This window comes from Pseudomonas sp. FW507-12TSA (assembly GCF_058781435.1).
On record NZ_JBYSWT010000034.1, the window covers coordinates 1 to 56,371 of the forward strand.

Annotated in this window: 49 protein-coding genes, 1 pseudogene and 1 riboswitch (1 of these 51 cut by a window edge); of the genes and pseudogenes, 25 read left to right on the forward strand and 25 right to left on the reverse strand. The window is 63.6% G+C overall.

Annotated elements, in window-relative coordinates:
- Window positions 1–6: 6 nt before the first annotated feature.
- Both AC3WK8_RS26250 and exaA read right to left on the reverse strand, forming a co-directional pair.
- Complete coding sequence (locus AC3WK8_RS26250; protein ID WP_103326258.1) at window positions 7–666, reverse strand: pentapeptide repeat-containing protein; 660 nt, start codon at window positions 664–666, stop codon at window positions 7–9.
- A gap of 78 nt (window positions 667–744) precedes the next feature.
- Complete coding sequence (gene exaA, locus AC3WK8_RS26255; protein WP_103326259.1) at window positions 745–2,640, reverse strand: quinoprotein ethanol dehydrogenase; 1,896 nt, start codon at window positions 2,638–2,640, stop codon at window positions 745–747.
- A gap of 253 nt (window positions 2,641–2,893) precedes the next feature.
- Here exaA and pedF point away from each other — a divergent pair, with 253 nt between their 5' ends.
- The 14 genes from pedF to AC3WK8_RS26325 all read left to right on the forward strand — a co-directional run bounded on the left by pedF (window position 2,894) and on the right by AC3WK8_RS26325 (window position 19,405).
- Window positions 2,894–3,355 carry a cytochrome c-550 PedF gene (gene pedF / locus AC3WK8_RS26260; protein ID WP_016967318.1) on the forward strand — a complete coding sequence of 154 codons (462 nt, stop codon included), beginning with the start codon at window positions 2,894–2,896 and terminating at the stop codon, window positions 3,353–3,355.
- Between the two features lie 5 nt (window positions 3,356–3,360).
- Entirely contained in the window at window positions 3,361–4,236 is an 876-nt protein-coding gene (locus AC3WK8_RS26265; RefSeq protein ID WP_103326260.1) for a substrate-binding periplasmic protein, read from the forward strand.
- Window positions 4,237–4,244: 8 nt separating this feature from the next.
- On the forward strand, window positions 4,245–5,009 hold the full coding sequence (locus tag AC3WK8_RS26270; protein ID WP_015635018.1) for a quinoprotein dehydrogenase-associated SoxYZ-like carrier: 765 nt from the start codon (window positions 4,245–4,247) through the stop codon (window positions 5,007–5,009).
- 35 nt (window positions 5,010–5,044) lie between these two features.
- Complete coding sequence (locus AC3WK8_RS26275; protein WP_103326261.1) at window positions 5,045–5,974, forward strand: quinoprotein relay system zinc metallohydrolase 1; 930 nt, start codon at window positions 5,045–5,047, stop codon at window positions 5,972–5,974.
- 310 nt (window positions 5,975–6,284) lie between these two features.
- Window positions 6,285–8,045: a PQQ-dependent alcohol dehydrogenase PedH gene (gene pedH / locus AC3WK8_RS26280; RefSeq protein WP_103326262.1), complete on the forward strand. Its 1,761-nt coding sequence runs from the start codon at window positions 6,285–6,287 to the stop codon at window positions 8,043–8,045.
- Window positions 8,046–8,180: 135 nt separating this feature from the next.
- The gene (gene exaC, locus AC3WK8_RS26285) at window positions 8,181–9,701 is read left to right on the forward strand and encodes an acetaldehyde dehydrogenase ExaC (RefSeq protein ID WP_103326263.1); all 1,521 of its coding nucleotides are present in this window, start codon (window positions 8,181–8,183) and stop codon (window positions 9,699–9,701) included.
- Between the two features lie 201 nt (window positions 9,702–9,902).
- Window positions 9,903–9,974, forward strand: coding sequence for a pyrroloquinoline quinone precursor peptide PqqA (gene pqqA / locus AC3WK8_RS26290; RefSeq protein ID WP_011060521.1), 72 nt, complete (start codon window positions 9,903–9,905; stop codon window positions 9,972–9,974).
- A gap of 59 nt (window positions 9,975–10,033) precedes the next feature.
- Window positions 10,034–10,948 (forward strand): pyrroloquinoline quinone biosynthesis protein PqqB, encoded by a 915-nt coding sequence (gene pqqB / locus AC3WK8_RS26295; RefSeq protein WP_022643639.1) that lies wholly within the window; start codon window positions 10,034–10,036, stop codon window positions 10,946–10,948.
- Between the two features lie 229 nt (window positions 10,949–11,177).
- Entirely contained in the window at window positions 11,178–12,341 is a 1,164-nt protein-coding gene (gene ercA, locus AC3WK8_RS26300; RefSeq protein ID WP_085596434.1) for an alcohol dehydrogenase-like regulatory protein ErcA, read from the forward strand.
- A complete protein-coding gene (locus AC3WK8_RS26305) occupies window positions 12,325–14,064 on the forward strand; it encodes a PAS domain-containing hybrid sensor histidine kinase/response regulator (RefSeq protein WP_103326264.1) in 1,740 nt (579 codons plus the stop codon). Before ercA ends, AC3WK8_RS26305 begins: the two co-directional genes overlap by 17 nt.
- 98 nt (window positions 14,065–14,162) lie before the next feature.
- Window positions 14,163–14,981, forward strand: coding sequence for a VanW family protein (locus AC3WK8_RS26310; RefSeq protein ID WP_103326265.1), 819 nt, complete (start codon window positions 14,163–14,165; stop codon window positions 14,979–14,981).
- Between the two features lie 189 nt (window positions 14,982–15,170).
- Window positions 15,171–15,839 (forward strand): ABC transporter ATP-binding protein, encoded by a 669-nt coding sequence (locus AC3WK8_RS26315; protein ID WP_103326266.1) that lies wholly within the window; start codon window positions 15,171–15,173, stop codon window positions 15,837–15,839.
- A gap of 1 nt (window position 15,840) precedes the next feature.
- On the forward strand, window positions 15,841–18,318 hold the full coding sequence (locus AC3WK8_RS26320; RefSeq protein WP_103326267.1) for an ABC transporter permease: 2,478 nt from the start codon (window positions 15,841–15,843) through the stop codon (window positions 18,316–18,318).
- Window positions 18,308–19,405 carry a lipocalin-like domain-containing protein gene (locus AC3WK8_RS26325; RefSeq protein ID WP_103326268.1) on the forward strand — a complete coding sequence of 366 codons (1,098 nt, stop codon included), beginning with the start codon at window positions 18,308–18,310 and terminating at the stop codon, window positions 19,403–19,405. The genes AC3WK8_RS26320 and AC3WK8_RS26325 overlap by 11 nt, the downstream gene beginning before the upstream one ends.
- Before the next feature lie 282 nt (window positions 19,406–19,687).
- Here the strand turns inward: AC3WK8_RS26325 and AC3WK8_RS26330 are convergent, their stop codons facing one another.
- The gene (locus AC3WK8_RS26330; RefSeq protein ID WP_103326269.1) at window positions 19,688–20,074 is read right to left on the reverse strand and encodes a hypothetical protein; all 387 of its coding nucleotides are present in this window, start codon (window positions 20,072–20,074) and stop codon (window positions 19,688–19,690) included.
- Between the two features lie 140 nt (window positions 20,075–20,214).
- Here AC3WK8_RS26330 and AC3WK8_RS26335 point away from each other — a divergent pair, with 140 nt between their 5' ends.
- Complete coding sequence (locus tag AC3WK8_RS26335) at window positions 20,215–20,604, forward strand: hypothetical protein (RefSeq protein ID WP_256592386.1); 390 nt, start codon at window positions 20,215–20,217, stop codon at window positions 20,602–20,604.
- 11 nt (window positions 20,605–20,615) lie between these two features.
- Here AC3WK8_RS26335 and AC3WK8_RS26340 read toward each other — a convergent pair whose 3' ends face one another.
- Both AC3WK8_RS26340 and hglS read right to left on the reverse strand, forming a co-directional pair.
- Window positions 20,616–22,022 (reverse strand): FAD-binding oxidoreductase, encoded by a 1,407-nt coding sequence (locus AC3WK8_RS26340; RefSeq protein ID WP_103326271.1) that lies wholly within the window; start codon window positions 22,020–22,022, stop codon window positions 20,616–20,618.
- A gap of 89 nt (window positions 22,023–22,111) precedes the next feature.
- Window positions 22,112–23,506: a 2-oxoadipate dioxygenase/decarboxylase HglS gene (gene hglS, locus AC3WK8_RS26345; protein WP_103326272.1), complete on the reverse strand. Its 1,395-nt coding sequence runs from the start codon at window positions 23,504–23,506 to the stop codon at window positions 22,112–22,114.
- Between the two features lie 350 nt (window positions 23,507–23,856).
- Between hglS and AC3WK8_RS26350 the strand changes: the two genes are divergently transcribed.
- On the forward strand, window positions 23,857–24,930 hold the full coding sequence (locus AC3WK8_RS26350; protein ID WP_256592388.1) for a diguanylate cyclase: 1,074 nt from the start codon (window positions 23,857–23,859) through the stop codon (window positions 24,928–24,930).
- Between the two features lie 141 nt (window positions 24,931–25,071).
- Here the strand turns inward: AC3WK8_RS26350 and AC3WK8_RS26355 are convergent, their stop codons facing one another.
- From AC3WK8_RS26355 to AC3WK8_RS26400, 10 genes are all read right to left on the reverse strand, one after another.
- Entirely contained in the window at window positions 25,072–26,001 is a 930-nt protein-coding gene (locus AC3WK8_RS26355; protein WP_103326274.1) for an ABC transporter substrate-binding protein, read from the reverse strand.
- Complete coding sequence (locus AC3WK8_RS26360) at window positions 25,994–26,746, reverse strand: (2Fe-2S) ferredoxin domain-containing protein (protein ID WP_103326275.1); 753 nt, start codon at window positions 26,744–26,746, stop codon at window positions 25,994–25,996. The genes AC3WK8_RS26355 and AC3WK8_RS26360 overlap by 8 nt, the downstream gene beginning before the upstream one ends.
- An 11-nt stretch (window positions 26,747–26,757) precedes the next feature.
- Complete coding sequence (locus tag AC3WK8_RS26365) at window positions 26,758–28,674, reverse strand: TonB-dependent receptor plug domain-containing protein (protein ID WP_256592395.1); 1,917 nt, start codon at window positions 28,672–28,674, stop codon at window positions 26,758–26,760.
- 153 nt (window positions 28,675–28,827) lie between these two features.
- A riboswitch (cobalamin riboswitch) is annotated at window positions 28,828–29,029 on the reverse strand.
- A 221-nt stretch (window positions 29,030–29,250) separates the two neighbouring features.
- A complete protein-coding gene (locus AC3WK8_RS26370; RefSeq protein ID WP_085596420.1) occupies window positions 29,251–30,318 on the reverse strand; it encodes an arginine N-succinyltransferase in 1,068 nt (355 codons plus the stop codon).
- Between the two features lie 43 nt (window positions 30,319–30,361).
- A complete protein-coding gene (locus tag AC3WK8_RS26375) occupies window positions 30,362–31,384 on the reverse strand; it encodes an arginine N-succinyltransferase (RefSeq protein WP_103326277.1) in 1,023 nt (340 codons plus the stop codon).
- 169 nt (window positions 31,385–31,553) lie between these two features.
- Window positions 31,554–32,903 (reverse strand): APC family permease, encoded by a 1,350-nt coding sequence (locus AC3WK8_RS26380; RefSeq protein WP_085596418.1) that lies wholly within the window; start codon window positions 32,901–32,903, stop codon window positions 31,554–31,556.
- Between the two features lie 181 nt (window positions 32,904–33,084).
- Window positions 33,085–33,837: an N-formylglutamate amidohydrolase gene (locus tag AC3WK8_RS26385; RefSeq protein WP_085596417.1), complete on the reverse strand. Its 753-nt coding sequence runs from the start codon at window positions 33,835–33,837 to the stop codon at window positions 33,085–33,087.
- Entirely contained in the window at window positions 33,821–35,176 is a 1,356-nt protein-coding gene (locus tag AC3WK8_RS26390) for a glutamine synthetase family protein (protein WP_103326278.1), read from the reverse strand. The genes AC3WK8_RS26385 and AC3WK8_RS26390 overlap by 17 nt, the downstream gene beginning before the upstream one ends.
- The gene (locus AC3WK8_RS26395; protein ID WP_085596415.1) at window positions 35,173–35,817 is read right to left on the reverse strand and encodes a cysteine hydrolase family protein; all 645 of its coding nucleotides are present in this window, start codon (window positions 35,815–35,817) and stop codon (window positions 35,173–35,175) included. Before AC3WK8_RS26395 ends, AC3WK8_RS26390 begins: the two co-directional genes overlap by 4 nt.
- A gap of 2 nt (window positions 35,818–35,819) precedes the next feature.
- On the reverse strand, window positions 35,820–36,674 hold the full coding sequence (locus AC3WK8_RS26400; RefSeq protein WP_085596414.1) for a MurR/RpiR family transcriptional regulator: 855 nt from the start codon (window positions 36,672–36,674) through the stop codon (window positions 35,820–35,822).
- 308 nt (window positions 36,675–36,982) lie between these two features.
- Between AC3WK8_RS26400 and AC3WK8_RS26405 the strand changes: the two genes are divergently transcribed.
- Together AC3WK8_RS26405 and cobF are read left to right on the forward strand one after the other, a co-directional pair.
- Window positions 36,983–37,546 carry a histidine phosphatase family protein gene (locus AC3WK8_RS26405; protein WP_103326307.1) on the forward strand — a complete coding sequence of 188 codons (564 nt, stop codon included), beginning with the start codon at window positions 36,983–36,985 and terminating at the stop codon, window positions 37,544–37,546.
- 77 nt (window positions 37,547–37,623) lie between these two features.
- Window positions 37,624–38,385 (forward strand): precorrin-6A synthase (deacetylating), encoded by a 762-nt coding sequence (gene cobF / locus AC3WK8_RS26410; RefSeq protein WP_085596413.1) that lies wholly within the window; start codon window positions 37,624–37,626, stop codon window positions 38,383–38,385.
- Between the two features lie 44 nt (window positions 38,386–38,429).
- Here cobF and ftrA read toward each other — a convergent pair.
- A pseudogene (ftrA, locus tag AC3WK8_RS26415) lies at window positions 38,430–39,416 on the reverse strand (transcriptional regulator FtrA).
- A 101-nt stretch (window positions 39,417–39,517) separates the two neighbouring features.
- Here ftrA and AC3WK8_RS26420 point away from each other — a divergent pair.
- From AC3WK8_RS26420 to AC3WK8_RS26440, 5 genes are all read left to right on the forward strand, one after another.
- Window positions 39,518–39,952: a rhodanese-like domain-containing protein gene (locus tag AC3WK8_RS26420; protein WP_103326279.1), complete on the forward strand. Its 435-nt coding sequence runs from the start codon at window positions 39,518–39,520 to the stop codon at window positions 39,950–39,952.
- Between the two features lie 269 nt (window positions 39,953–40,221).
- On the forward strand, window positions 40,222–41,001 hold the full coding sequence (locus tag AC3WK8_RS26425) for an ABC transporter substrate-binding protein (protein ID WP_085596410.1): 780 nt from the start codon (window positions 40,222–40,224) through the stop codon (window positions 40,999–41,001).
- A 97-nt stretch (window positions 41,002–41,098) separates the two neighbouring features.
- Window positions 41,099–42,211 (forward strand): succinylglutamate desuccinylase/aspartoacylase family protein, encoded by a 1,113-nt coding sequence (locus AC3WK8_RS26430; protein WP_103326280.1) that lies wholly within the window; start codon window positions 41,099–41,101, stop codon window positions 42,209–42,211.
- 87 nt (window positions 42,212–42,298) lie between these two features.
- Window positions 42,299–42,706 (forward strand): hypothetical protein, encoded by a 408-nt coding sequence (locus AC3WK8_RS26435; RefSeq protein ID WP_103326281.1) that lies wholly within the window; start codon window positions 42,299–42,301, stop codon window positions 42,704–42,706.
- Between the two features lie 114 nt (window positions 42,707–42,820).
- Complete coding sequence (locus AC3WK8_RS26440) at window positions 42,821–43,537, forward strand: alpha/beta hydrolase (RefSeq protein WP_103326282.1); 717 nt, start codon at window positions 42,821–42,823, stop codon at window positions 43,535–43,537.
- A 7-nt stretch (window positions 43,538–43,544) separates the two neighbouring features.
- Here AC3WK8_RS26440 and AC3WK8_RS26445 read toward each other — a convergent pair whose 3' ends face one another.
- The 9 genes from AC3WK8_RS26445 to AC3WK8_RS26485 form a co-directional block, all read right to left on the reverse strand.
- Window positions 43,545–44,123, reverse strand: coding sequence for a DcrB/PsbP domain-containing protein (locus AC3WK8_RS26445; protein WP_085596407.1), 579 nt, complete (start codon window positions 44,121–44,123; stop codon window positions 43,545–43,547).
- Window positions 44,124–44,229: 106 nt separating this feature from the next.
- A complete protein-coding gene (locus AC3WK8_RS26450) occupies window positions 44,230–46,032 on the reverse strand; it encodes a B12-binding domain-containing radical SAM protein (protein ID WP_085596406.1) in 1,803 nt (600 codons plus the stop codon).
- Between the two features lie 28 nt (window positions 46,033–46,060).
- Complete coding sequence (gene yddG, locus AC3WK8_RS26455; RefSeq protein WP_085596405.1) at window positions 46,061–46,975, reverse strand: aromatic amino acid exporter YddG; 915 nt, start codon at window positions 46,973–46,975, stop codon at window positions 46,061–46,063.
- Window positions 46,976–47,076: 101 nt separating this feature from the next.
- Window positions 47,077–47,853: a helix-turn-helix domain-containing protein gene (locus tag AC3WK8_RS26460; RefSeq protein WP_085596404.1), complete on the reverse strand. Its 777-nt coding sequence runs from the start codon at window positions 47,851–47,853 to the stop codon at window positions 47,077–47,079.
- A gap of 268 nt (window positions 47,854–48,121) precedes the next feature.
- Entirely contained in the window at window positions 48,122–48,520 is a 399-nt protein-coding gene (locus AC3WK8_RS26465) for a thiol-disulfide oxidoreductase DCC family protein (protein WP_256592389.1), read from the reverse strand.
- A 102-nt stretch (window positions 48,521–48,622) separates the two neighbouring features.
- A complete protein-coding gene (locus AC3WK8_RS26470) occupies window positions 48,623–49,057 on the reverse strand; it encodes a hypothetical protein (protein WP_256592390.1) in 435 nt (144 codons plus the stop codon).
- The gene (locus tag AC3WK8_RS26475; protein WP_146043294.1) at window positions 49,038–51,065 is read right to left on the reverse strand and encodes a hypothetical protein; all 2,028 of its coding nucleotides are present in this window, start codon (window positions 51,063–51,065) and stop codon (window positions 49,038–49,040) included. Before AC3WK8_RS26475 ends, AC3WK8_RS26470 begins: the two co-directional genes overlap by 20 nt.
- Entirely contained in the window at window positions 51,062–52,795 is a 1,734-nt protein-coding gene (locus AC3WK8_RS26480) for a site-specific integrase (protein ID WP_146043295.1), read from the reverse strand. The genes AC3WK8_RS26475 and AC3WK8_RS26480 overlap by 4 nt, the downstream gene beginning before the upstream one ends.
- Window positions 52,788–54,053 carry a tyrosine-type recombinase/integrase gene (locus AC3WK8_RS26485; protein ID WP_103326286.1) on the reverse strand — a complete coding sequence of 422 codons (1,266 nt, stop codon included), beginning with the start codon at window positions 54,051–54,053 and terminating at the stop codon, window positions 52,788–52,790. The genes AC3WK8_RS26480 and AC3WK8_RS26485 overlap by 8 nt, the downstream gene beginning before the upstream one ends.
- A gap of 1,178 nt (window positions 54,054–55,231) precedes the next feature.
- On the opposite strand from AC3WK8_RS26485, the gene AC3WK8_RS26490 reads away from it, so the two are divergent.
- Together AC3WK8_RS26490 and AC3WK8_RS26495 are read left to right on the forward strand one after the other, a co-directional pair.
- Window positions 55,232–55,633, forward strand: a complete 402-nt coding sequence (locus AC3WK8_RS26490) for a hypothetical protein (RefSeq protein ID WP_178088060.1) — start codon at window positions 55,232–55,234, stop codon at window positions 55,631–55,633.
- Between the two features lie 502 nt (window positions 55,634–56,135).
- Window positions 56,136–56,371: the 5' portion of a transposase gene (locus tag AC3WK8_RS26495; RefSeq protein ID WP_158250064.1), read on the forward strand. It continues 58 nt past the right edge of the window; 236 of the gene's 294 nt are visible here — the first part of the coding sequence; its start codon is at window positions 56,136–56,138; its stop codon lies off the right edge, out of view.

A 56,371-nucleotide genomic window follows, 5' to 3' on the forward strand; every position in this document is an offset into this window, starting at 1 on the left:
GTCCCCTTACTTATCCCACGTCCCCGGACACCCCTGGCAGCCCTCCATATTGGCATCCTGGAAATTCCCATAATGCTGCCGCGCCCCGCGCAGGTCGGCGCGTTCCAGATTGCTCTCGCCAAACTTCGCCTCCTGCAGATTGGCATCACTCAGATCGGCCCCTTGCAGATCCGCCTTGCTCAACCAGGCCATCTCCAGGTCCGCCGCCCGCAGTTTGGCCTGGTGCAGCTTGGCCCCGGACAGGCGGGCAAATTGCAGGTAGGCCGCGCTGAGGTCGGCTTTTTCGAATTGCGCGCCCTGGGCAAACAGACCCCAGCCCTGGATCGCCATCAGCTTGGCGTCGGTAAAGTCCGCCAGCCGCAGGTTGCTCTGTTGCAGGCTGGCGCGGGTCAGGTTGGCGCCTTGCAGGCGGGCCTTTTCCAGGTTGGCCAGGTCCAGTTGGGCGTGGCGCAGGTCGGCGCCGGAGAGGTCGGCGCCGGCCAGGTTCATCTTGCGCAGGTCCTGGTTGGCCAGGTTGGCGCCACGCAGGTTGGCGCCGGGGCATTGGCTGGCTTCGGCGATCAGGCAGCCGTTGACGGTCAGCGGTACATCGTTGCCGTCGTCGTCGACATTCATTGCCAAGGCGGGGGAGAGGCCCAACAGCAGGGCCAGGGGCAGGTAGTTCATGGTGCGGTTCTCCAGGCTGGAGTGAAGGCGGGTGTGGCGAGGGAGCGGGCTCCCTCGCCACAGACAAGGCGGGGATGATCAGCGCTGGGCGGTCTTGTTATCCCAGCTCGGGATCTTGAACACCCAGAACGAGCCGCCTTGGGCCACCGGCTTGGTCAGTTCGGCCATGTCGCCGCCCCACAACGGCACCGCGCCGCCGTAGCCCACGGTCACGCCGATGTATTGCTCGCCATCCTGTTCCCAGGTGATGGGCGGCGAGACGATGCCGCTGCCGGTCTGGAATTTCCACAGCTCCTTGCCGGTCTTGGCGTCGAAGGCCTTGAAGAAGCCGTCGCCGGTGCCGGTGAACACCAGGTTGCCCTTGGTCGCCAGGACCCCGGCCCACAGCGGCAGGTGTTCCTTGTGCTCCCAGACCAGCTTGCCGGTGGTCGGGTCCATGGCGCGCAGGGTGCCGACGTGGTCGTCGTACATGCGCTTGATACGGAACCCCATCCCCAGGTAGGCCGAGCCTTTCTTGTAGTTCACTTCCTCGGTCCAGTACTCCTCCTTCCACTGGTTGCCGGGGATGTAGAACAGCCCGGTGTCCTGGCTGTAGGCCATGGGGTTCCAGTTCTTGCCACCCAGGAACGGCGGCGAGACTTCCACCGGCTTGCCCTTGGTTTCACCCGGCAGCGGCTTGGCCGGACGCTGGCCTTCGTTTTCCACCGGGCGCCCGGTCTTGAGGTCGATGTGGCTGGCCCAGGTGATGTTGTCGACGAAGGGGAAGGCGTTCTGCAGTTTGCCGTTGTTGCGGTCCACCACGTAGAAGAAGCCGTTGCGGTCGGCGTGGCCGGTGGCCTTGACCACCTTGCCGTCCTTGCCCTTGTAGTCGAACAGCACCAGTTCGTTGTTGCCGGAGAAGTCCCAGGCGTCGTTCGGCGTGTGCTGGTAGAACCATTTCACTTCGCCGGTGCTCGGGTCGACGCCGACCTGGCCCGAGGTGTACAGGCTGTCGTAGTCGTGGGGGTTGCCGTCCTTGGCGGTGCGCGCCCAGGTGTTCCACGGCCCGGGGTTGCCGGCGCCGACGATGATGGTGTTGGTTTCGGCATCGAAGCTGGCGCTCTGCCAAGGGGCGCCGCCGCCGTGGCTCCAGGCTTCGACCTTGCCGGTTTCGGTGGTCTTGTCGTCGGGCCAGGACGGCGCCTTGACGTCGCCGGTGGGGGTGCTGTCCTTGCCGTTCAGGCGGCCCATGTGGCCTTCGACGAAGGGCCGCATCCACACCTCTTCGCCGGTCTCCGGGTCGCGGGCGAACAGCTGGCCGACCACGCCGAATTCATCGCCCGAGCTGCCGTGGATCAGCAGCACCTTGCCGCTGGTCTTGTCCTTGATCAGCACCGGGGCGCCGGTCATGGTGTAGCCGGCGCTGTGGTCGCCGAACTTCTTGTTCCACACCACCTTGCCGGTGTTCTTGTCCAGGGCGATGACCCGGGCGTCGAGGGTGCCGAAGTAGATCTTGTCGCCGTAGATCGCCGCGCCGCGGTTGACCACGTCGCAGCACGGGCGAATGTTGTCCGGCAGGCGGTGGTTGTAGGTCCACAGGCGCTTGCCGGTCTTGGCGTCCAGGGCGAACACCCGGGAGTAGGAGCCGGTGACGTAGACCACGCCGTCGCTGACGATGGCCTGGGATTCCTGGCCGCGTTGCTTCTCGTCGCCGAAGGAGTAGGACCAGGCCGGGGTCAGCTTGAACACGTTCTTGTCGTTGACCTGGGCCAGGGGGCTCCAGCGCTGGGCGTTGGTGCCCATGCCGTACTGCAGCACGTCCTTGGTGGTCAGGTGGTCGTTGGCGATGTCTTCCCAGGTCACGTTCTTGCCGGCAGGTGCCGACGGGGCGGTGGCCGCTGTGGCCGCCGCGCCCAGGGACAGGCTGCCGGCCAGCAGCAGGGCCTGGACGGCAAGGCTCAGGGGGGAGAGGGCGGGTAGCGATCTTATTGTCATGGTTGCAGTTCCCAGTGGAGGTTTTGGCCTGACTAGGGTCTGCCCCGGGGTGGGTGTTGAGATACGGAAAAAGTCCCGCCCTTGCCGGGAATAGTTCCCGGGCGGCACCTGATTTAGGCCCGCGCCACAAGCCCTACTACCAAGGGAGTAGAGCGCGACCACCAAAGCAGCATACGGCCGCCCGCCGGCTGTTTCTAAGATGGCGCCATGGCCTCTGTAGCGAGGTCTTGCGTGCAATCTTGAGGGCATAACAATGACAACAAAACGCAACGCCTTGCTCGCGGTAGGGCTGCTGACCGGTGCCTTGGCCACCGGTGCTGTATGGGCCCATGGCAACGTGGTGCCCCAGGCGGTGGAAACCAAGGGCCTGACGCCGATCAAGGACGCCGGGGTGAGCGTCGATGGCGACGGCTGGGCTTCGGTCAACCCGTACCGCACCTCGCCCGAGCACGACAAGGCGGTGGAAATCGGCGCCTCGGCCTACAACCAGAACTGCGCCGCCTGCCATGGCCTGGAAGCCAAGTCCGGCGGTATCGCTCCAGACCTGCGCATGCTCGACGCCGGCGAAGCCGGGGATGAATGGTTCGTCGAACGGGTGCGCCACGGCGCGGTGCGCGATGGCCGGGTGTACATGCCGAAGATGGCCGACTACCTGAGCCAGGAAGCCCTGTGGGCGGTGCGCACCTACCTGGACAGCGTGCGCGTCGAGGAGTGATCGCCATGGGCCGCTTCGCCCTGTTCCTGGCTGGCCTGCTGCTGTGTTGCGCCACGGCCCAGGCCGAGGTGCGCAACTACGACACGATGATCGCCTCCGGTGAACTGAAGGTGGCGGTGTACCAGGATTTTGCCCCCTACAGCTTCGAGGACCAGGGCCAGCCCCGGGGTGTCGATGTGGAGCTGGCGCAAGCCCTGGCCGAGGCCCTGGGGGTGCGCCTGCAACTGATCTGGGCGCCCCCGGGGGAGAAACTCGACGACGATTTGCGCGACTACATCTGGCGCGGCAGCCCGCTGCGCCACCAGCAGTTGGCCGACCTGATGATGCGCGTGCCCTACGACCACGACTACGCGCAAAAGCGCAACGAACTGGGGGAGCTGGCCAACGATCACGTGGTGATGTTCGGCCCCTATCAGGAGGAGCGCTGGCAGGTGGCATTCGACCGCCGCCGGCTGGATTCGGTGGCCAGTGTCGCGGTGTTCCAGGAACACCCCATTGGCGTCGAAGTGGACAGTGTGCCGTCGTTCTACCTGACCTCGGTGTTCAACGGCATGCTCAGTGCCAAGACCCACCATTACCCCAGCGTGCAACAGGCGTTCGGCGCCTTGCGGGCCGGGCAGGTGGACGCGGTGATGGCCATGCGCGGCGAGATCGACTGGCAGTTGCATAAGGCCGGCGACCCGCAACTGGCCCTGGCGGAAAACGCCTACCCGAACATGGGCAAGCAGGTGTGGGAGATCGGCATGGCGGTGCATGAAAGCAACCGCCAGCTGGCCTATGCCGTGGAAGAGGCCCTGGAAGGGTTGATCCGCGACGGTCGCCTGCAGGCGCTGTACGCCCGTTATGGCCTGCGTTACGAGGTCCCACAGATGTATCAATAGGAGCTGCGATGAACTGGCGAGCGACCTGTCTGCTGGCGTGCTGGCTGCCCTTGGCGACCCCGGCGCTGGCCGCCGATCCGCAGGCCCCGGACCCGGTGCCTTCGGTGATGTGGGCCTTCTACCACAAGCAATTGCTGGGGGACGCGGCGTTCGTCTTCGATGACCGGGTCAAGCTGCTGGCGCCGCCCTTTGCCGAGGATGCGCGGCAGGTGCCCCTGGAAATCGACGCCCGGGCCTTCAGCGGCGACGTGGTGCGTATCCTCGCCTGGGCCGAGCTCAACCCCTTGCCGCGCATTGTCGATTTCGAACCGGGGGAGCGAGTGCTGCCGTGGCTGTCGATCCGCATCCGCATCGAGCAGGCCACGCCGCTGCGCGCCGCAGTGCTGACCCGCGATGGCCTGTGGCACGTGGGCTCGACCCTGATCGATGCCGCAGGTGGCGGCTGCACCGCCCCCAGCGTGGTGCGCACCCAGCCCGGCTGGGAAGAGCACATCGGCGAAGTGCTGGGCGGGCGTTACCCCCGGGGGGATGTCAGCCGCCTGCGCCTGCAGGTGTCCCATCCGATGGACAACGGCCTGGTCAGCGGCATTCCCGAGTTCTTCCTCAACCACGCCGAATTGCGCGACCAGAACGATCAGCGCCTGGCCAGCCTCGAACTGTTCCCGGCGGTCAGCGAAAACCCCAACCTGGGGTTCGATATCCAGGGGCCGGGGCAGACCCGCTTGCTGTTGCGCGACAACAGCGGCAACCAGTTCGAGGCCAGGCTGCCCTGACCGCATCCTTTGACCCACCCGAGCCGAGGCGCGCCATGCGTTGGATCCTGCTGTTGCTGCTGTGCCTGGGCCTGCCGGCCCGGGCCGACCTGGACTATCAACTCAAGCCCCGGCAGATCGCCGCGGGCACCTGGCTGCTGGAAGGCAGCACCGACAATTTCGCCAAGGCCAATGGCGGCAACATCGTCAACACCGGCTTCATCGTCACCGACAGCGGGGTGGTGGTGATCGACAGCGGGCCGTCGAAACGCTACGGCGAAGCCTTGCGCCGGGCGATTGCCGCCACCACCGACAAGCCGGTGATCCAGTTGCTGCTGACCCACCATCACCCCGACCATGTGCTGGGCAACCAGGCCTTTGGCGATGTGCCCATCGGCGCCCTGGCCGGCACCAGCGACCTGCTGCGCCAGCAGGGCGAGGGCATGGCCGAGAACATGTACCGCATGGTCGGCGACTGGATGCGCGGCACCGAGGTGGTGCTGCCGACCCAGGTGCTTGAGCCCGGGGTGCTTGAGGTGGGCGGGCATCGCTTGCGCTTGCTGGGCCTGAGTGGGCACACCGGCGCTGATCTGGCGATTCTCGATGAGAACACCGGGGTGCTGTTTGCCGGTGACCTGGTGTTCTACCAGCGCGCGCTGACCACCCCCAACAGCCCGGGGCTCGGGGTCTGGCTCAAGGACCTGGACACCTTGCAGGCCCTGCCATGGAAGCTGATCGTGCCTGGCCATGGCCCGGTGGCCAGCGATACCGCGCCCTTTGCCCAGATGCGCGACTACCTGGGCTGGCTGGACGGGTTGATGCGCGACGGCGCGGCCCAGGGCGACGACATGGCGGAGATGATCCGCCGCCCGATCCCCGAGCGTTTTGCCGGCATCAGCCTGACCCGCTACGAGCTGATCCGCAGCGTCAGCCACCTGTACCCGCGCTACGAGCGCCAGCGCCTGCAACGCCTCGACGGCCACTGATCCCGTGGCGAGGGCGCTTGCTCCCGCTCGACCGCATAGCGGCCGCAAAACCTGAATTCGTGATCCTGGCAGGAACGGGGTGGCAGCCATGGGGGGCGGCTGGGCCACCCGGCGGGAGCACGCTCCCTTGCCACCTCCGCGGGAGGGCTGCTTGCCGCTTGTAGCTTGCTGCTGGCCGCTGCTCTTCTTCTACCAAGGAACTAGAAAACTCCGCACTGCGGGCAATTGTTGGCAGGCAGGCCGGGACCAAGAATTCCGGGCAGACCGGGAAAATTTCCCGGGAACAACAATAACCGCCGAGGTAGCCGTCATGACCCAACCCCCACGTCGTCCCTTTTTCGCCGTGAGCCTGGTGCTCAGCGCCATGCTGCTGTCCAGCGCGGCCCTGGCCGCCGTCACCGATGAAGAGATCCTCCAGGACCCGAAGAACCCGCAGCAGATCGTCACCAACGGCCTGGGCGTCCAGGGCCAGCGCTACAGCCCGCTGGACCTGCTCAACGTTGATAACGTCAAGGAGCTGCGGCCGGTCTGGGCCTTCTCCTTCGGCGGCGAGAAGCAGCGCGGCCAGCAGGCCCAGCCCCTGATCAAGGACGGGGTGATGTACATGACCGGCTCCTACTCGCGGGTGTTCGCGGTGGACGCGCGCACCGGCAAGAAGCTCTGGCAGTACGACGCGCGCCTGCCGGACGACATCCGCCCGTGCTGCGACGTGATCAACCGCGGCGTGGCGCTGTACGGCGACCTGGTGTTCTTCGGCACCCTGGACGCCAAGCTGGTGGCCCTGAACAAGGACACCGGCAAGGTGGTGTGGAGCAAGAAGGTCGCCGACCACAAAGAGGGTTACTCCATCAGCGCGGCGCCGATGATGGTCAACGGCAAGCTGATCACCGGGGTCGCCGGCGGCGAGTTCGGCGTGGTCGGCAAGATCCAGGCCTACGACCCGAAAAACGGCGAGCTGCTGTGGATGCGCCCCACCGTGGAAGGCCACATGGGCTACGTGTACAAGGACGGCAAGGCCATCGAGAACGGCATTTCCGGTGGCGAGGCGGGCAAGACCTGGCCGGGTGACCTGTGGAAGACCGGTGGCGCGGCGCCGTGGCTTGGCGGCTACTACGACCCGGAAACCAACCTGCTGCTGTTCGGCACCGGCAACCCGGCGCCGTGGAACTCCCACCTGCGCCCTGGCGACAACCTGTATTCCTCGTCGCGCCTGGCCCTGAACCCGGACGACGGCACCATCAAGTGGCACTTCCAGAGCACCCCCCACGACGGCTGGGACTTCGACGGCGTCAACGAGCTGATCTCCTTCAACTACAAGGAAGGCGGCAAGGAGATCAAGGCCGCCGCCACCGCCGACCGCAACGGCTTCTTCTACGTGCTCGATCGCACCAACGGCAAATTCATCCGCGGCTTCCCCTTTGTCGACAAGATCACCTGGGCCACCGGCCTGGATAAGAACGGCCGGCCGATCTACAACGAGGCCAGCCGCCCTGGCGCCCCGGGTAGCGAAGCCAAGGGCAGCTCGGTGTTCGTCGCCCCGGCCTTCCTCGGCGCCAAGAACTGGATGCCCATGGCCTACAACCGCGACACCGGGCTGTTCTATGTGCCGTCCAACGAATGGGGCATGGACATCTGGAACGAAGGCATCGCCTACAAGAAGGGCGCGGCGTTCCTCGGCGCGGGCTTCACCATCAAGCCGCTGAACGAGGATTACATCGGCGTGCTGCGGGCCATCGACCCCATCAGCGGCAAGGAAGTCTGGCGCCACAAGAACTTCGCGCCGCTGTGGGGCGGGGTGCTGACCACCAAGGGCAACCTGGTGTTCACCGGCACGCCTGAGGGCTTCCTCCAGGCGTTCAACGCCAAGACCGGCGAGAAGGTCTGGGAATTCCAGACCGGCTCCGGGGTCCTGGGCTCGCCCGTGACCTGGGAAATGGACGGCGAGCAGTACGTCTCGGTGCTCTCCGGCTGGGGCGGCGCGGTGCCGCTGTGGGGAGGCGAAGTGGCCAAGCGGGTCAAGGACTTCAACCAGGGCGGCATGCTCTGGACCTTCAAGCTGCCCAAGACCTAAAAGCTTGCCGCTGCTGTTCTACGACCAAATGACGAGAGCCCTTGCTGCCAACGATGCATTCGTCTGGCACCAGGGGCTCTCTACCATCGAGCCATCGCCTGTCGTGGGACAGGCATCGACCCGCAGAGGCCCAGCATGATCTACGCACAACCCGGAACCCCAGGCGCCATCGTGTCCTTCAAGCCGCGCTACGGCAATTTCATCGGTGGCCAGTTCGTGCCGCCGGTGGCCGGCCAGTACTTCACCAACACTTCGCCGGTCAATGGCCAGGTGATCGCCGAGTTCCCCCGTTCCACGGCCGAAGACATCGACAAGGCTTTGGACGCCGCCCATGCCGCGGCTGAGGCCTGGGGCAAGACCAGCGTCCAGGAACGCTCGTTGATCCTGCTGAAGATCGCCGATCGCATCGAGCAGAACCTGGAGCTGCTGGCGGTCAGCGAGACCTGGGACAACGGCAAGGCGGTGCGCGAGACCCTAAACGCCGACGTGCCCCTGGCCGCCGACCATTTCCGTTATTTCGCCGGTTGCATCCGCGCCCAGGAAGGCGGCGCTGCAGAGATCAACGAACTGACCACCGCCTACCACTTCCATGAACCGTTGGGCGTGGTGGGGCAGATCATCCCGTGGAACTTCCCGCTGCTGATGGCCGCCTGGAAGCTGGCCCCGGCCCTGGCCGCCGGCAACTGCGTGGTGCTCAAGCCTGCCGAGCAGACGCCGCTGTCGATCATGATCTTCGCCGAGCTGGTGGCCGACCTGCTGCCGGCCGGCGTGCTGAACATCGTCCAGGGTTTTGGTCGCGAGGCCGGCGAGGCCCTGGCCACCAGCCAGCGCATCGCCAAGATCGCCTTCACCGGCTCGACCCCGGTGGGCTCGCACATCATGAAATGCGCTGCCGAGAACATCATCCCGTCCACCGTGGAACTGGGCGGCAAGTCGCCGAACATCTTCTTCGCAGACATCATGCAGGCCGAGCCCAAGTTCATCGAGAAGGCCGCCGAGGGCCTGGTGCTGGCGTTCTTCAACCAGGGCGAGGTCTGCACCTGCCCATCCCGGGCCCTGGTGCAGGAGTCGATCTACGAGCCGTTCATGGCCGAGGTGTTGAAGAAGATCAAGCAGATCAAGCGCGGCAACCCGCTGGACACCGAAACCATGGTCGGCGCCCAGGCGTCCCGGCAGCAGTACGAGAAGATCCTCTCCTACCTGCAGATCGCCCAGGAGGAGGGCGCCCAGCTGTTGACCGGCGGCGCCGTCGAACCCCTGGCGGGCGACCTTGCCAGCGGCTACTACATCCAGCCGACCCTGCTCAGGGGGCATAACCAGATGCGCGTGTTCCAGGAAGAGATCTTCGGCCCGGTGGTAGGGGTGACCACCTTCAAGGACGAGGCCGAGGCCCTGGCGATCGCCAACGACAGCGAGTTCGGCCTCGGGGCCGGGGTCTGGACCCGCGACATCAACCGCGCCTACCGCATGGGCCGGGCGATCAAGGCTGGTCGCGTGTGGACCAACTGCTATCACCTGTACCCGGCCCATGCGGCATTCGGTGGCTACAAAAAGTCCGGCGTGGGCCGCGAGACCCACAAGATGATGCTCGACCACTACCAGCAGACCAAGAACCTTCTGGTGAGCTACGACATCAATCCGCTGGGCTTCTTCTAGGCAGCGGCAAGCGGCAAGCTTCAAGCGACCCATGCGTGCCTTTTTCGCTCCTATCTTGCCGCTTGTAGCTTGTAACTTGTAGCTGCCCCTACCCCTACCAAGGCATCCGCCAACCGGTGCCAAAGTAGCATTCGGACTTGCCGAACACCGTGCATTAATGCGGTTACCGGAATCCCCCGGCACGACAAGAGGATCGACCCCATGTGGCATAAACCCGCCTACACCGACCTGCGCATCGGCTTCGAAGTGACCATGTACTTCGCCAATCGCTGAGCCGTTCCGCTCCGGTCGCTACGGGTGGCGACCGGAGTCTTCTGTCTTCGGAGCACTCCATGCATATCCGCATCCTCGGTTCCGCAGCGGGCGGCGGTTTTCCGCAGTGGAACTGCAACTGCCGCAACTGCGCCGGTGTGCGCAATGCCAGCCTGCGGGCCCGGCCGCGCACGCAATCGTCCATCGCCCTGAGCGACAACGGCGTGGACTGGATCCTGTGCAACGCCTCGCCGGACATCCGCGTGCAACTGGCGTCTTTTCCTCCCTTGCAACCGGCACGGCAACTGCGGGACTCGGCGCTGGCCGGGGTGATCCTGCTGGACAGCCAGATCGACCATTGCACTGGCCTGCTCAGCCTGCGCGAGGGCTGCCCGCATCAGGTCTGGTGTACCGAGATGGTGCACCAGGACCTGTGCAGCGGTTTCCCGCTGTTCAACATGCTCAGCCACTGGAACGGCGGCCTGGCCTGGCAGCCGATCCACCTCGATGGCCGCACCTTCAGCGTACCGGCCTGCCCGGACCTGCTGCTGCGGGCCATTGTCCTGCGCAGCAGTGCGCCGCCGTATTCGCCCCATCGCGGCAACCCCCATCCGGGGGACAACATCGGCCTGTTCGTCGAGGACCGGCGCAGCGGCGCCAGCCTGTTCTACGCCCCGGGTCTGGGCCAGGTGGACCAGGCCCTGCTGGAGTGGATGGGCCGCGCCGACTGCCTGCTGGTGGACGGCACCCTGTGGCGCGATGACGAGATGCGCCAGTGCGGGGTCGGCGACAAGCTCGGCAGCGAGATGGGCCACCTGGCGCAAAGCGGCCCCGGCGGCATGCTCGAGGTACTGGAGGCGTTTCCAAGGGCGCGCAAGGTGCTGATCCACATCAACAACACCAACCCGATCCTCGACGAAGACTCCGCCGAGCATGCCCAATTGCTGCGCCGTGGCATCGAAGTGGCCCACGACGGCATGGACCTGCACCTGTAGCCGCTGCCGAGCCCGCGAGGCTGCGACCGGGTGCGCAGCGCCCGTAAACCGGGCGGCGCGGTGCACCCGGCCGATCGCACCACCTGATCGGGCGACCCGTGCCGGGCCGTGTACAGTCTGCGGCAGCGGCTACACGAGGGCGGTAGGGGCACCATGGTCGGATTGCATTCGCCCGGCGATGCTTTAGGCTGGCGTTCTTTCCAGAACAATAAGAAAACAGGCTTTTGCCATGGGCCAGAATCTCAGTCTGCTGCGCAAGTTCGTCTCCCCGGAAATCATCTTTGGCGCCGGTTGCCGGCATAACGTCGGCAACTATGCGAAGACCTTCGGTGCGCGCAAGGTCCTGGTGGTCAGCGACCCCGGGGTGATCGCCGCCGGCTGGGTCGCCGATGTCCTGGCCAGCCTCCAGGCCCAGGGCGTGGAGCACTGCCTGTACAGCGCGGTGTCGCCCAACCCGCGGGTGGAGGAGGTGATGCAGGGCGCCGAGGTCTACCGGGAGAATGCCTGCGACGTGATCGTCGCCGTCGGCGGCGGTAGCCCCATGGATTGCGGCAAGGGCATCGGTATCGTGGTGGCCCACGGGCGCAGCATCCTGGAGTTCGAGGGGGTGGACATGCTCCGCATGCCCAGCCCGCCATTGATCATGATTCCCACCACCGCCGGGACCTCGGCGGATGTCTCGCAGTTCGTCATCATCTCCAACCAGCAGGAACGGATGAAGTTCTCCATCGTCAGCAAGGCGGTGGTCCCCGATGTGTCGCTGATCGATCCGCAAACCACCCAGGGCATGGACCCGTTCCTCTCCGCCTGTACCGGCATCGACGCCCTGGTGCATGCCATCGAGGCGTTCGTCTCCACCGGTCACGGCCCGCTCACCGACCCCCATGCCCTGGAGGCCATGCGCCTGATCAACGGCAACCTGGTGCAGATGATCGCCAACCCGCAGGACATCGCCCTGCGCGAGAAGATCATGCTTGGCAGCATGCAGGCCGGGCTGGCGTTTTCCAACGCGATCCTCGGCGCGGTGCATGCCATGTCCCACAGCCTCGGCGGCTTCCTCGACCTGCCTCACGGGCTGTGCAACGCGGTGCTGGTGGAGCACGTGGTGGCGTTCAACTACAGCTCGGCACCGGAGCGCTTCAAGGTGATCGCCGAGACCTTCGGCATCGACTGTCGCGGCCTCAACCAGCAGCAGATCTGCCGGCGCCTGGTGGACCACCTGATCGCGCTCAAGCAGGCCATCGGCTTCCACGAAACGTTGGGCCTGCATGGGGTCAGCAGCAGCGATATCCCGTTCCTGTCGCGCCATGCGATGGACGACCCGTGCATCCTCACCAATCCCCGGGAGTCGAGCCAGCGCGATGTCGAGGTGGTCTATGGCGAGGCCCTCTGATGAACAGCAACGGGCCCTGGCCGGGCTGCTGGGCCTGGGCAATCACTCGGCGCGCAAGAGTCACTACCCGGAGCTGGCCGCACGCCTGGAAGACCTGGAAACCGAGCGCAACCGCTACAAATGGCTGTTCGAGCACGCCGTGCACGGGATCTTCCAGGCCAGCCTGCAGGCCGGCATGCGCGCCGCCAACCCGGCCCTGGCGCGCATGCTGGGTTACCAGGACCCCCAGGAAGTGCTGTTCTCGCTGGCCGACCTGGCCGGCAACTTGTTCGTCGGCGGCGCCCAGGAGCTGGAGGCCATCGGCGAGCAGTTGCAACGCGAGCGCAGCTTGCTAGGCTACGAGACCCAACTGCGGCGCAAGGACGGTAGCAGCATCGACGTGCTGATGAACCTGCTGCTCAAGCCCGATGAAGCCGGGCTGGTGGAGGGTTTCGTCGCCGATATCACCGAGCGCAAGCTGGCCCAGCAACGCCTGGAGCAACTCAATGACCAGCTCGAACAACGGGTGGCCGCGCGCACCGATGAACTGCTGGACGCCAACCGCGAGTTGCAACAGCAGATCCTGCGGCGCGAGCGCAGCGAACGGGAAGCGCGGGAGGCGCGGGATGCCGCCGAGGCTGCCAACCGCAGCAAGGACAAGTACCTGGCCGCCGCCAGCCACGACCTGCTGCAACCCTTGAATGCCGCGCGCTTGCTGATCTCCACCCTGCGCGAGCGCCAGTTGCCCAGTGCCGAGCAACTGTTGGTGGAGCGCACCCACCAGGCCCTGGAGGGCGCCGAGGACCTGCTCACCGACCTGCTGGATATCTCCCGCCTGGACCAGGCGGCGGTCAAGCCCGATCCGGCGACTTATCGCCTGGATGAAATCCTCGCGCCACTGGTGTCCGAGTTCCAATCGGTCGCTGAGGCCGCTGGCCTGGAGTTGCGGGTGCGCCTGGGGGACTACGCGCTGTTCACCGACCTGCGGTTGCTGACACGGATCCTGCGCAACCTGTTGAGCAATGCCTGTCGCTACACCGAGCGCGGCAGCATCCTGCTGGCGGCGCGGCGTCGGGGCGAGCACCTGCGGCTGGAGATCTGGGACACCGGGCGCGGGATTGCCGCCGACCGCCTGGAGTCGATCTTCCTCGAGTTCAACCAGCTGGACGTGGGCCGCGCCGCCGATCGCAAGGGGGTCGGCCTGGGGCTGGCGATCGTCGAGCGCATCGCCCGCATCCTCGGCTACCGGGTGCAGGTGCATTCGCGTCCGGGCCATGGTTCGCGGTTCATCATCGAGGTGCCCCTGGCCGCTCGTATACCGCTGCCCATCGGCCAGCAAGTGCCACAGCCAAGCACCGGCAACCCGCTGCCCGGGCGCCGGCTGCTGGTGCTGGACAATGAGCTGAGCATCCTGGACAGCATGGCCGCGTTGCTGGGGCAGTGGGGGTGCCAGGTCGTCACCGCCACTGACCAGGCGGCGGCGCTGGAGGCGTTGCAGGGCCGGGCGCCGGAGCTGATCCTGGCGGACTTCCACCTGGATCACGGCATCACCGGGTGCGAGGTGGTGCGCCAGTTGCGCGAGCACTTCGGCCTGCCACTGCCGGCGGTGATCATCACCGCCGACCGCAGCGACCAGTGCCGGCGGGCCTTGCAGCAATTGGGCGCGCCGCTGCTCAACAAACCGGTGAAGCCAGGCAAGCTGCGTGCTGCCTTGAGCCAATTGCTGGGGCAGGGCAGCACCTAAGGGCCGGACTCCCGGCTAGTGGGGCGGCGGACTTGCGGCTAAGATGCCGCTCTTTTTTTCAAGGACGAAGCCGGCCCTGGGCTGGCCCATACCCATCGATGAAGCCGTTGTCTTCGTACCACCCGTTGTTGTACTGGCTGCGCGTGCGCCAGAAGCGCCTGGCGCGCAGCCTGGCCTGGCGTTTTTCCGGCCGGCGTTATGCGCGGCCCGTAGCCGACAGCCCGCGCTTGCCTTATCGCTATATCAAGCACACCTCCAAGCTGATCCGCACCCTGGGCGATTGCGACCTGGCCCTGCAGCACAACAAGGTGATCAATCTCAGGCTGGCGGTGGCTTGCATCGATGGGGTGCGCATCGGCCCGGGGGAGTATTTTTCCTTCTGCCAGCTGGTGGGCCGGCCCAGTCGCGCGCGGGGGTTCGTCGAGGGCATGGAGCTGTCGTTCGGCGAGGCGCGCAGCGGTATCGGCGGGGGCATCTGCCAGCTGAGCAACCTGATCCACTGGATGGCGATCCACTCGCCGTTGCAAGTGGTGGAGCGGGCGAACCACAGCTTCGACCCGTTTCCCGACGAGGGCCGGGTGCTGCCTTTCGGCTCCGGCGCGGCGATCTTCTACAACTACATCGACCTGGTGCTGCACAACCCCGGGCCGCACGCCTTCCAGCTCAAGCTGCATGTCGGCGCGCACCAGCTCGAGGGCGAACTGTTGTGCGAGCAACCGCGCGGCTACCGCTACCACGTCTACCAGCAGGGCCATCGTTTCGTCCGCGAGGGTGGTCGGGTGTTTCGCGAGAACCAGATCTGGCGCGACATCCGCACCAAGGGCCAGGACTGCGAGCTGGTGCGCCAGGAATGCCTGTATCGCAACCGGGTGGTGGTCAAGTACCCGGTGGCCGACGACTTGCTGGAGCAAGCCTGACGCTGCCGGCGTGGCCTTGCGCCCGCTACGACCGCTACGCTTTATAGCCGCTGTCGAGCCGGCGAGGCTGCGAGCGGCTGCGCAGCGGCCGTAACCCGGCCCGTACCGATCTTCCAGGGATGTGTTACACACGACGCGGTGGCTGTTTTATCCTTGGCCCCTTCACTGGCCCAAGGACGAACCCCCGCGATGCTCGAAGTGCAAGGCGTGTTCAAGAGCTATGCCACACCCCAGGGGCCCCTGGCGGTGTTGCAGGGCGTCGACCTGCAGTTGGAGCAGGGCGCCAGCCTGGCGTTGATGGGCGAATCCGGCAGTGGCAAGAGCACCTTGCTGCACCTGATCGCCGGCCTGGACCGGCTCGACGCCGGGCGCATCCGCGTCGGCCAGCGCCAGTTGCAGGAGCTGAGTGAAGCGCAGCTGGCCAGCTGGCGGCGCACCGAGGTCGGCCTGGTGTTCCAGCAGTTCAACCTCATCAGCAGCCTGCGGGTCGAGGACAACCTGGGCTTCCAGGCGCGCCTGGCTGGGCGCTTCGACCCGGCCTGGCAGGCCCACCTGGCGGCGCGCCTGGGCCTGGGGGAGCTCTTGCGGCGCTATCCCGAGCAACTCTCCGGTGGCCAGCAGCAACGGGTGGCCCTGGGCCGCGCGCTGGCCGCCAGGCCACCCTTGCTACTGGCCGACGAACCCACCGGCAGCCTCGACGAAGCCACCAGCGATGAAGTCCTGCAGCTGTTGCTGGAGCTGCTGGCGGACAGCCCCACCAGCCTGCTGATGGTCACCCACAGCCAGCGGGTCGCCAGCCGCCTGCAACGTACCGTGGTCCTGCACCACGGGCGCCTGGCCGCCACGGACGAGGCCTGAGATGCGAGTCTTCGGCACGGCGCTGTGGGCGCTGCTGAGCCATTGGCGCCAGCACCCGGTGCAGTTCTTCAGCGTGCTGACCGGACTGTGGCTGGCCACCAGCCTGCTGACCGGCGTGCTGGCGCTCAATAGCCAGGCCCGCGACAGCTATGCCCGGGCCAGCCGCCTGATCGGCGGCGAGCCCCAGGCCAGCCTGGCCACCGCCGGCGGCGGCAGCTTCCCCCAGCAGTGGTTCGCCGACCTGCGCCGGGCCGGCTGGCCGGTCTCGCCGGTGCTCCAGGGCCGGGTGCAGCTCGAAGGACAGGACGCCGCCCTGCAGCTGATGGGCATCGAACCGGTGTCGCTGCCCAATGGCGCGGCCATTGCCGGACAGGTCCTGGACTTGCGCCAGATCGCCGAATTCTTCAGCCCGCCGGGGCGGACCTGGGTCGCGCCGCAGACCCTGGCCAGCCTTGGCTACCATGAGGGGCAGCAGCCCCGGACCGAGGATGGCCAACGCCTGCCACCGCTCCAGGCGCGGGCGGACATGGCCCCGGGCCTGCTATTGATGGACATCGGTTTCGCCCAGCCATTGCTGGGCCAGCCAGGCCAGCTCAGCCGCCTGCTGCTGGCCAGGGACTTCGCCGACCAGGCGCCGCCCCTGCCCACGGCGCTGGCCGGGCAACTGGTGCTGCGCCAGGGCGATGCCCAGGGCGACCTGGCGCGGTTGACCGAGAGTTTCCACCTGAACCTGGATGCCCTGGGGTTCTTGTCCTTCGTGGTGGGTTTGTTCATCGTCCACGCCGCCATCGGCCTGGCCCTGGAGCAACGCCGCGGCCTGTTGCGTACCCTGCGGGCCTGCGGGGTCAGCGCCCGACAACTGATTGCCTGCCTGGGCCTCGAACTCGCCGGCCTGGCGCTGCTGGGCGGGGTGGCGGGGGTGATCAGCGGCTACCTGCTGGCTGGCGCCTTGCTGCCCGATGTCGCTGCCAGCCTGCGCGGCCTGTATGGCGCCCAGGTGCCCGGGCAACTGAGCTTGAGCCCCTGGTGGTGGTTCAGCGGCATTGGCCTGGCTTTGCTCGGCGCCTTGCTCGCCGGTGCCGCCAGCCTGCTGCGGGCGGCGCGCCTGCCATTGCTGGCCCTGGCCGCCCCCCAGGCCTGGCACCAGGCCCATGCCCGTTGGCTGCGGCGCCAGGGCCGGGTGACGATCTGCGCGGCATTGACCGGCTTGGCGGCCTGGTACTGGGGCAACAGCCTGGCCAGTGGGTTCGTGTTGCTGGCGGCGCTGTTGCTGGCCGCGGCCCTGGGCTTGCCGGTGCTGCTCAATGCCTTGCTGGGGGCCTTGCTCGGGCGCCGGCACGGGGCGTTGGGGCAATGGTTCCTGGCCGATTGCCGGCAGCAGTTGCCGGCCCTGAGCCTGGCGCTGATGGCGTTGCTGCTGGCCCTGGCGGCGAACGTCGGCGCCGGCAGCATGACCGCGGGCTTTCGCCAGACCTTCGGCGACTGGTTGGAGCAGCGCCTGAGCGCCGATCTGTATATCAACCCGCGGGACGCGCAACAGGCCCGGCAACTGCAACGCTGGCTGGCCGAACAGCCCGGGGTGCAAGCGAGCCTGCCGGTGTGGCAGGTACCGTTGCAGGTCCAGGGCTGGCCGGCGGATTTGTATGGGGTGATCGACCATCCGGCTTATCGCCAGCATTGGCCGTTGCTGGAAGCCGAGGGCGAGCGGCCCTGGGACCGGCTGGCCAGCGAGGATGGCCTGATGCTCAGCGAGCAATTGGCCAGGCGCCTGGACCTGCGCCCGGGGGACCACCTGCCGTTGCCGGTGCCCGGCGGGCAATGGGCGCCGCGGGTGCTGGGGATCTACGCCGACTATGGCAACCCCAAGGGGCATCTGCTGGTGAACGCCGGGCACCTGTTGCAACACTGGCCAGGGCTGGCGCCGAACCGCTTCAACCTGCGCCTGGAGCCAGGCACGCGCGCAGCGCTGATCCAGACGCTGCAACAACGCTGGCAACTGGACGACAGCCGGATCGTCGACCAGGCCCGGCTCAAGGGCTGGTCGCTGAAGGTCTTCGAGCGCACCTTCGCCGCCACCGCCGCCCTCAACAGCCTGACCCTGGGGGTGTCCGCCGTGGCCTTGTTCATCAGCCTGCTGACCCAGAGCCAGAGTCGCCTGGGCCAGTTGGCGCCGCTCTGGGCCCTGGGCGTGGGCCGGCGCCAGTTGGCGCTGCTCAACCTGGGCCAGACCTGGCTGCTGGCCTTGCTGACCCTGGTCCTGGCGTTGCCCCTGGGGATCCTCCTGGCCTGGTGCCTGGATACCGTGATCAACGTCCAGGCCTTCGGCTGGCGCCTGCCGTTGCGGGTATTCCCCGGGCAACTGATGCAGCTGTTGGGGCTGGCCATGCTGGCCACCTTGCTGGCCTCGGCCTGGCCGTTGCTGCGCCTGTACCGGGCGCAACCGGCAGACTTGCTACGCAGCTTCGCCCATGAAGATTGAACGCCCGTGGCGCTGTCGGCTCCTGGCCTGGACCCTGGCGCTGCCCCTGGGACTGGCCGGCTGCGACCAGGGCGCCGAAGCGCCCCAGGGGTTTGCCGGGCTGGGTAACGAGGCGGCGCAATTCACCCCGGTGCGGCCGGGGCGGACCTTCAGCTTCCCGGACGATCATGGCGCCCACGATGGTTTTCGCATCGAGTGGTGGTACCTCACGGCCGACCTCAGCGATGCCCAGGGCCGGCGTTTCGGCGTGCAGTGGACGCTGTTTCGCAGCGCCTTGCGTGCCGAGCCGGAGCAGGCCGGCTGGGGCGCGCCGCTGGTCTGGCTGGGGCATGCAGCGGCCACTTCGGCCAACAGCCACCAGGCGGCCGAGCGATTCGCCCGGGGCGGCGTCGGCCAGGCCGGGGTCAGCGTGCAACCGTTTGCGGCCTGGATCGACGACTGGAGCCTGACCAGCCTCGCGCAGGCCGGCGACCCCCTGGCGCAGATGCAGGTACAGGCCCATGGGCCGGGGTTCGCCTATCGCCTGCAGTTGTCCGGCAAGGGCCCGCTGGTGCTCCAGGGGCAGGGCGGCTACAGCCGCAAGTCCGATCAGGGCCAGGCTTCCTACTACTACAGCCAGCCGTTCTTCCAGGCCTCGGGCGAATTGCAGATCGATGGCCAGCGCCACCAGGTCAGCGGCCCGGCCTGGCTCGACCGGGAGTGGAGCAGCCAGCCCCTGGCGGCCGGGCAGAGTGGTTGGGACTGGTTCTCCTTGCACCTGGACAGCGGCGAGCGGCTGATGCTGTTCCGGGTCCGCGAGGAGGCCGGCACGCCCTATGTCACCGGTACCTGGATCGACGTCGACGGCCATGGCCAGAGCCTGGACCGGCAGGCGATCCGCCTCACCGCGCAAGAGTATTCCGAGGTCGCCGGCAAGCGTGTGCCCACCACCTGGCGCCTGGAGATTCCCGGCAAGGGCCTGGACATACAGGCGCGAGCGCTCAACCCCCAGTCGTGGATGAACCTGAGCGTGCCCTATTGGGAAGGGCCGATCGATTTCAGTGGCAGCCATGGGGGGCGAGGTTATCTGGAGATGACCGGATACTGAGATGGCCATTAGCGAATTTCAGCGACAGGGGTGTGAAACGTCCTGATCGTGTATGGGACATTTCCTCTATGCAGTTTTATTCAGAATCAGTCCTCGGATTTTCCTGAGCAGTTGCACTAGAATGCGTACCGTTCGCCCGGTGCAAGGGCTCTTTACCGGTGCAAGGATTGCCAAGGCCAGAGCACTGGGCGAACACTCCCTCCCCATCGCGTCCTGCGAGCTGCTTGCTGCCCACCCACTTCTCGATCCTCGCCAATGGCGCTGGTGTCTTGTGCCTGGCGCTCAGAGCATGAGCGGGTGCAGCGCCACATCGCTGGAATCGATCTCGACCCACCGTGGGCACACTCCGGGATCGCCGCGTACCTCCAGCAGGACGATGGACTGGCCGATAGCCAGGGCGGCCGCACCATCTTCATCCACCCCCAGCAATTGCCCGCAGACCCGCAAGCCCTGGGCGCTCCAGCCCAGGCCGGGTTGCTGGCGCGAGGCGGCGTGCAGGTTGCGCCCGCACTCGAACACATCGTCCAGGCTGATTTCCACTTCGTGCACGCTGGCCAGCACCGGGGGCGTCCCTGGCCAGCGCCCGCGGCCTTCGCCCAGGGCGCAGTTGAAGCCGACCCACAGGCCGCCGGGCATATGCGGGTACAAGGCGGTGAGGGTGATACGCATGGGCAGGGTTTCCGTCGCTCGGCAGATGACTGGCGCCAAGGCTGCCGCAGCCGGGCCAGGCTGGCAAGGCGGCGATGGTTTTGCTTGCGCGGGCCAGGCCCGTTCAACAGAATGCGCCCCTTGCCCGAGCCCACAGGGGCATGGACGCTATTGGAGATCCGGGATTGATCTGGTTGCAACGTTTCTTGATGTCGGTCGGTGTGCTGGCGCTGGTACTGCTTGGCCTGATGCTGGCCAAGATGGAGTTCGCCCCGACGCCGCCCCTGGCCCTGGCCAACCACCCCGGGGCCCAGTGGCAGGGCGCCGCCGATGGCGGTTACTTCGTCGAGATCACCCGCGCCGAGCCGCCGATGTTCTTCGTCCAGGTGCGCCATGCCAGCGGCGACCTGTGGGATGAAGGCTGGGTGCGCTACGAAGATGGCGACGGCGGCCCGCTGACCGCCGACAAGGTGCTGGCTTTTGATGGCGATGCGGTGATCTACCTGCAACAGCGCAAGGTCCTGGCCTCGCAGAAGTCCATCGCCCGCTAGCGCCCCGAGGGTTATTGGCTCGGGCGCTGCGGGGCATAGGCATCCCACAGCTTGTTGCGGAACTTGTTGTGCGGATCGACCCGTGCCTTGAGGGCGAAGAACTCGTTGGCCCGGGGATAGGCCGCGTGGAACTGCTCAGGCGTGGCCAGGATCTGGTAGGGCAGGTAGTAGCTGCCGCCGTGGCGGATGGCGCTATCCACCAGGGACCGGGTCCACTGGCGCACCCCATCGCGGGCGGCCGGGCGGGTGTCTTGCTGGTAGTACAGCACCAGGGCGAATACTTCGGTCCGGGCCCAGGCCAGCAGCGTACCGGGATCGGCCTTGGCGTGGCGGATGGATAGGTTGATCACATTGACCTTGTGCTTGCGCAGGGTATCGCCCATGTCCTCGACGAAGCCTTGCAACTGCCCAGGGGGCACGAAGTACTCCTGCAACACGTAGGTGCGCCTGGCCCGGGATGCCGGCTCCAGCTCACGCACGTCGAGGCTGGCCTCGTAGTTGCGCCAGACCACCTGCTGGCGCTTGAACACCAGCGGGTCGATGACCTCCTCGCGGATCGACTTGCCCATGGGCCATTGGCTCACCACCTTCATGGCCCGGCGTTCCTTCCAGTAGTTGCGGTCCAGGGGCGTGAGGCGTTCCTCGACCGTCACCGGCAGCTCGGTCTGGCTGTAGGACACCGCGCGCAGGTGCTGGTACTGGTTGGGGTAGAGCACGGCGTTGTGCAGGATCACCTTGGGATCATTGGCGATGTGCTGGAAGAAATAGTCGTTGTAGCGCTCCAGGGGCATTTCTTCGAAGGTCCGCAGCAGGCGCACGTTGTCGCTCAGCTGCAAGGTGGCTTCGGCTATCACCCCCAGGCCGCCGTAGCCGCCGATGGCGCCGTAGAACAGCTCGGCATTGTTTTGCGGGCTGGCCTCGATCACCTGGCCGTCGGCCAGCACCAGCTTGATCGACTTCACCGAGCTCACCAGCGGCCCATAGCCGATGTAGCGGCCATGGGCGTTGACGCTCAGGGCGCCGCCGACGGTGAAGTTGGCGTAGCTCTGCATGATGCTCACGGAGAGGTCGTAAGGGTCGATGAAGGTTTGCAGGGCGCGCCAGGTGATACCGGCCTGGACCGTGATTTCCTTGCGCTCGCGGGAGAACGCCAGGACCTGGTCGAAGCGCCGCATGTCGATCTGCAGCGCGTGCTCTGTGGCGGTCTGCCCACCCATGCTGTATCGGCCGCCACCGATGGCGATGGGCCCGGGGTGATTGGCCACCAGCTGGACGATCTGCTCCAGGCGAGTAGGTTGCGCCACCTGGTCGACCACGATGGGATTGAGTTGGGTGATGTCGTTGACGATTTGTTCGCCGTGGCTGGCCGAGGCCAGGCCCAGTGCGACGCAGAACAGCAGGCCGGTGCTGAGTTTCATGGAACCATCCCTGGAAGACGCCACCCGCAGGTGGCGCAAATGGCGGCAGGATAGCCTTGCCGCCGTTTCCCGGCCATGGATTCTTGCGCTTACAGGGCGGACAGGCCCAGGGCTTCGGCACACTGCTCCAGGGAGCGCTGCTGGGTCTGGGCGTACAGCTGCAACTCGTCGAGGGCCGGCCGGCCCAGGGCCGTTTCGAATGCCTGGCGGTTGGAGCGCCCGGCGTAATGGCTCTGGCTGTCGTCGCCGAGGTTGGACTGGAAGATCCCGGCGGCGCTGACCGGCAAAAAGTCTTCGTACACCAGGGGCTCGCAGCCCAGGTGCCCGGCGGCCAGCAACGCTTGCACCGTGGTAGGGCGACCGGGCTCGGTGCGGGCGGCGAGCCCGGCTTCGCTGGCGAAATAACGGAAATAGGCCAGGCCCTGCTGGCGCATGGCGTCGTGGTCGTCGGGAAACTCGGCGAAGTGCTGCTGCATCAGCTGGTTGTAGCGCTGGGCATTGGCTTCGCTGGGGAAGTCACCGAGCTCGTCGCGGGCGGTATTCAACAGGCGGTCGTAGAGTGCCCGGCCTTTGGGCGTGAGGGCCGCGCCACGCTGTTCGATCTCGCCGAAGCGGGCGCTGTGGCTGCCCTGGTTGTGCGCCTGGTCGGTGAAGGCGACGCTTTCCTCCAGGGCCTTGAAGCTGGTCTGGCGCAACAGGATCGGGCAATCGCGGCGCGGCGGGCCCTCGACCACCGCCTTGGGGGTGATGCCATGCGCGGGCATCAACCGTTGCACTTCGTCGATGTCCAGGGTGCGTGGAGTCAGGTGGTTGATATGCGGGCCCTTGAACGCCACCACGTCGGCGATCAACCGGTGCTGGGCACTGAGGTTGGCGTACTGGGCGGCGCTGACCGTGGCGTGGTGGTGCCAGCGGAAGGTCTCCAGGGCTTGCTGGATGAAGTCCTCGGCGGCGTCGGCGGCCAAGCCGCCCTGGTCCTCGGCCAGGCGGATCAGCTCCAGTACCTTCGGGGTGAAGATCGAGCGCCGCGCCAGCACCTGCTCGGCGAATGCGCGCAGCTCGGGGTTGTCGATCAGCTCCAGGCGCAGCAGCGAGGTGAAGACCCGGAACGGGCTGACTTGCAGGGCTTGTTCGTGCACCGCGCGAAACGCCGTGGAATGCACCGGCACCCCGGCGGGGGTGAGGTCGTAGTAGCCCACCGGCTGCATGCCCATCACCGCGAACAGGCGCGCCAGGGTCGCCAGTTCGGCGGCGGTGCCGACGCGGATCGCGCCATGGCGCTCCAGGTCCAGGCGCTGCAACTCGCCGGTGTGTCGCAGGTGCCGGGCAATGGCCGGTTGTTGCTCCAGCACCTGGGCGTTGACCTTGGCCACCAGTTGCATCAGGTCGCCATACAGCGGCACTTCCTCACGGTACATATCCGACATGGCCCGGGAAAATCCCTGGCGGATCAGGTCAGGACTGACGAAGCGCTGGTTGCTCATGGACAAGGTTCCCGTGGCTGTGGATCGAGGCGTGGGTGGAGCGGGTCGGCCTCGATTCTGCGCAGCGCCGCCAGGGCTGACAAACGAAAGTTCCTCTGAACTTCATTCTGCAAACGAATGCATGGCATCCGCTCCGGGCGTTGGCAGTGAGTGAGTGCAAGGGCGCACCGTGACCAGGGAAATGGTTATCGAGCGCGGCGCGGTTATAGCCAAATATTCCCGAAACCTCGCGCCGAGGCTGGTAAAACAGGGCCTGTGCCATGCTGGCGTTTTGTGCCCATGTCGCTCGATGCCCCTGGCTCGATGCTCATCCGCTCGCTGTATCTTTCCCAACGCTGGACGGAGGCGACTTGGCCCCTGCGCAGTGCACCAGAGGAAAGGGATTGTCACTGGCCAGGAGGCTCTACCGCTCGCGCACCTTGGGCCTGGCCCTGGGGTTCTTCTGCGTGTTCGAGGGCATGGCGCCGCTGCATCCCGCGCCCTGGGTGTGGGGCTTCATGTTGTTCAACGCCTTCGCCTGGCCACATCTGGCCTACCAGTGGGCGCGCCTGGCCCGGCAGCCGTTTCGCGCCGAGTACCGCAATTTGCTGGTGGATTCGCTGCTGGGCGGTTTCTGGGTCGCGGCCATGCAGTTCAACCCGCTGCCGCTGGCCACCACCCTGGGCATGATGGCCATGAACAATATCGCCATGGGCGGAGTGTGGTTCTTCCTCGCCGGTTGCGTGGCACAGTTGCTGGGGATTGGCCTGGGCCTGGGGATCTTCAGTGTCGCCTTCAGTGCCCGGACCACGCCCGAGCAGCTGTATGCCTGCCTGCCGATGCTGACCTTGTACCCGCTGGTCCTGGGGTACATCTGCTACCAGCAGGCGGTGACCCTGGCCCGGCACAAGCGTGAGCTATTGGCCTTGAGCCGTACCGACAGCCTGACCGGGTTGCTCAACCACGGCGCCTGGAAGGACCAGCTGGAGATCGAGTTCCAGCGCTGCAAGCGCCAGGACCATGGCGGCGCCATCGCCCTGATCGATATCGATCACTTCAAGGCCATCAACGATACCTACGGCCATGTGGCCGGCGACGTGGTGCTGCGCCAGTTGAGCAAGCTGCTGCGCCAGAACCTGCGCAGCAGCGACCAGGCCGGTCGCTATGGTGGCGACGAGTTTTGCGTGATCCTGCCGGACGTTCCCCTGGAGCATGCCGCCGAGCTCATGGAAGCCCTGCGCGGGCGTTTCGGCGCCTTGGGCTACGAGCAGACCCCGGCCTTGCAGGTCAGCCTGAGCATCGGCCTGGCCGCCTTCGACTCCCGGCATGAAGAAGCCATGGGCTGGCTCCACGACGCCGACCAGGCGCTGTATGCGGCCAAGACCTGCGGGCGCGACAACGTCAGCTGCCACCCGCCACAACGGCACCTGCTCAACTCCCTGTAGCCGCTATCGAGCCTGCGCAGCTGCGCCCAGGCCCGCAGGGCCTTGCGGCGATGGTGTCGCGCCTACGTTCCGGCGTTCGCTGCACGGTCGTGCGCAGCCTGCGGCAGCGGCCACCGAGGCAGGGCCGCTGTCGTTGTGCGCTCAATCCTGTGGCAGGTGCAGGCGCCGGGCCAGTTCCAGGGCGGTGCGGGCGCTGGCGATACCGGGGACCAGCTGGGTGAAGGGGATGTCGATCAGGCGTTGCTCGCGCACTGCCCGCAGCCGTGACAGCACTGGATCGCTGCGCAGCAGGCGGCGCTTGCGTGCGGCCGGCGACCACAGGGCATCGGCCAGCAGCATCACCTCCGGGTTGTTGGCCAGCAGGGTCTCGCTGTCCACCACCAGGCGCGGGCGGTCGATGGCGGCGAAGCTGTTGCGCGCCCCGGCGGCTTGCAGCAATACCCCGACAAAACCCCGCCGGCCCTGGCTGGCCAGGCCGTTGACCTCGCTGTCCAGGTAGAACACCGAGGGCTGGGGTTGGTCCTGGTACAGGGCCCGGGCCGAGGCGAGATCGGTATCCATCTGGGCGATCAACTGCCGTGCCCGTTCCTGCGTGCCCAACAACTGGCCCAGGGTCAGCAGGTCGCGGCGGATGTGCCCGAAGTAGTCCTCGTCATGCCCGACGCAGGCCGACTCCAGCAGGTAGCTGCCGACGCCGATGGCGCCCAGGCGCTCGCGGGAGCTGAAGTTGTCGGGGAACGCCGAGGCGAAACCGCCCACCACCAGGTCGGGCTTGAGGCTGTACAGCACCTCGGCCGACGGGTATTGGCGGGCGATCACCGGCACCCCGTGGTAGTGCCCCTGGGCCATGGCCTGGCCATCGTCGTCCAGGTAGGCGACGCCGATCAGCGCCGGCCCGGCGCCCAGGGCCAGCAGCAGGTCGGCGCTGTGCTGGTTGAGGGCGACGATGCGCTGGGGCGTGCCGGGGCTGGGCCAGATCTTGCCGCAGTTTTCGTAGCTGCCGGCCAGGGCCGGCCCACTGGCCAGCCACAGCAGGATGGCCAGGCACCTGGCCCGGGCCTTCCTAGGCATCGGTGGGTACTCCATAAGGGGCGGCGATCTGCAACTGGGCGACGGGCTCGCCTGCCAACAGGTGCCCCTCCACCAGTTGCAGCACCTGGCTGTCGTTCTCGACCCGGTACCAGCAGCCATCCGGGTGCACGGTGAGTACCGGTCCCAGGTTGCAGGGGAACTGGCAGGCGGTGCGGGTCAGCAGCACGCCTCCGGGCTTCTCCATGAGGTCAAGGCGCAGCAGCTCGCGACGCAGGGTCTTCCACAAGGGCAGGGCGCCACGCCGGACGCAGCGCGGGCCGGTGCAGAGCAATACCTGGCGGGCGTGGGGCGGCACCTGCGACCAGTCCGGATCGCTGGCCACCGGGTTGACCTGGTCGCATGGCAGGTGGCGTTCGCGCTGGGCGATGCTGGCCCAGGCCTGGGCCGCATCCAGCCCCCGGCGACCCAGGGCCTGGGCGGTGATCCACAGCCGTGGCGCCTGGGAGTGGGCACGGGCGCGGCGTCCCAGTTCATCGCGCAGCCAGTCCAGGTAGGCGCTGTCGGAGCTGGGCTCCAGGTCCACCACCAGCAACGCCGCGCCAGCCTTGGCCAGCGTTTCGTCCAGGGCAGCCCAGAGACTGTCGAAACCGTCCAGGGTATCGATCACCCGGGTCTCGACGCTGTCGTCGCGCAGGCCTTCGAGCTCGCGGCAGAAGGCCTGGCCGAGGGCGCCACCCAGCAGACCGGGACCGACGAACAACACCCGTTGATAGTGTTCATGCATGTCGGTCGGCCTCAGAAGCGGTAGGTGTAGCGCACTTCGGTGGTGAAGGGGCGCCCCAGGTTGTCCAGCGCTGGCGTGTCGTTGGTCATGCTGGTGGCGTAGTCGCGGTCGAACAGGTTCTCCACCAGCAGGCTCAGGCGATGCTGCTGGGCCGTGTCGAGGTAGCGATAGGCGTCGGCATCCACCACCGAGTAATGGCCGTAGTCGAGCTTGCGTGGACTGTCGATCTGGCCGATATAGCGAATCGCGCCGCCCACGCCCCACATGCGGTCCTGCGATTCGAAGCCCAGGCGCGAGCGGGCGAAGAACCCGGGGATGTTGCTCAGGGTCACGTTGCGTGACTCGACCAGGTTGCGGGTCATGTCGGCGGACAGGTTCCATTGCGGGCTGAACTGCCAGCGTCCGTCCACCTCGATGCCCCGGACCCTGACCTGTTTGTCACCGTTGACGAATTGTTTGTTGTCCAGGGCAATCAGGTCGTCGATCTTGCGCCGGTAGGCGGTGATGCTGGCATTGAATTCACCGGCCAGCAGGCTGCCCTTGTAGTCCAGGCCCAGTTCGGCGTTGACGCTCTTTTCCGGCTTGAGGTTGCGGTTGCCTTTTTCATTGGGTTCATTGGCGAACAACTGCTCGGCGTTGGGCAGCTTGAAGGCATTGCCGTACTGGCCGCGCAGTTGCCAGTTGGGCGTGAGGTCGTACAGCGAGGTGAGCATGCCCACCGTGGCACTCTCGCCGCCGCTGATTTTCTCGTGGCGCACGCCGATGCTCGGGTGCCAGTCCGGCAGGGCTTCGAACACCGGGCGCAACTGGGTATACAGGGCGTTGGCCTGGGCCTTGTTGTCGTCGATCTTGAGTACGTCGTCCTGGCCCTTGAACCACTGGTTGTCGGTGCCGAACACCAGCACATGGCCGCCGTCCAGCTCGGCCTTGCCCTCGGCCTGCACGCCCCAGTCGGTGAAGCCCCAGTAGTCGTTGTGGTTGATGACCTTGATGCCGCCATCATCGTTGCTGTTGATACGGGTGTAGCGCGTGTCCCAATCGTTGACATGGCCCTTGACGAAGTAGCTGAAGCGTTCGCCCAGGCGTTGCTCGAAGGTGGCGGTGGCGATCTGCTGGACCCGGTCGTTGGTGGTCTTCTTGTTGTTCGCGGCGCGGGCGAAATCCAGGTTGGCGTCGGTGTACTGGTAGAACAGCTCCAGGCGCGAGTCGTCGCCGAACCCCTGGATCGCCTTGGCGCCGAAGGTGGTCACCTCATAGGAACGCTTCTTGTCGTGGGTATTTTTGTAGGCGCTGTTGCGAAACGGCTGGTAGCCGTCGGAGACGTTGTGGCTGACATAGGCCAGCAAGCCGAGATCGCCCAGGCCGTTGCTGACGATGCGTTCCGCCCGGGCATCGCCGCTCCTGCCCATGAAGCTGTCCAGGCCCAGGTTGACTTCGCCGGAGGCGTCGCGGGTCTGTGGGCTACGGGTGACGATGTTGATCACCCCGGACACCGCCTGGGTGCCGAACAGCAGGCTCTGCCCGCCCTTGAGCACTTCGATGCGCTCGATGGCGTTGGCTGGCAGGGTATCCAGGTACAGGCCGCCGTACAGGCGGTTGTTCAGGCGCACGCCATCGAGCAGGATCAGCGTGTCATCGTTGCGCCCACCCAGCAGCGAATAGGTGCCGTAGTCGAAGGGGCCGTTCTTGGGCGCCACGTAGAGGCCCGGCACGTACATCTGCAGGACCCGGGTGATGTCGCTGCTGGGGCCGGCGCGTTCGATCTGCTGGCGATCGATGATTTCCACTTTGCTGCCGTACTTGGCCATCTCGGCCACGGTGGTGGACTCCACCGACGGGGCGGAGACGAACTGCTGGTCGAGCTTCAGGGAGGTGTCGTCCGCCAGCAGCCAGGGGCTGAACAGGCAGCCGAGCAGGGCGCCGCCCATGGAACGGCGCGCAGCGCGCCAGTCGCGCGCAAGGGAAGTGTCTGTTGTTGTCATTGTTGGTCTTCTCGAAAGTATCTTCGGGAAGCACGCAGGGAGAAGGTGGCAGGCACGCGCACGCGCCCACACCGGCCCATGCCCGCCCACCGCAGGATTGCCAAACAGATGCTTCAGGCCGGTCTCCGGGCTTGCGAGGCTGGCTGCATTCGCCTTCCCATACCTTGGGTACAGTGGCGTGTTGAATGCAGCACTCGCTTACCGTTGCGGGGGCAGCACCGGACTTGCCCCTGGGGGCGCACCGGTTTCCCGTTTCACCTCACGCACGGCGGCGTGAGGCACCTGAAACAGGGCGGCATCTGAACATCCGTCCGGCCGTTCGTCAATCCTGTGGCCGACACGATCGCGCCCACTGCGTAGTCATGCCGTTATCGCCCAGCCCAGTTCCGGTAGCCGCTGCTGAGCCTGCGAAGCTGTGCCAAGGCCCGCGGGGCCTTGATTGTGGAGTGCGCAAGGTTTGCGCTCGCTGCGTGGTCGTGCGCAGCCTGCGGCAGCGGCTATACCAAGCGGGTTTGCCCGGCGTTACCAGGCAATGGCGGGGGAGGTGCGTACCTGGGCCTGGCCACCGGCATCGGCGGGGCAGGCCAGCAGTGGCACCGCACGCACCGAGTCACCGGGCTGCAGTTGCAGGCGCTTGGTGGCCTGGCGGTCCACCAGCAGGCAGCCGGCCACCAGGCGCCCGGGCGCGGCGGTGATGCGGCAGCTCTCCAGGCGCCGGTTGTGGATCAGCCACATCGGCGCCTGCTCGTCCGGGTTGCCCACCAGCAACGGCAGGACCTGGCTTTCACGCACGCTGCGGATCTTCGCCACTTCGGCCTCGATCAGCGGGCCACCGTCGAACACATCGATGCAGCCCTGGTGGCTGAAACCTTCGTCGTGCAGGATGCCCACCGCCTGTTCGGTGCTGGCGTGGGCCTGGCCGATGGCCGCCTGGGCCTGTGGGCTGAGCAGGCAGGTATAGAGCGGTTGGCGCGGCATCAGCTCGGCGATGGAGGACTTGCCGCCATGGCTGGACAGGCGGTTGGCCTGCTGGAAATCCATCTTGAAGAAATGCCGCCCCAGGCTGTCCCAGAACGGCGAGCAACCTTGGCTGTCGACCTGGCCGCGCAACTCCACCACCAGCTTGTCGCCGAACAGCGCCGGGTACTCGGCGACGAACAGCAAGCGCGCCGTGGACAGCAGGCGCCCGGTATAGCCCTGGCGCAGGTCGTGGCGCAGGAACAGCGAGCACAGCTGGGATTGCCCGGCCATGTCGTTGCTCAAGAACAGGGTCGGGATCTGTTTCTCGATACCCAGTCCCGGGGCGCTGCCGCGAGTGATGCCGAGCCGGTAGTTGTAGCAGGGCTCGCGCAGGCCGATGGCACCGCTCAAGCCACAGATGCCGATCACCTGCTGCTCGTCATCTTCCAGCACGAACAGGTAGTCGGCGTCGGCGCGTTCCACCTGGCCGGCGAACGTGCGTTGGGCCCAGCGCACCCGATGGTCCAGGCGCTCGGGGTCGGTGCTGAGGTTGTCCAGTTCTCGCTGGCTGCCACCCAGCAGGCGCAGCAGCGCGGGCAGGTCGGAGACGCGAATCGGGCGCACGATCATGCACGGGCTCCTGGCAATGCCACGGTTGCGAGTCGATAAGGGGTCATAGCGCAATGCTCCGCACGGCAGCGCCGGGCTCCAGTTGCAAGGCCTGGAACATCTCCTGGCCAAGACCGATACGTTCCTCTGGAGCTTCGTCGAGCAGCGCGACGATGGCGCGGAAACCTTGCAGGCGGTCGTTGCTCAACAGCCATGGGCGGCCCCGGCCGCTCTGCGCGGCGAAGTAGCTGGTGGCGATCCGGCTCTGGATGATCGAGCGCAGTTCGTTGGTGCGCGCCTGCAGGGTCGGCCCGGCATCGAACAGGTCGACGTACTGGGTCGGGGCGAAACCTTCGTCCACCAGGATGTCGCAGGCTTCCCGGGCGTCGGGATGGATGCGGCCGATGCAGTCCTGGGCCGCCTGCGCCAGCATCGGGATGTAGATCGGGTACTGGGGCATCAGCTCGACCAGGAACCCGCGTCCCTGCAGGGCGCACAGGCGCTCGGCCTCGACATAGGGCAGGTCGAAGAAATGCTGGCCCACCGCCTCCCAGAACGGTGATTGGCCGTCGGTGTCGCTGTAGCCGACGATTTCGCTGATGCAGCTGTCGGCGAAACGCTGGGGGTGGGCGGCGATGAACAGCAAGCGGGCCCGGGAGGTCAGTTGCGCCAGGGGGCTGCCGGCCAGCTCGACGTCCATGTGGAAGCTGCGCAGCAGGGTCTGCTCGCTCAGGTCGTGGCACAGCGACAGGGTCGGCACTCCATGCTGGATGTCCAGCTCCCGCGAGCTGCTGATGAACGGGCGGTTGCGCAGGCTGTAGAACGGTTCGCTGAAGCCGGCCGTGGCCAGGATGTCGGAGCAGCCATGCAGCCGGCCGGTGGCGGGATCTTCGAGGACGAAGAAATAGTTCTCCGGCCCCTGGCCGGCCTCGGCCTCGGCCTTGGCGAAGGACGCCAGGGAGTCGAGGATCTTTTCCCGCAGGCAGGTTTCGTCGTCCACCAGCGAGGTCACGCCCAGCAGGCGCTCGCGGGCCAGGCGCCGCAGTTGGGGCAGATCGGATAACGCCACGGGACGCAAGGCCAGCATGGGTGCACTCCTGTATCAAGGGCCGCCGGCTTTGGGCCGGGCAGCCAGACATCACTGTCGATTACCACGCATTGTCTCCGGCCGTGGCATCCGGCGGCCGATTCCCGGGCTGCTCTTGATGGCCGTGCCGGGATGGCGCGTCACCCCGCAGGGCAACGCGCCGCGTTCACTATTGCTTGAGCGGATCCGGCAGGGCGGCACCGTTGCCCAGCCGGTTGAGCACGAACAGGTATACCAATCCTGCGACCACCCAAATAGCGCCAAGTTTCTGCGCGTCCACGCCCATGTTGTACATGATGGCGCAGACGATCACGAAACCGATCGACGGGCAGACCAGGTGGCGCAGCACCTGGCCGGACTTCTGCCGGCGCCAGTAGAAGTTGATCACGGTGATGTGCAGCAGCATGAAGCCGCTCAGGGCGCCGAAGTTGACCAGCGAGGTGAGGGTGTCCACCGAGTCGATGAACAGGTAGCAGATCACCAGCGACAACAGCGCTACCAGGTAGATGCTGATGTGCGGGGTGTTGTGCTTGGGGTGGACCTTGGCCAGCACCTTGGGCAGCTTGCCGTCGCGGGCCATGCCGAACAGCAGGCGCGATACCGCCGCTTGCGAGGTGATGGCCACCGCCACGCCCCAGGCCAGTGCCGTGGCCACCCCGGTGAGGGTCGCCAACCAGCTGCCGGCTGCCAGCTCGGCGATCTCGTAGAAGGCCGTGTCGGCGGACTTGAAGCCCATGCCTGCTGCCAGGTCGGTGGCGATCCAGGTCTGCACCACGAAGATCGCGCCCATCACCACCAGGGTGATCAACGCTGCCCGGCCAACGCTACGGCCGGGATCGCCCTTGACCTCTTCGGCCAGGGTCGAGATGGCGTCGAACCCCAGGAACGACAGCACCGCGATCGACACGCCCTGCATCAGCATGCCGAAGTGGAAGTTTTCCGGGCTGTAGAGCGGCGCCAGGGTCAGCTCGCCGTGGCCGGTGCCGCCGTGCAGGGCGTTCCAGGCGTAGAACAGGAAGATCCCCAGGACCACCAGTTGCGCCAGCAGGAACAGGATGTTCATCCGTGCGGTGAAGGTGATGCCCCGCAGGTTGACGAAGGTGGCGCTGACCAGGAACGCCAGGATGAAGCCGACCTTGGGCACTTCCGGGTACAGGTGGTTGAGCGCCATGGCCGCGTAGACATAGAGCAATGGCGGGATCAGCAGATAGTCCAGGAGCATCAGCCAGCCGGCGAGGAACCCCACGTGGGGGTTGAGGCCACGCTGGGCATAGGAGTACACCGAACCGGCGATGGGAAAGGCGCGGGCCATGGCGCCGTAGCTCAGGGCGGTGAAGACCATCGCCACCATGCCGATGATGTAGGCCAGGGGCACCATGCCCGGAGCCTCCTGGTTGACATAGCCGTAGACCCCGAACGGGGCGATGGGGATCATGAAGATCATCCCGTAGACCACCAGGTCGCGCAGGTTCAGCCCGCGCTTGAGCTCCTGCTTGTAGCCGAATTCTTCAATCTCCATGAAGCACTTCTCCTTGTAGCCAATAGGGGGCAAAGCCCGCGGCGTGCGTCGTCATTGACGCTTGGGCCGCGGGCCGGTGTTTGAACCTGGCAGGATCAAAGACACACCACAGCGGTTTTTCTGATTGTTATTGCAGTCCTGCTAACAGCGTTATTGGATGATCCTCGGTGCTCTTGAGGCACTACAGCAACGGCGCCAGGCAATCGCTCCAGTGCTGTACCGCCTGTGGGGTGCGCAGCAGGTCGTTGCGCACCTCGATCAACACCGATTCCAGGCCCCGGGCATCGCCGTGCACCGGTACCGTCATATCGCTCAATGGATCGATTTCATAAGGCTGGTTGCCGGCCACTTTCAGCGGCAAGGTCCACAAGCCTTCCAGGACCCGGGCGGCATAGGCGGTGGCGTTGCCATAGAGCACGCCGATTTCCAGGTCCCGTGGCTGGCCGTAGTACACCGGGGTGAAACTGTGGATGCCCACCACCCGCACTTCGCGGCCCTGGGCCAGGCGCCGGTCGATGATCCGCTGCAAGCGCTGGTGGAATGGCGTGAACAACTGCTGGCGCCGGTACTCGCGGGTCGCTTCGTCCAGGTGCTGGTTGCCCGGCACCTGGTAGATCTCGCTCTGCAACGGGATGCTGTCGGGGGCATGCCGTGGCCGGTTGAGGTCCACCAGCAAGCGCGAGTAGTTGGCCGCGATCAGGGTCGCGCCCAGGGCCTGGGACAGGCTCTGGGCCAGTTCCAGGGCGCCCGGGTCCCAGGCGATATGCTCGCGGGCCGCCACCGGGTCCAGTCCCAGGTCGTTCAGGGCTGGCGGAATGTAGTGGCTGGCGTGCTCGCACACCAGGATCAGCGGATGCTCGGAGTCTTCCCGGAACAGGCGATAGGCCGGCTCGGTATAGAGTCCCAGCTCGGCGGATTTAGTACAGGTGTCCATAGTGCTCACAGAGTTGGGCGGCGTTCAGGTGCTCGGTCAGGGACACTTCCTTTTGCTTGACGGCGAAATAGGTATCCAGCAGCGCCTGCGGCAGCAGTTGTCGCAACTCGCGGTTCTCGCGCAGGCAGTCCAGGGCCTGGGGCAGGTTGCCGGGCAGCGGCACGATGCCGCTGGCCCGACGCTGTTCGGCGCTCAGTTCATCGGGGACCTTGTCGGTCACCGCATTGAGCGCCAGTTGTTGCTCGATGCCCAGGCGGCCGGCCATCAGCACCACGGCCATGGCCAGGTGCGGCGAGGCGGTGGCATCCAGGGCGCGGAACTCCAGGTTGTATTGCGGCGCTTCAGACTTGCCGCCGATGGTCACGGTGGGGCAGATACGCAGCGAGGCTTCGCGGTTGCGCAGGCCCAGGCAGGCATAGGAGGCGCTCCAGTGATGGGGCTGCAGGCGCGCATAGGAAATCGGTGTTGGCGCGGTGAAGGCGCACAGCGCCGGCAGGTGCTTGAGCACTCCGGCGGCCCAGTGCTGGCCCAGGCGCGAAAGGTCGTCGCCGCTCACCGCTTGCGGATCGTAGAGCAGCGGGGTGCCTTCCAGGTCCTGCAAACTCAGGTGCAGGTGCACGCCGTTGCACACCGCGTTCTCGGCGGTCTTGGGCGCGAAGCTGACCCGCTGCCCCAACTGCCGGGCGATCTCGCGGGTGATCTCGCGCACGTTAACCGCCCGGTCGGCGGCGGCCAGGCCCTGGGTCGGGCGGCAGGTGACCTCGTACTGGTGCTTGCCGTATTCGGGCAGGAACATTTCCGGCTCGACCCCGGCGGCGCGCAATGCCGCCAGCAACCAGCCGCCGAAGCTCGCGCCCTGGCGCTGGGCCTGCAGCGAGAACGCCAGGTGTTCGGCCTGCTCGCCACCAGTGTCGAGGTTGAACTCATGCTCGAACGCCGCGGTGACCTGGATGCCCAGGGCCTGGTAGGCCTCCAGCTCGTTACGCAACAGGGTGCGCGGGCAGGCTGCCCAGGGCTGGCCATCGGTCTCGCGGATATCGGCGTGGATGAACTCCAGCGGCGGGGCGAAGGGATCGGGGCCGGCGCCGACACTGACCCGGCTGTCCAGGTCGGGAATCAACCGCAGGTCGCCATAGGCGCCCCAGGGATTGTCCTCGGCGATCAGGTCCTGGGGTGTCAGCGCGCTGTTGGCCGGCACCCAGCCGCAGCCGCCGAGCCGGTAGTGCTCCAGTTCGTCGCTGGGAAACGAGCGTCCGCGCGTGACGCCGATCAGGTCGGTGGTGACGATGCTGGTCATCGCCACCGGGCTCAGGGCCTCGATGTCCTGGCCCCGGCTCATCCGCGGATCTCCCGCAGGCGGCCGAGCACGGTGGCGGTGTCGGTGATCCAGCAGTAGCCCTTGATCGCATCGAGGCAGGCCTGGTGCCGGGCATCGCTGTAGGTGGCGCAGGCGTCTTCCACCAGGGTCACCAGGTAGCCGCGGTCGGCGGCATCGCGCACGGCCATGTCCACGCACTGGTCGGTGACGATCCCGGCGACGATCAGGTGGCGAGTCTCCAGGTTGCGCAGCACGTAGTCGATGTTGGTGGAGTTGAAGACCCCGGACGACGTCTTGGGCAACACGATCTCGTTTTCCACCGGCTCGAGCTCGGCGATGATCGCCGCTTGCGGGCTGCCCTTGGGCAAGTGCATGTCCGACAGCTTGTGGTCCAGGGAGCGGTCACGGCCGTCGGCGGTGAGGCTCTCGATGATGGTGTGCAGCACGTTCTGCCGAGCCTCGCGCACCGCGGCCAGGAGCTTCTGCTGGTTGGGAATCACTTGCTCCCGGGCGCGCTTGAGGAACGCCTCGCCTTCGGGGCCTTGCAGGTGCGGGTCGAACTGCGGCTCGAGCCAGGCCCGTTGCATGTCCACCAGCAGCAGGGCGGTGTGGTCGACGACGAAGGGCAGGTCCCGTGGCGAACGATGGGGCAGGCTGAACATCCTTATTTCTCCTCCAGCACATGAGTGGCGAATTCGGCCCGCAGGGCATCGATGCCCTCCAGGCGTTGATCCAGATGGGTACTGCGCGGGGTCATGCAGGCGATCAGCGCCTCGACCTGGGCCAGGGCCGGCACCAGGCTGTCGAAGGGCGACAGCGACTCCACCGGGGCGCTGATGATCAGGTCCGCCAGTTCGCGCAGCGGCGACGCGTAGATATCGGTGAACAGCACCACCCGGGCGTTGCGCGCCTTGACCGCGCTGGCCACGCGCAGGGCCTGGGTCTGGTAGCGGCGATAGTCGAACAGCAGCACCACGTCCTGGCGTTGTACGTCGAACAAACGGTCCGGCAATTGCGCGTTGTCTTCGAGAAAGAAGCAGCCCGGGCGCATCAGGCGCAGGTGGTTGAGCAGGTACTGGGCGAGGAAGCTGCTAAAGCGTCCGCCGAAGCAATGCACCGAGTGCCGGCTGTCCAGCAGCCAGTCGGTCAGCACGCGGATGTCCTCGGGCTGGGTCAGCGCCTGGGTGTCTTGCAGGGCCCGCTGGCTGTCGGCCAGGTAGCGCCCCCAAGTGTCGCCCCGGGCCACCTGGGCCTTGGGGTGGAGCAGGGTGCTGGGCGAGCGCAGGCGGTCGTCCATGTCACTGAGCAGTGCTTCCTGGAACTCGCCGTAGCCGCTGAAACCGAGCTTCTTGACCAGGCGCACGATGGTCGGGTCGCTGACCCCGGCATGCTCCGCCAGCCGCGACATGGGCCCCAGGCCGTTGCGCGGATAGTGGTCGAGCAGGGCTCGCACCACCTTGCGCTCGGAGGGCGTCAGGTCGAGGGCGGGGTTGGTGATCAGGTCTCTGAGAGAAGGCATCGGGGCGCCTTGTAGGCTGGGTGTAGTTTTTGTTTCATAAAATGGCGAAAACGATATTTATGTAATGGACGCTACATGTCCAGTGAATTTTTGGAAGCTGGGCAAATGCTCTGGAACGGGGTTTTGCCCGGCGTCCTGCTGTCATGTATGAGAACTCGCCCTGGGTGACAGCAGGGTTCACCCGGCGAGCGTCTCGCTGGCAACCCTGGCCGCTGCCCGGCCGGCGCGGCACCCACGGCGCTTCGGCTAAACCCGCGCGGCGCCATGGGTGTAGGATGCCCGGTCGCCAATCCATCGGAGCGCTGCCCGTGCAGGCCACCCGTCTGACCCTGATCTGCCATGCCCGTACCCTCGCCCAGAAATTGGCACGCTTGCCCCAGGACGAGCCGCTGGAGATGGACTGGCAGGCCCAGGCGGCCTCCCGCGCCGCCGAGCTCAAGCGCAGCACCCGGGTGCTGTGCGCTCCAGAGCTGCGGACCCGGCAGACCGCCGCGTTGTTCAGCCCCAGCTACCAGGTGGAACCGGCCCTGGGTGACTGCGCCCTGGGTGACTGGCAGGGGCTGTCCCTCGATTTCCTGCAAGAGCGACAACCCCAGGCGCTGCAGGCCTGGCTGGCGGATCCGCACCAGGCCCCGCCGGGCGGCGAGTCGGTGGCCGAGCTGTGCCAGCGCGTGACCCGCTGGCTGGAGCGACTGGCGCAGCAGCCCGGGCACTGGCTGGCGGTGACCCACCCCTGGGTCATGCGCGCCGCCATGCTCGAGGCGCTCCAGGCGCCACTGCACAGCTTCAACCAGATCGATATCGAGCCCCTGTCACGCCTGGACCTGAGCCACGCCGGGCGCTGGCGCCTGCGCCTGGATGGCCGCCCCTGAGGTTCGGCGCCGGCATTTCTCCCGGGGCCAAAGCGGCCCATACTTGCCCGCTGGCATAGCAGCGGGAGCATCCCTTCATGAAAACCGTCCTGGTCATCGGCATCGGCGCCGGCCACCCCGACTACATCACCATCCAGGCGATCAAGGCGCTGAACCGCTGCGACGTGGTGTTCCTGATGGACAAGGGGCCGAGCAAGGATTCGCTGATCGACCTGCGCCGCCAGTTGTGCGAGCGCTACCTGACCGAGCGCCCCTATCGTTTCGTCGAGGCACAGACCCCGGAGCGCGAGCGTGGCGAGGTGGATTACCAGGCCAGCGTCAAGGCCCTGAACCGCGAGAAGCAGCAAGTCTTCGAGCGCCTGATCGACCAGGAGCTGGAGGAGGGCCAGACCGGGGCGTTCCTGGCCTGGGGCGACCCGGCGCTGTACGACAGCACCTTGCGCATCCTGCAGCGGATCCTGGCCGCCGGCACGGTGCAGTTCGACTACCAGGTGATTCCCGGGATCACCAGCGTCCAGGCCCTGGCCGCGCAGCACAAGGTGCCGTTGAACCGCATCGGCCGTTCCCTGGAGATCACCACCGGCCGGCGCCTGGCGGCGGGGCAGGGAGGCGATGCCGACACCCGGGTAGTGATGCTCGATGCCGAGGACTCCTATCGGCAACTGCGCAACCAGGACCTGGACATCTACTGGGGCGCCTACCTGGGCACGGCGGATGAAATCCTCATTGCCGGGCGTCTCGACGAGGTCGCCGACGAGATCCGCCGGGTGCGCCTCGAAGCCCGCCAGGCCCATGGCTGGATCATGGACACCTACCTGCTGCGCAAGCCCGAGGACTGAGCCCCGCCGGACTCGCGTCGACCCCTTCGCCGGCAAGCCGGCTCCTACGGGCGCGGTGGCGGGGCGCTTTCCCGGCCGCGGCCGAAGCGTTCGCGGTATACCGACGGCGGTACGCCCACTAGGCCGCGAAAGGCCACGCGAAAGCTCTCCACCGAGCGATAACCGCAGCGCAGGGCAATGGTTTCGCTATTCTCGCTGCCGCTTTCCAGCAGTTCCCTGGCCCGGGCCAGCCGTTCATGCTACAGCCAGGCCTTGGGCGAGGCGCCAGTGGCGTCGTGGAAACGCCGCAGGAAGGTACGTTCGCTCATCAGCGCTTGGGCCGCCAGTTCGCTCACGCTCAACGGTTGATGCAGGCGCTCCCGGGCCCATTGCATGAGCCGCGAGAGGTCGCTGCGCGGGGTGCGGCTGACCGGCGCGGGAATGAACTGCGCCTGGCCGCCGGTGCGTTGCGGCGACATCACCAGGCGCCGGGCAACGCTGTTGGCCACCTGAGTGCCGAAGTCCCGGGCCACCAGGTGCAGGCAGGCATCGATACCGGCGGCGCTGCCGGCGGAAGTTATCAGTTGCCCGGCATCGACATAGAGTACATCCGGGTCCACACGGATATTCGGAAACCCCTCGGCCAGCTCGCGGGCATAGCGCCAGTGAGTGGTGGCGCTACAACCATCCAGCAGCCCGGTCGCCGCCAGAACGAACACCCCGGAACAGATCGACAGCAGCCGCGCGCCGCGTTGGTGGGCCTGGCGCAGCGCTTCCAGCAACCGCGGCGGCGGCGCCTGCTCGCGGCTGCGCCAGCCGGGAACGATGATGGTCCGCGCCTGCTCCAGCAGCTCCAGGCCACCGTCGGCCAGCACCTGGATCCCGCCCAGGGCACGCATCGGGCCGGGGTCCACGGCGGCGATGGTTTGCCGGTACCAGGGGAAATCGAACTCCGGCCGGGCCAGGCCGAAAATCTCCACGGCGATGCCGAACTCGAAGGTGCAAAGGCCGTCGTAGGCGAGAATCGCCACCAATCCAGGGTGCTTGTGCATTTGGCGGAAAGTTACCAGTCGTTGTCTGGGGCGCCACTGTAGTCGTAGGGGCAGGGCGGATAAAGTCCTGCTCACCGCCACCCTGATACCTGGAGAGCCCCATGACCAGCCTGGTCCGCAGCACCGCCGCCGCCCCGTGCGCCCGTGCCCTGATGCATTTTTCCAACCGCCTGAGCTTTGAAACCGACTGCTCCGATGTCTATTCCAGCCAGCAGGCCGGTGCCGTGGATTTTATCCTGGTGGACGTGCGCGGCCCTGAGGCCTTTGCCCGGGGCCATGTGCCGGGAGCGATCAATATTCCCGTGCGCCTGCTCACCGCCGAGCACCTTGCCCACTATCCGCGGGACAGCCTGTTCGTGGTGTATTGCGCAGGCCCGCACTGCAATGGCGCGAACAAAGCCGCGGTAAAGCTCGCGGCCCTGCAGTACCCGGTCAAGGAAATGATCGGCGGTATCACCGGCTGGCTGGATGAAGGCTTTGCCCTGAGCAGCCAGGCGCCACGCGCGCCAACCCCGACCTTGCCCTGTGCCTGTTGAAGGCCGTCGTCGCGGCGGCACCCCTTGGCCGCCCAGGGCCTTCGAGCGCCAAAAATGAGCCGTCATGGGGCAAGTCTCGGCTTTGGCCGGGGCGCGTGCACCACGGCGCAGCGCAGGCAAAAGCGCCCGGCAGCGGGCGCATGTTTTTTATAAGTATTTGTCGCATGAACACAATTTGCATCCAGGGCGCCGCTCTAGACTGCTGGCCACTTCGATTGGCCCACGATCGAATTCTGCCAACAAGAAACCTCCGTCTCCTGGAGCTATAAATGAACAAAGTTGTGCTATTCGGTGCCCTGGCACTGTCGCTGTTTTCCTTCACCGCTTCGGCCGACGAGGCCAAGCCGATCCGTATCGGTATCGAAGCCGGCTACCCGCCATTCTCGATGAAGACTCCCGACGGCAAGCTCGCCGGTTTCGACGTGGACTTGGGCAACGCCCTGTGCGAGCAGATGAAAGCCAAGTGCACCTGGGTCGAGCAGGAGTTCGACGGCCTGATTCCGGCGCTGAAGGTGAAGAAGATCGACGCCATCCTGTCGTCCATGACCATCACCGACGATCGCAAGAAGAACGTCGATTTCACCATCAAGTACTACCACACCCCGGCTCGTTTCGTGATGAAGGCCGGCACCACCATCAAGGACCCGCTGACCGAGCTCAAGGGCAAGAAGGTCGGCGTACTGCGTGCCAGTACCCACGACCGCTTCGCCACCGAAGTGCTGGTGCCCGCCGGCATCGACCTGGTGCGCTACGGCTCGCAGCAGGAAGCCAACCTGGACATGGTTTCCGGTCGCGTCGACGCGCTGCTGGCCGACTCGGTCAACCTCGACGACGGTTTCCTGAAAACCGAGGCCGGCAAGGGTTTCGCCTTCGTTGGTCCTGAGTACAACGATCCGAAGTATTTCGGTGGCGGTGCCGGTATCGCCGTGCGCAAGGGTGACAAGGAGCTGGCGGAGAAATTCAATGCCGCCATCACCGAGATCCGCGCCAATGGCAAGTACAAAGAAGTGCAGGACAAGTACTTCACCTTCGACGTCTACGGCGAATAAGCCGCTGGCATGAAAAAAGGTGGCGACCGGCTCCCGGTCGCCACCTTTTTTATGCGCGCTGTTCTATCCTGCGCCACGCCTTTTTTCCGGAGCCAGCATGCAACGCATCGACCACGCCCTGCCCTGGGGCCACCTGGGCACCTCGCGCCAGCTCAGCGTATTTCGCTTCGGCAACGGCCCGCGCAAGGTCTACATCCAGGCCAGCCTGCACGCCGACGAGCTGCCGGGCATGCGTACTGCCTGGGAGCTCAAGCAACGCCTGGCGCTACTGGAAGACCAGGGGCGCCTGCAATGCACGGTGGAACTGGTGCCGGTGGCCAATCCCGTCGGTCTCGACCAGCAGGTGCAGGGCAACCACCTGGGGCGCTTCGAGCTGGGCAGCGGCAAGAACTTCAACCGTGCCTTCGTCGAGCTCAGCGGTCCGGTCGGCGATCGGATCGGCAAGCTGTTGGTGGATGACGCAGCCGCCAACGTGACCCTGATCCGCCGCACCATGCTCCAGGTGCTGGACGAGCTGCCAGCCCCGCTGTCGCAGCTCGAAGCCTTGCAGCGCTTGTTGTTGCGCCATGCCTGCGACGCCGATATCACCCTCGACCTGCATTGCGATTTCGAGGCGGCGATCCACCTATATGCCTTGCCCCAGCACTGGCCCCAGTGGCAGTCCCTGGCGGCGCGGCTCAAGGCTGGCGTGGCGCTGTTGTGCGAGGACTCCGGGGGCAGTTCCTTCGATGAGTCCTGCTCCGCCCCCTGGCTGCGCCTGGCGCGGGATTTCCCGCGGGCGGCGATCCCCCTGGCCAACCTGGCCACCACCCTGGAGCTGGGCAGCATGGGCGACACCCGGGTCGAGCAGGCGCGCGCCAACTGTGAAGCCATCCTGGGCTTTCTCGCCGAACAGGGGCTGATCGACGGCGACTGGCCGGCGCCGCCGCAGGAATGCTGCGAGGGCATGTCGTTCGACGGCACCGAGTATCTGTTCGCCCCGCACCATGGCGTGGTCAGTTTCCTGCGTGAAGCCGGGGAGTGGGTCGAGCGCGGCGACGCCTTGTTCGAGGTGGTGGATCCGTTGAGCGACCAGGCCAGCATCGTCCGGGCCGGCACCAGCGGCGTGCTGTTCGCCCTGGATCGAGGACGCTACACCCAACCGGGGATCTGGCTGGCCAAGGTCGCCGGCCGCGAACCCATGCGCCATGGCAAGCTGGTCAACGACTGACCCGTTACACACCGCGAACCGCCCGTTGCCGATCTTGCAGTGGGCCTTTCACCACCCGGCCGCTTTGCGGCCCATGGGGCTCAAGCCTTGTTCCTATTGTCCCTGTGCATCCGCTGGTTGTTCGCCCTGTGCCTGCTGGCGGCGACGTTCAACCACCTGCATGCCGCCTTTACCCATGGCCTGCTCTGGGATTACGCCTATGGCGTCGCTACGCCCCTGGCCAGCCGGGCGTTCTGGGGGTCGCTGACGCTATTGGACCCGCTGGCCGTGCTGCTGTTGTGGCGGCGCCCACGCTGGGGGCTGGGGTTGACCCTGGTGATCATGCTGGCGGACGTCCTGCACAACAGCGTCTATGTCGCTGCCCACCACCAGTGGCTGGCGTCTTTCTACTTGTCCCAGGTGGCGTTCCTGCTGCTGGTGCTGTTGCTTGCGCCGCTGGCCTGGCGGGGGCTGGCTGGCACCGGGCAAGCGAGATGCCAGCGCTTGCCCGGTTGAACTGGCGCGGGCTGCCCAGGGTGGTCATCTTGGCGGGCTCTGGCGGCGGCTGCTCCAGCCAGGCCCACAGTGCTAGGCTCTGGCCGTCGATTTTCCCCACCCAAGGAGCCTTCCATGATCCGTTGCCTGGCGCTACTGGCCCTATTGACCGCGCCCTTTGTCCACGCCGATACCCTGCTGCACGACGACTTGCCGCTGCGCTACCTGGAGCAGGCGCCGGCAGAGACCCGCGACCAGCCGCTGGTGATCTTCCTGCACGGCTACGGCAGCAACGAGGCCGACCTGTTCGGGCTGCATGAGCGCTTGCCGGCGACCTACACCTACCTGTCGGTGCGCGCGCCGCAGGCCCTGGACGCAGATAGCTTCCAGTGGTTCCGGCGCCAGGGGCAGGGCGCCTATGACGGCGTTAGCGAAGACCTGGCCAGCAGCGCCGAGTTGATCGGCCGCTTCGTCCGTGCGGCGGCGGCCAAGTATCACACCGAGCCTGGCAAGGTGGTGCTGGTGGGCTTCAGCCAGGGGGCGGCAATGGCTTATGAAGTGGGCTTGCGGCATCCGCAAGCGGTGCGCGGGATTGCCGCCTTGAGCGGGAAGATCCTGCCGCTGCTGGCCTCGCAGCTCAGGAGCGAGCCAGGGTTGCAGCGCCTGGGGATCTTCATCGGCCATGGCACCAGCGACCAGCGCTTGCCCTACAGCGACGGCGTGGAGGCCAACCGGCTATTGCGCGGGCTGGCCCTGGAACCGCAGTTCCATGCCTATCCGGGGATGGGCCACAGCATCAGCGAAGTGGAGATCCAGGATCTGGATCGCTGGCTGCGCGCACTCGCCCCCTGAACCAGGGTCATTGGCCGAGGATCTGCTTCATCAATGCCGCATGCCCGGCTTTGTCGGCGGCCCGGGAGATCACCTGGATCACCGCCATGTGCGTACCGGAGCCGGCGATCAGGGTCGAGTTCAGGGTCAGGCCGCCGCCCTGGGTGGCGGTGCTGTCGATCTGGCGCACGCCGAGACCCTTGAGGGTGAGGCTTCTTTGCGCCTGTTTCTTGAAGTCCGGCAGTGCCTGGGACTGCTGGACCAGGAAGCCGGCGGTTGCGTCATCGAGAAAGGCACTGTCGTTGTCCTTGACCTGGGCCCCGTTGGGAATGCGGTTCTGCGCCGCGATCACCACGGTGCGGGTCGTGTCATTGGCGTACAGGGTGCCGCTGGCGCCGCCGGTGCCCTTGGCGTCGTCACCCACCGGCAGCGTCGCGGCGCTGAAGCCCTTGGGCAGGCTGAAGGCCAGCTTGCCGTCGAGCAGCGTGACTTTTTCGCCCGTGGCCTGGCGAGCGGTGGATTTGCCGGCGGCCACGGCGTTCAACGCACCAAGGCCCGCCACGGCGGCGAACACCAGGACCAGGGCTTTTCTAGCTAGGGATGACATGCACGATCTCCGGGCATCTGGATGGAAGGCGCGCATCATCCCACGCCCGTGGCAGCCGGCTCCAGAGGGATTTCTTTCATTGGATCCCTGGCCAGGCGTATCGGGTCTAGGCATCTACCGGCCAGGTACCGCGGCGGACCATCTCTTTCACTCGTTCCGTACCGTTGGCCCGAACCAACAGCTCCAGCCTGGCTTTCTCAATGTCCTGGGCACTCCATAGTTCGGTGGCCATAGTGGCTTTTTCATGGGACCAGCCATTGTCATAGTGGCGCACTACATACTGCTGCTGGTATTCCCACATCTCTGTACCCGGAATGGGGGTGACGATGAACGGGTTGGCATATGCCATGCCGGCTCCCATCAGCCTGACTGCATAATCGGTAGTCCTTTCGATCAGCTCCAGGCTCTCGATGAACGGCTTGGCTCCAGGCGCAGCTGGAGGGTTGACGAAGCCGAGCATGAAGCCTCCGGTCACTTGAATGCCGTGTTCGGTGAATATTTCGATGATTTCGAAGGTGGCCTGCTGGATGGCGTTGAAGCGTGATTTATTGGAATTGACAAGGCTGTCTTCGTTGGCGCTTTCCACCGCCAGGTAGATGTTGTAGCAGCCGTTTTCCGCAATCGAACGAATGAACTCACGTGCAGTCAGGCCTCCTTTGATTGCCGCTATCACATTGCGGTATTGCGGGCTCTTCAGCTCCTTGTCGTCCAACTCTGCGAGGAAGCGCTCTCCCTGATGTAGAAGTACGAGGTTGAACAGGCTCAAGCCGCCTTCCTCGACCCAGGGCAGGTTGTGCTTTTTCAGCAGACGCCCTACTTCCATGGCGTATAGGGGGTCGTGCATCAGGTGATCGTCCTCGATCAGAACTTCAGTGACGCCTTGGTTGACCAGATCGGCCAGGTGCAGGTCGAACCAGTCCAGCCCCAACGCTCGCCATGGGCCATTGATCTTGGGGATGTAGCAGAAGTTACAGTTCACGTTGCAACCGATGGTGGAGAAGATCTGCGCCCAGGCACCGTGCTTGTGCACCCGGGCCCCCGAGGAGTGATAAGGCTGCAGGTAATGATTCATGTCCAGGAAGCTGAAGTCCGGCAACGGCATCACCCCCAATCGCTCATCCAGCTCCTGGCGGGCTGGCACGATGCTCAGGTAGCTGGATTTACGTGACGGGCGGATCAGTTGGCCCTGCTGGCCTCGATACGCCACCCCTGGAACACCATGGATGTCTGCTTCAGGATGGCTCAGTGCGTCGAGCAATAAGGTGAAGGCGCGATCGGCTTCATTGATCAGGACAAAGTCGAATGCTGAATCTAGCAAAGCGTTTTGCCAGTCGCCGCTGGAGTGGGCGCCTCCGGTCACTAATACCAGGTTTGGGTCGATGGACTTGACCAGGTCGGCCAAGGCTCGGGCATTGCCCCACTGCACTGTGTAGTTGCACTGGATTCCGATAATGTCCGGCTGGGCCGTTTCGATGATAGTGCGCAACTGTTCGTCGGTCAGTCCATAGCGCAGCAGGTGGCCTTGATCCACCCTTATCAGCTGTGATTCCTGCTCCCAACCCGCAAACGGAGCATCGACTATCTGTACGTCATACCCGGCTCGTCGGGCGACAGTGGCAATACGTAGCAGGCCGATGGGAGTGCCGGCGCGCTTCATCACCTCGAAGGTTTCGATGCCAATATCGGTAAAAGCGCTACCAGCCGGTGCCGGCTCGACCAACCGTGTATAAGGCGGGACGAACAACAGTACTCGGGGCGCTTCCCCGTGGGCACGCCGGCGAGTTGCACTATGGCTGGTGGTTTGAGAGGGCGCTCCCAGCGACTTGAGAGCCGCCCGGGTAGGCGCCACCGAGAAACTTGGAGCTGCGCGATCAAGCATTGCGGCTCCTTCGGAGGCAATCAGATGCATTTTTCTTGGGTTCCTTGCAGATAAATAATCAGGAGCGGGGCGCGCGCTCAACGGAGGTCGCAATCACGGCTCCGGCAATGATGAGTAGCGCGGGGATGAGCAGAATCGGCTTGGCGTGGGTTTGTCCGACGATGATGAGTAACAGGGTCGAAAACAGTGGCGCCAAGTAGGACAAGGCTCCAAGGCTCGCTAGGTTGCCGTGCTTGGTGGCGTGATCCCAGGCAAAGAACGCCAGGCCGACCGGCCCCAGGCCCAGTCCAATGATGGCTGCCCACTGATGTGCATCTGGTTGGATGGTGGTTTCGAAGGACAGGTGGCAGAGCAGCCCGGCAATGGCGACCAAGCCGCAGATGCCGCCAATGATGCTGCTGGGAACATTGCTGAAACGACGGTTGATCACTGAATAGCTCGACCAGACGAGGGCACAGAGCAGCGCTGCTGCGTAGCCAGCGAACGGCATTGCGGCGATGCTGACTTGAGATCGCTGTTGCATGATAAACGCTGTGCCGGCGAGCCCCAGGAGCGCGCCCAGTACCTGCCTACGGTGCAATGGTTGGCCGCCAGCGAAACTTGCGAGCAAGACGATCAGCAGCGGCCAGAGATAGGCGATCAGACTGGCCTCGGCCGGAGGTGCGGCCTTGAGGGCAAAGAAATACAAGGCATGGTAGGCGAATATGCCTAGAAACCCCGTGGCCCAGACCTGCCAAGGCTGGCGCCAACCTGCAAACCCTGATGGGCCTCGCAGTCCAAGGATCACCAGGCTTGCCAGAAATGCCACGGCAAAGCTTAACGCCAGTAGTTCAAAAGGCGGGATGCCCGCAGTGAGGGTTGTAAGCAATGCCAGACATGACCAAAGAAATACAGCAACGACCCCGATGGCCGTTGCTGATGTTGCTGTTCTGGCATTGCTGGTCGTTCTGGAGGACGTCGTGCTGTTTGTCATGGGCCCCGCCCGATGAGCGTTTCGGAACGGGGATGATAGAAATGTTGGCCTGGGGGGGTATTGGTTAGTGCTGCTGGATATTTGTTCCAGGCTGCATGTTTTCAGTAGGCTCTGGAATGCCTTCTGGCAAGCGCAGGTGTCAGGTCATGGCTTTTCTTCAAGGCATGGTTCAGCGCACTCTGGTCGGCGTATCCCACTCGGTGGGCAATTTCGGTGATTGATAGTTGAGTATCGCGTAACAGATCCATGGCCAGGTTCAGGCGCAAGCGAGTGACATGGGCGAACGGGGTTGTACGTAGGTGCTGCTCGAACAATATGTACAAGCGCCTTTCGCTTGTTCCTGATACCCGGGCAATTTCCGAGGCAGTCAAATGGCTATCAAGATTATTTTCGATGTGAGTCAGCGCCCTGGCCAGGGTGAACTGTCCATGGTCGGGAGTGTTGCTGTGAGGTTGTACCAGGGATGACATCAACAAGGTGCTCCAGGATTGCGCCACCTCCGTTGAGCTGGTCAACAAGGGCACGCTACGAGTGGCGTAATCAAGTAGATGTCGAATCTCTGGGCGGACTGGGAAAAAGCTTTTTTCATTCAATCTCTTGATGGTTTCTGCTTCGCTTTTCTGCATGTAGGCGCAAGGCAGCGGCACATCAAGAACCAGGAAGGTATTGCAAGTATTGGAAGAAAATGCATGAGGAGTCCCAGCAGGGATGATGACGCCCTGACTCCAATCGACCTTACCGCCACGGCCATCAATTTCGATTTCCATCGACCCTGATTGGGGCAGGACTATCTGGTGATAATCGTGATCATGCAGTTCGACTTGACCTGAATAAGATCGCAAAGCCAGTGAAGCCTTCTGTATTTCCATGTTGCTCATTAGGCTCTTCCATAAGACGAATCGTATGCATGATGCATGAGTGATTGAGTACTGCGCCAGTATCTGGCTATCAAGATTCAGCAGCGTTTTCTGTATGCATTGTCCGTAGACGCTGCCGAGTCTGCGAGGCTGCGACCGGGTGCGCAGCGCCCATGAACAGTTCGGCGCGGTGCATCCGGATTATCGTATGGCCAGGCCCTGCCCCCGGTACCGGGTCGAGCGCAGCCTGCGGCAGCGGCTAGACCAAGCAAAGCGCTGGCGTGGCAGGTCAGGGCGTGTCGTCGAGAAAGCGCCCACGGTGATCGGGGCTGGGCAGCAGGCAGACGTCGTAGCGGCCGAACCAGCGATAGCGGTGGCGGGCGATGTAGCTGTAGCCCCAGTCGCGCAGGGGCCGGGGAATCCACTGCAGCAGGCGCAGCCAGCGCCAGGGCGCGGGCAGTTGCGCCATCAGGCGGATGAAGGCTGTGGAGCGCAGGGACAGGCGCTGGCCTTCGATCAGCACCACGCTGTCGAACTGTTCGGTGGACAACCCGGCCCACGCCAGCAGGGCCTGGCCCTGGGGCGATTGCACCGAGGCCAGGCGGATCCGCCGTTGGGTGTCATGGGCGATGACGAAGCGCACCGAGGCGTTGCACAGCTTGCTGACAACCGCGAGTAGCACAGGCATGGACATGCCTGTTCACCCTCTGAATACGAGATATGTACCAGGCTGGCAATGTCCATGGAAAAATATCGAAACAACGCGAGTTGTCTATAGTGATGTCCAAACTTAGTTCCGGCTGATTCGGGTTGGTTTAGTTAGGACTTCATCTAGTTGGTGCTGCAAAGACTGCACCTGCTCGCTCAGCTCAATAATCCGGCGGTGCGCACTGGTCAGTAGTGACTGAGCCGCGTCACGCTGCAAACATGCATCTTTCAACCGATCCGCCACCGAGCGTTTTGCTCTACGTTGCTTGAAAGCTGTTTGACGTTTTGATGGTATTGGTTCTTGGTGTAGCTCCAGATAGGCTTGAATTTCACGAATCAAAGCGGGGAAGCGCGCCTTACGTAAGGCTGATGGATCGCAGCCAGCCTCCCTGGCAACATTGTTTTGGGTTACTGGTTTCCCATGCTCTAACACTCTGGGATGGCCTGCCTTGAGGCGTTCAAAGGCTTGCCGAAATCGCTGTTCGGCACTCAAAGATTCAACTGGTGTGGATGACATTCAAGTAGTTCTCCATCCCTAGGCGATCACTGAGAAGCGCTTGGTATCGGGGGCTGTCTTCTGGGAGCATCGACATCTCCTCAGTGATACGTTTTATGTCAGCTTGAACCTGCGATTCTTTGGTTCGGTCAAATAGGACATCCGGACACGGCTTTCCGCTGTCCCCTCCAGCACATCGAGCTATCGATTCGACGCCACCGTACTCGCACATCCCTGCCTTCATACACCCTCCGAGGCGATGCTCTCGAAAGCTGACCTTGCCACTCTTCGCCCAGGCCGCCAAGGTTTTTACGTCCTTCGTATTCAGGACGCTCACCACAATGGTCCGCTTATGGTCGGCGGAGTATGGTGATACGAATCGGTTGCTCGCGGCGTTTCGGAGTTGTGCCGCCATTGCTTCGTACATGGCGGTGACTACAGCAGCCTCTACAGTTTCGTTGAGATGTAGACGGGTGTAGCCCCTACCATAGTAAAGAGGCATCAGTCTCGAGCAATGTTTCATCTGCTGCTGCATCGAACTATCGGAGATGAGCCCTGATGCAAACATGTTCACCGCACTCGTTCTCCGGTACTGGTGCCAGGCCAGTGGCCAGGATCGACCAACAGCAAATCTGTCTATTGGAAGATTTGGGGTCAGTTGTTTGGCAATTTTTAAGTCATCGTGAGTGACGCGGAGCTGAGAGGGCTCAAAAAGACAAGGATAATGCCTGATAACCTCGACCAAACTATCAGCTTCATGTCGGATGTAATAAGCTGTCACCTTGCCAGCCCCCCATGGCTCACTAGGTACGCTGAATAGATACGGGTCGTCTATGTCATTTGCCGTGGGGGCTACCAATGGGTTGACCCGATCACAAATCATTCTCATACGAGAAATTGCTGTTATTGCAATGATGGCTTTTTCTACACTAGGGCTAGCTACCCAACGAGCGTCCGAGTCACTATATGTTTTTGTCGTTTCTCCACATATAATAGGAACACGCCCCAGCTTTTCATCATTCTCCCACTCTAGGCAACTCGCTCGTAAAGAGGCAACCTCCTCTCTACGTTGTAGTGTGAAGTTGGCAATATAGGCTAGGCCAGCGATGGTGACCATGGATAGGTATGATGAAAACAACTTGATTGGCACTTTATCTCGCTTAGCACCAAGCCACTTCACTAGTAGAGACATCAAGCCAAATCGTTCTAAGGTTTCCGCGAATGAGCCTCGATAGACGCGGCTAGAATTTTTCTCTGAGCTTTTAGTGAATGGAGCCTTGTAAGTAGCCTTATGCCGCTCTAAGGCCGCCGGTAATGACCCATAATTACAAATATAAGCGTCAAGACAAAATCGGAAGCAATCTTCAATCTGTACCAGATTAGCAAGAAAGTCGTCGATACACTGGCTCAAGCGGTTAACTTGGTAGACCCAAATACGCGGCGGAATGTACGGAGTCTGGATCGTGTTATGGTCGGGTCTAATGCTGGCCAATCGCTTCAGACCATCTTGGTCGATGATGGTAAAACCTAACGTAACTCGGGCGTCATACAGTCTGTTGAGTTCCGCGATCGTCCTGTGATATCGACTTGGAGCTATAACTTCAGGCAATTGATCGATTAATTTTGGAAAACGCATCATGTCGCAAGCTAAAATACTGTTGCGGCTACATAGTGCGATCACGGAACGTATCATCGTAAAAGCAGTCTGAAGAGACCCGGCTGCTTTGATAGCTCTATACCCCCACATGCGCCAGGTGATAACCAATCTCAGAAGGTTGGCGTTCTCAGGATCAAGTGAGTCGCTTTTACTTTCTGATCCATCACCGAAGTTTAATTTAAAGGCCGTTCCTGCTATTGGTGTAAGATCCCACACAGGGTCACCCCAGCGAGAGAGTACCGAACCATCTCGATCAATGCTCACCGGCCAATCCTTGGCGGGTGGCCATGATGATGGCCTAAAAGCCGAAGAAGATGAAATTATCCAGTCTGCCCGAAGCCCCAAGCCCATCTCATGCAGTTCCATTTTCATTCTGAAGCCCCCTCAACACTCTCAATCAGGCGGCACCATTCTGGATGGTAGTTACCCTCCTCAACTCGTGCTAACGCCTCCTCTACCCAGGCTCGCCGGGTAGTGTTTGAGTCTCGAAACCATGCGAGCTTGTCACTAATGCGAGAGATAGCGTAGTAGCCTGGGTGATCCGCACTCCTCACGCCTACCGGGGCATGATATCGACTCACTTCCAATACCTTGAGGTGCCGGAAGCATGACAGAGCCCACACATAGTCGAGCGAGTCGATGTCGCGGTGATGTTCACACCAAAGGCAGCCGGAAGGGTAAATACAGTCGGGAGGGGGGGCCAACTTGGGTTTAAAAGGGAGTGCCGAAGGCACTCCGTCGCATGCGCCAGGTGCCACCGCGATTTTTGGAGCAATCTGTAAATGCATGGGGTCCGCAATTGACCAAAAACGTGTTATTTCCCCGACTGCGCGCTGGAGCGATGGGATTTCATACACAGTCAGTAGAGTTTGCTTATGGTGCTGCGCCATCTCTGCCGTAAGGTCCGGATCCCCGCTACGTCGAAGCAACCAATTCACCCTAGTACTCCGTAGCATGCTAGGTGGCTGCCAAGCAACATCAGCATCTTTACACGCCTGTATGATCAAGCCGAAGTAGGGGCGTGATTCTTCATGAGCGCCCTTGTAACGTAGAAGTGGAAATAGGCGTGAGTCATCTGAGAACAACGTCCTCCGCCATTCAAGGTAGCGTTCAAAGTGGCTACGGTACTCCTTGAAAATTTCAAATAGCACCTCTCCGCCGCGCCTCGACTTGTAGTCCCTGACCTTATAACTATCGATATCGCTGGAGTAGCTGAAATGACGAAACTCAAGGCCACTTGCCTGCGACACATTCATTCCTGTCTGTCCAATGAACATTAGGAGTTCGGCTAAGATCCGCAAGTTGATCAACGTTGCTCTTGAACGCAACGACCGTTTGTTTTCATAAGCAGCTTGTCGTGCGGCCATACGTGTCAAACGCACTTGCTCTCGGTATGGTGTTCGCGGAATCGCACCTCTCTCCATGGAGTGCATTCCTGCCCATTGGACGAGTTCTCCTCCACTCTGAAGGGGAATTCGTACAGGTCTTGGCCCCCAAATGGCACTGAGCGTCATACCATCACAGATATCTTGCAAAAGCCGTCCAAATGCAAAAGCAGACTCTAGGCACTGCTTATCTGATTGAATAGTCTGTACAGCTTTCCGGCGTTTCGGTTCCTTAAGTCTGGTTAACTCAATCATTGGTGTAGTTCGACCTAGTGCATGATCCAATAACTGGCCAACCACTCGTCCCTTTGTGTATGCCGTGCGCTGGGCCAAGGTTTTAGTTACTTGCCAGCAATGAAAAAGGGCGTCTGTCCAATGGATGTAAGCAACCTGAGCCGTAGGCAGGGATAAGGTATAATTCTTCCTATCGGCCCACCTGAAGAATTCACGAATGCTCTGAAGCTGTGTTTTAGTCGTTTCTTGGCTACCGCCAGCAGTCAGTTTTCCTGCTATTACAGCATGCAATTTTCTAACTAAATCCAATCGCTCCGGCGATACGGTGCCAAGTGTGCCTCGATCGATAGCGTCTGCTACTAAGTCGTGTCTTATTTCTGCACCGCCGATATAAAGTAGTCTTCGCATATCCCATGAATATGAGTTTATTCCAATTTTAACCCTGGGAAGAGTGAGCTCTGGAATCTGGAATTTTTTATGCATGAAACAAATTCCAGTCACGATTAATGATGCCAGTAAACGCCGCCGTAAACTCTTTGGAAATCAGGGCCTTTATGGGTGCTCTCTGGATGAATCGCACGTAGCGTAAGGTTGTTGTTTCATCTTTGTGGAGCATTGCCTCCCGAACAAAGGCTACTGCACATGCTTCGTTGGTCACCTGTAAAGCAACCTCCATTAACCAAGTGCCGTAAGTGCATCGTGTCTGATGAAATTTGAATGTCTTCATGAAGTTTAGCCCTGCCGCCACAGTTCTTCGACGAAGATCTGTCATCAATCGATTGAAAGACTGCTCTCGATATGGGTTTCCTCGCGAGGTCAGGAACAAAGAGCTCCGATGTTCGGGCAAAGCTAAAGCCTGTCGACTCAGGCGGCGCATGGAATAAGTATATGTATTTAATGCATCAATCAAGAAGCTGGGCACCAACAGATCACCAATGGTGTCGAACTTTGTGGAAACCTTAGTTCCGGGCCCAATAGGTAAACGATAAAAACCTGACATATTTGGGTCAGGTATTGCTCCTTCAATATTTTGTACGGCGAGTGTCAAAATAGACCCAATTCGAGCGCCAGTTAGGAAGCCGATGGTCAGCATTAAGTGAATTTCTTCAAGAGATTCTGATGCTGTAAAGTCTAGTAGAGCCTGTACATGATCACTTTGCAAAGGCACGAGGCCGTCTTCCAATGTAAGGCCTGGTCTCGCTCTGTTTGGTATGGCAAGTTCAGATTTTTGCCGGCTTATCGTTCGCTCAAATCCAGCCGAGTCAAAGTAGCGTAATAAAACTACTTCATCGTGCCACATAGACGAGTGTTGGCTGACGAACCCATAGATCTGTGCATGTCGATAAAACTGGATCAACGCTCGCATACGGGCTGTCGTGGTACTGGGCCGGAGGACACCGCGGTTGCGCTGAGCTATCAGCTCACCTCGGTAGCGTACGATGACCCGGTCAGCCATGCGATCTGGAAAGTGGCGCCAGTCCAGCTCCTCCGCTTCAAGCCAGTCTGCATAGGCGTATAAATGCTTCATGAGGGAGGTCACGGTTTTAATGTGACCGCCGACCGTACGGGTTGCTATGGTAAGCGCCCAATGGTTGGCCTCCGTCCAAGGCTCCCCGCTACCCCAGAATATTTGGGGAAGATCTTCGATCTGCCGAGAGCCTTTGTCATGCTCCCATCGGATTAAGCCGGCCTCAACGACCTCTCGCATCGGTGTAAATTGAATAAACTCAAGGTTAGCCATGGTCACTAAGCACCTTTACTTTCACTAAGCCTCGTTAGTCCTGATGACCACTTTTACCCCTTTTCAACTATTTTTAGCAATGCACTCATATATATAATGTAGGGGCGGAATTAGTAAAAAATAATCCTCTTGATTTCGCGAGTGAACTCAAGCTCTTCGCCTACGGATATTTTGGAGCAAGGTGTTGATATCCTGTAGGCGCTCGGCCGGTTGCGTTATAGGTCGTTGCTGGTCAGCCGCATTTGAGTCGGCTCGTACATTGCGGTAGAACTTGCGCATAGCCGGACTTTCCTGTGCCATTGCCCCCGTACACGATGGTGAGGCCTTGCGTTTCAAGCTTCAGAGCCTGGTTGTTCGGGATTTTTCCACATTGGTCAACGAATGAAGGGACTTAAGAGCGACAGACTGGTTCTGATTCGCCTCGGCCGGAAATGCTCCGCGGTGAACCTGATCGGCACTGGAACAGATTCTAGTACACTGGTGATTCCATTATGCTGCTTAGCGAGATCAAGAATTTCATCAAGATCCGTATCGCTCCAGGCCCTCTGAACACATAGGCGTCGTAGAGCGTCGTGGCGCCACGGTGGTAATCTATCCGCCCACGCCAATACTTTCTCGTAAATAGCCATGTCCATGCTCCTTATCTATAAAGGGTATTAGCATAGGAATTCTTACCGCGCTATTAATGGACTGCCACCAGTGATGGCTTGGTTGTGTTGGCGCTTATCATCAACAAGTGGGTATAAACGGAAGCGGCTGAACTCCAGTTGATGGATGTTTTTTCAATGAGATCTCATAAAGCTCCTTGTATGTAAAGTTGGATGCTTCCATTGCGTCAGGATGAGGGAGGCTATGTGCTGTTTTTCTATTGTTTAATATGGGTTAGTGTTGATTGTAGTTAAATATTTTTTATTTGTACTAGTTCGGTTTTCGGGTTTTTGGTATTTGTTGGTTTTAAAAAAGTATTTGCCGAGCACCTTGAATGGTTTCGAAGCACATTGCTATGTCTAGGTTGGAAAATATATATTTCCAATACCAGATGCTTCAATAGCATATAAGTGCTCCATGACTAAGAGCAGATTGGCAATGTCGGCCCGGGGCTGAGCGAGCGCATAAGGCTTTGCCTTATGTCGATTTGCGTGCATGCTGCGAGCGAAAGGCGGCAAGAGGTAGAAGCCATGAAGGTGGGAAAACTCCAGTCAGCGATTGTCTCGATCGCTGAGTTGATCGATTGCTTGCGTCCCACGAATGATTCCCCTTATTCGATTGAGCGTTATATTGAGATCTTTGCCCTAAGTCCTGTCGTTTTTGCCAATCATGTCGCAGCCTATAGTTGCAGTCAGCCAGATGCCACCTGCACATCCTATGTCGAAACAACGCAACGTTTTATCGCGGATGTCCTTCGGGTGATCTTGGTGGTGGCCGAGAGCGGGGTCGCAGTCGAGCGAGCGATCACTTGGTTTCGCTTCGAGCCATTACCACCTTTCGAACACCAGACAGCGGAGCAACTGGTCAGTCAGGGGCAAGTTGAGCGGGTGTTACAGTTTCTAGCCTCGTGGCAGGCAGGGAGCCAAGGATGAGTTGCAGTGTGCAGCGGCAGGTCGGTCTGCAACCGACCTACCGCTCATGCTATCGCACTGTCCTGTACGCTGTGGATACGCGTTACGACATTCGCGGTTCTATGCTGTCAGAAATGGTGAAGATCTGTCTGACACACCGTGCCACTCTGCCTCCGGCGCGGCGGGCATATTTCGCGCAGTACGCGCCAGGAGAGGTGATGGCGGATCTGGAAAGGTTTACCGCCAAGTTGCTGTTTGGTCCCATGGGGCGCCTTTCGCCGCAAGAGTACCGTCACTCATGCGCAATTGATCTTTGCAAGTTTTAGTAGGCCGGAGGAGGTTGCGCTCAAGTGGCCTGGCGAGGAGCGCCTGCTTTGCAATAGATCTGACGCGTGGCGTCATTTGATTATGCTCGGGCCGCGCGGTTGCGGCCTGGCTGCGTTCCCGGGCGTGGAGGGTTGGTCTGTCCCCGGGCAGAGTGGACACTGACTTAAGGTGGATAATGTCCACCGCAAGAGTGTTCATGACCCAGACCAGACGACGTTTTCCCGAATCCTTCAAACGCGAGGCGATAGACCAGGTGCTTGCCGGCACGCCGCTTCGTCATGTAGCCGAGACGCTCGGCATCGCTGAAAGCCTGCTGGGCAAATGGAAGCGCCAGTACGAGCAGCAAGGTGACGATGCCTTTCCGGGCAACGGCAAGCAGCGTGGTGAGAGCGCGGAGTTGCGTCGTCTACGCCAGCAACTGGCTCAGGTCAC

Excerpts from the sequence above, each read along its gene's own strand:
- AC3WK8_RS26250 (WP_103326258.1), bottom strand. The coding sequence starts at position 666 with ATGAACTACCTGCCCCTGGCCCTGCTGTTGGGCCTCTCCCCCGCCTTG.
- exaA (WP_103326259.1), bottom strand. The coding sequence starts at position 2,640 with ATGACAATAAGATCGCTACCCGCCCTCTCCCCCCTGAGCCTTGCCGTC.
- pedF (WP_016967318.1), top strand. The coding sequence starts at position 2,894 with ATGACAACAAAACGCAACGCCTTGCTCGCGGTAGGGCTGCTGACCGGT.
- AC3WK8_RS26265 (WP_103326260.1), top strand. The coding sequence starts at position 3,361 with ATGGGCCGCTTCGCCCTGTTCCTGGCTGGCCTGCTGCTGTGTTGCGCC.
- AC3WK8_RS26270 (WP_015635018.1), top strand. The coding sequence starts at position 4,245 with ATGAACTGGCGAGCGACCTGTCTGCTGGCGTGCTGGCTGCCCTTGGCG.
- AC3WK8_RS26275 (WP_103326261.1), top strand. The coding sequence starts at position 5,045 with ATGCGTTGGATCCTGCTGTTGCTGCTGTGCCTGGGCCTGCCGGCCCGG.
- pedH (WP_103326262.1), top strand. The coding sequence starts at position 6,285 with ATGACCCAACCCCCACGTCGTCCCTTTTTCGCCGTGAGCCTGGTGCTC.
- exaC (WP_103326263.1), top strand. The coding sequence starts at position 8,181 with ATGATCTACGCACAACCCGGAACCCCAGGCGCCATCGTGTCCTTCAAG.
- pqqB (WP_022643639.1), top strand. The coding sequence starts at position 10,034 with ATGCATATCCGCATCCTCGGTTCCGCAGCGGGCGGCGGTTTTCCGCAG.
- ercA (WP_085596434.1), top strand. The coding sequence starts at position 11,178 with ATGGGCCAGAATCTCAGTCTGCTGCGCAAGTTCGTCTCCCCGGAAATC.
- AC3WK8_RS26305 (WP_103326264.1), top strand. The coding sequence starts at position 12,325 with ATGGCGAGGCCCTCTGATGAACAGCAACGGGCCCTGGCCGGGCTGCTG.
- AC3WK8_RS26310 (WP_103326265.1), top strand. The coding sequence starts at position 14,163 with ATGAAGCCGTTGTCTTCGTACCACCCGTTGTTGTACTGGCTGCGCGTG.
- AC3WK8_RS26315 (WP_103326266.1), top strand. The coding sequence starts at position 15,171 with ATGCTCGAAGTGCAAGGCGTGTTCAAGAGCTATGCCACACCCCAGGGG.
- AC3WK8_RS26320 (WP_103326267.1), top strand. The coding sequence starts at position 15,841 with ATGCGAGTCTTCGGCACGGCGCTGTGGGCGCTGCTGAGCCATTGGCGC.
- AC3WK8_RS26325 (WP_103326268.1), top strand. The coding sequence starts at position 18,308 with ATGAAGATTGAACGCCCGTGGCGCTGTCGGCTCCTGGCCTGGACCCTG.
- AC3WK8_RS26330 (WP_103326269.1), bottom strand. The coding sequence starts at position 20,074 with ATGCGTATCACCCTCACCGCCTTGTACCCGCATATGCCCGGCGGCCTG.
- AC3WK8_RS26335 (WP_256592386.1), top strand. The coding sequence starts at position 20,215 with ATGGACGCTATTGGAGATCCGGGATTGATCTGGTTGCAACGTTTCTTG.
- AC3WK8_RS26340 (WP_103326271.1), bottom strand. The coding sequence starts at position 22,022 with ATGAAACTCAGCACCGGCCTGCTGTTCTGCGTCGCACTGGGCCTGGCC.
- hglS (WP_103326272.1), bottom strand. The coding sequence starts at position 23,506 with ATGAGCAACCAGCGCTTCGTCAGTCCTGACCTGATCCGCCAGGGATTT.
- AC3WK8_RS26355 (WP_103326274.1), bottom strand. The coding sequence starts at position 26,001 with ATGCCTAGGAAGGCCCGGGCCAGGTGCCTGGCCATCCTGCTGTGGCTG.
- AC3WK8_RS26360 (WP_103326275.1), bottom strand. The coding sequence starts at position 26,746 with ATGCATGAACACTATCAACGGGTGTTGTTCGTCGGTCCCGGTCTGCTG.
- AC3WK8_RS26365 (WP_256592395.1), bottom strand. The coding sequence starts at position 28,674 with ATGGGCGGCGCCCTGCTCGGCTGCCTGTTCAGCCCCTGGCTGCTGGCG.
- AC3WK8_RS26370 (WP_085596420.1), bottom strand. The coding sequence starts at position 30,318 with ATGATCGTGCGCCCGATTCGCGTCTCCGACCTGCCCGCGCTGCTGCGC.
- AC3WK8_RS26375 (WP_103326277.1), bottom strand. The coding sequence starts at position 31,384 with ATGCTGGCCTTGCGTCCCGTGGCGTTATCCGATCTGCCCCAACTGCGG.
- AC3WK8_RS26380 (WP_085596418.1), bottom strand. The coding sequence starts at position 32,903 with ATGGAGATTGAAGAATTCGGCTACAAGCAGGAGCTCAAGCGCGGGCTG.
- AC3WK8_RS26385 (WP_085596417.1), bottom strand. The coding sequence starts at position 33,837 with ATGGACACCTGTACTAAATCCGCCGAGCTGGGACTCTATACCGAGCCG.
- AC3WK8_RS26390 (WP_103326278.1), bottom strand. The coding sequence starts at position 35,176 with ATGAGCCGGGGCCAGGACATCGAGGCCCTGAGCCCGGTGGCGATGACC.
- AC3WK8_RS26395 (WP_085596415.1), bottom strand. The coding sequence starts at position 35,817 with ATGTTCAGCCTGCCCCATCGTTCGCCACGGGACCTGCCCTTCGTCGTC.
- AC3WK8_RS26400 (WP_085596414.1), bottom strand. The coding sequence starts at position 36,674 with ATGCCTTCTCTCAGAGACCTGATCACCAACCCCGCCCTCGACCTGACG.
- cobF (WP_085596413.1), top strand. The coding sequence starts at position 37,624 with ATGAAAACCGTCCTGGTCATCGGCATCGGCGCCGGCCACCCCGACTAC.
- AC3WK8_RS26420 (WP_103326279.1), top strand. The coding sequence starts at position 39,518 with ATGACCAGCCTGGTCCGCAGCACCGCCGCCGCCCCGTGCGCCCGTGCC.
- AC3WK8_RS26425 (WP_085596410.1), top strand. The coding sequence starts at position 40,222 with ATGAACAAAGTTGTGCTATTCGGTGCCCTGGCACTGTCGCTGTTTTCC.
- AC3WK8_RS26430 (WP_103326280.1), top strand. The coding sequence starts at position 41,099 with ATGCAACGCATCGACCACGCCCTGCCCTGGGGCCACCTGGGCACCTCG.
- AC3WK8_RS26440 (WP_103326282.1), top strand. The coding sequence starts at position 42,821 with ATGATCCGTTGCCTGGCGCTACTGGCCCTATTGACCGCGCCCTTTGTC.
- AC3WK8_RS26445 (WP_085596407.1), bottom strand. The coding sequence starts at position 44,123 with ATGTCATCCCTAGCTAGAAAAGCCCTGGTCCTGGTGTTCGCCGCCGTG.
- AC3WK8_RS26450 (WP_085596406.1), bottom strand. The coding sequence starts at position 46,032 with ATGCATCTGATTGCCTCCGAAGGAGCCGCAATGCTTGATCGCGCAGCT.
- yddG (WP_085596405.1), bottom strand. The coding sequence starts at position 46,975 with ATGACAAACAGCACGACGTCCTCCAGAACGACCAGCAATGCCAGAACA.
- AC3WK8_RS26460 (WP_085596404.1), bottom strand. The coding sequence starts at position 47,853 with ATGAGCAACATGGAAATACAGAAGGCTTCACTGGCTTTGCGATCTTAT.
- AC3WK8_RS26465 (WP_256592389.1), bottom strand. The coding sequence starts at position 48,520 with ATGCCTGTGCTACTCGCGGTTGTCAGCAAGCTGTGCAACGCCTCGGTG.
- AC3WK8_RS26470 (WP_256592390.1), bottom strand. The coding sequence starts at position 49,057 with ATGTCATCCACACCAGTTGAATCTTTGAGTGCCGAACAGCGATTTCGG.
- AC3WK8_RS26475 (WP_146043294.1), bottom strand. The coding sequence starts at position 51,065 with ATGAAAATGGAACTGCATGAGATGGGCTTGGGGCTTCGGGCAGACTGG.
- AC3WK8_RS26480 (WP_146043295.1), bottom strand. The coding sequence starts at position 52,795 with ATGCATAAAAAATTCCAGATTCCAGAGCTCACTCTTCCCAGGGTTAAA.
- AC3WK8_RS26485 (WP_103326286.1), bottom strand. The coding sequence starts at position 54,053 with ATGGCTAACCTTGAGTTTATTCAATTTACACCGATGCGAGAGGTCGTT.
- AC3WK8_RS26490 (WP_178088060.1), top strand. The coding sequence starts at position 55,232 with ATGAAGGTGGGAAAACTCCAGTCAGCGATTGTCTCGATCGCTGAGTTG.